Source organism: Paracoccus bogoriensis (assembly GCF_019431455.1).
Taxonomy (GTDB): Bacteria; Pseudomonadota; Alphaproteobacteria; order Rhodobacterales; family Rhodobacteraceae; genus Paracoccus; species Paracoccus bogoriensis.
Map to the genome: position 1 here is coordinate 1 of NZ_JAHYSR010000011.1, position 55,818 is coordinate 55,818.

Genomic DNA, 55,818 nt, shown 5'->3' on the forward strand with positions numbered 1-55,818 from the left:
TCGCAGCAGCGAGGCCCTTCGATAAAACGCAATGGGCGCAGCCGCTTGAGCTGATTGATGGCTCCGCGCCTGCGCCCATTGCTCACGCCGCCGAATAATGGCACACAAAAAGAGAACAAACTCGACTTACGAGTGGCCCTAAAACAGGGGCAGGTCAGTGTCGCTCGCGTATTAGGCGCGGTTCTCTCGAAAAAGCCGAACACCGCGTTCGCGAAGCTCGGCCGGATAGGCGGGGGGTGAATCTCTGCTTGCTCATAGGGCTCATCCCTTGAGTGTCTTACTCTCCGGTAAACCAGGGGCGGTTCAGCGTGGCAACGCGGTCTGGATGAAGTCGCCGTGCCTGATGTCGTCGCGGGGATAAAGAGCCGCTGCAATCTTTGCCGTGATGTGGGCCAGTTCGATGCCGTGATAAGGGGCATTGATACCCGCAGGCATCGTGCCCGCGAAGCCACCGACACCCATACCAGGCTCGAACACATGCCCATCCTTGAAACCAAGGCGCTGCGCCAGAGCCCACATATTCCGCAAGACGGTCTCGGCCGTATAGAACGCATATTGGCTGGTCTTTTCGACCGTCGTGCGTTCCCTGGGGCGTCAGCAGGCGGTCCAGGTCGGCCGCGATGTCCGGCATCCTGACACGACCGGTGCTATCGGGCAGGGCCGGGGCGAGAACGCCCGCGCCGCCGTATTTCGCCATCGCAGCCCGCTCGTCATCAGTGGCCGGGCGCCCTTCGCGCTCAGGGGTGCGAACAATCTCAATGGTCTTGATCGCGTTGCGGGCGCGGGTCTTGTCACCTCCGGGCAAATCAAGACCGCTCTCGGGGATGACATGGTTCCGAGGGGCCTCTAGTCGTCGCCCATCGTCAGTTCTGCCAAGGCTTCCGCCATCACCATCTCGCGCATCATCACGTCCCCGCACGGGTCGTTCTTGCGCGGGTTCGGGTCCAGATTCGCCCGCGTTCTTGCCACCACGTCCTCGACGTATTCCCTGAGTGCGTTCGGCCCCCGGTTCTGGATCGCGCGCGCCTTGGCTGGCGCCTGCTCGATCATCGCCTTCATCAATGCCGTTTCGATCATGGGATCGGCCCTCCTTCTGTGCATTTCGCCCGATATTATCACGATCCGCAGCATCCTGCGAGCCAGTCGATTGCTCAGGTGCAGCGTTTTCCTCGGCCAGCGCCTTGCGAACCTCGGCCATGACCTGATCGGCCGTGTCAAAGCCGCTCACGTCCTCGCCGTTCAGGTCCATGTTGTCGCGCACATCGGCATAGGCCGCGCGCATGTAGCGTTGGGACTCCGCGACGGTCAGGCCGGTATCGCCCATGAAGTCGCGCAGCATCGCGCCGAACTTGCGGGCGCCCGCCTTGATGTAGAGGCCGGTCAGTTCGACGGCCATGCCAAGGATCTCCGGGTCGAGGCCGCTATTGGCCTGATTCCGCAGCCTGGCCGCCAGCTTCTTCTTCAGTTCGGCCATGCGAGCCTGATCTTCCGGCGACAACGCGGCGGCGATGCCGGATGCGGCGGGGGCCGGACCTGGGGCATCAGGGGTCTGTCCAGAATTGGATATACCCTCTGTGGCGGTAGGGCGCGGGGCCGGTGCTCTCGGTGCCGTGCTGATCGGTCCAGAACTGGACGCATCCGGCGCGGTGGGGCGCGGGGCAGTCTTGCCCGACGCATCGTCAGCGCCCATATTAACAGCACCGCTCTGGCCCTTGGGATCAAGGGGGTTGGACAAGTCCGACGAGGTTCTGGGCCCGGTTTTCTCCCAGAGCGGTTCCTTCCGATCATACTGACCGCGCCGGATCGGCGTTGCGGTCCGCACGTCATGGAAGTCTCCGCTCGCGTCAGGTTCAAGTTGAACGACCAGCAAGCCGCGCTGATCGGCGTCGAGAACGAGATCAAGAGCCCGGTCGTCGCGCCGATAGATCGCCTCGAAATTGCGGGCGATACTCGCCACGAAGTCAGGAATGCTCTCATAACCCAAGTCACGAATCTGGTCGCCGTGTCGCGCCTCGATATGGCGCATTCCCGAGGCATTGTCGCCAATCCGCATCCGGATTGGGCCGCCCTGCCGTCCAATCGCTGCGGCGATATCGGTGCTGATCTGACCGAACGTGTCGGACCCATCCGGCGCGAGAACGAAAGCTGCGGGATCGGAGCTTAAACCAAGGTCATCAAGGCCCGTCTGACCGTCCACCCGCGCCGCAACCTCTCGCGGAGCGTTGTTGGCTTCAGGTCGACTTTGCGCGGCCACACTTTCAGCGGCAGCGACTCGCCGTTCTGGGTTAACATCCTCCGATACGATCCTGTCGGAAGGCGGTCGCTGGTCAGCGCCTTCTCCAAGGGCATCCTTCCCGCCGCCCATGCTGTCCGCGAGGCGCTTCTGCCACCCGATGCGATCCTCGAGCCGGGCATCTGTCACCATGCCCTGCGCATTGCGCTGTTCCTCCATAGCGTGCAGGTCCGCAATCGCGTCGTCGCGGGTGTCGTTCGCATCGCCTGGCTTCGGTCGGCGATTTGCGCGCAGTGTCGAACTGCTCTGGCGTCAGTTCGATTTCTCGGCCCTCAATCCGCACCAATGCGCCGGTCAGCGCCAGCAATGCGGGCGACGAATGACCGCCAAGGACATCGAGCGCATCCTGAACGAGGCCTTCGCGGCCCTCTGGCGCAAGTGGGGCGACAAGTGACTGCCCTACGCCATCTGGTGAACCCGTCCTCTGTCGCGCGCCTCGAACGCGCGCTCGATCACGACCCGGCCGCGCTGCCCATCTTCGAGCGGATCGAACGGGAGCTTGAAGCCGCGCGGGCGCTGATGATGGCCCGGAAAGCGCCAAGCCCGGTCGAGCGTGCCAGGGCGCTGCTGCGGGCGAACGCAGATACGCTTGCAGGCCGCGCCTAGATCGCAGCCTTCAAGACCTGATCGCGCAGGAACACCAGATCGCCGCCCGATCCGTAGCGTTCCCGGTTCAGCGCATGGCCAAGCAGATCGCGACGCACCCGTTCATCCACGCCCGCGACCAGTAGCCGGTCCTCGAAGCTGTGGCGCAGCGAGTAGAGCGAATGCCGGACGGTCTCGAGAAGCCCCTTTCCCCGAAGATACTCGTTCACCGTGGCTGATAGCGTCGCGCTGTTGCTGGCATAGCGGGCGAAGCCCCTGGGCGCGGCCCGGAACGCTTCGAGGCCGATACCGACCAGCGGCAGCACCCGCTTGCTATGCCCGGTCTTGAGCCCCCGGTTTCTGTTCTTCTGAATCACGATATGAGGCACATTGTCGGACAGCCGGATCTCGTCAGGCAGCAACCCGGCTCCCTCGGACGGCCTGTATCCCGTGTTGATCATGCCCAGCAGGATCAGCCGCGCATCCGTTGTTCAATCCATCAAGCGCGCCCGGCGCCAGCAGCTTGCCCTTGATCCAGTCGCGCGAGAAGGGCGGGCGCACATCGTCCTTGTCCTTGTCCTGCTTGAGCATCAGCCCTTCGGTCGAGAAGCCCAGGGCGATCCCGCGCGACCGGCAAACACGCTTCCACATTCCGACCAGGTGAACGAAATCCCTGTTGGCGGTATCGGCTCGCGCCTCACCGTCCAGAACGCGATCCACCCACCACTTGCGGAAGGCAAACATATCCTCGGTCGTGACCTCGGCCACGGGCTTGTTGCCGATCACGTCGATGACGTTCCTGGTGGCCTTGATCCGGGGGTTCTTCCAGCGCCGTATCTGATCCGCGCTCTTGCCGCGCAAATCCTCGGCCGCGACTTCATGGAAGCAGTCCAATGCCTGTGCGACCGTCAGAGCAGGGGGCGAGGCCAGCCCCAGCGCCGCGTCGGCTTCGCGCGGGTCGAACCGTCCAGCCCCGTCCACCGTGCTTTCGATCCGCGCCAGCAGGTCGTTGATCGGCAGTCTGGCGACCTCGGGCGCGGAGAATAGCGATAGCCTCGACGCTGGGCCAGGTTACGCGCCGCCGCCATGCGCGCCTCGGCCTCCTGTTCGGCACCGTCCGGCTTTGCCTCCCAGGCTTCGATCAGTTCCGACCAGACCTGCACCGCCTTTGCCTGCGCGATGGCGCGGCTATCGGTGTGCAGGCTGATGTGGATGATGGGTCGCGGCTCTATCGCGGCATAGCGGACCGGCACCCGCTTGCGGATATGCCAAGTGTTCTCGCGCAGGATGACGGTCGGGATTCTCATGCGCCGATATGGGCAGAATGCCCGGAACGGCGCAAGGGCCTTGCAGGCGGATTGTGAACCATCAAGTGAACCAATCCAGGCCCGTTTCCGAACGGCGCGCGGCCCAGAATGACGAAAGCACCAGCATTTTCTGGCGCTTTCGTCGTCCTGGCGGGGAAAATTCTGGCGGAGAGGGTGGGATTCGAACCCACGGAACCCGTGAAGGCTCAACGGTTTTCGAGACCGCCCCGTTCGACCACTCCGGCACCTCTCCGCGCTCTTGGGTGGTGGGCAGCCATCTAGAGGGCCGGGGGTTGAAGCGCAAGAGGATTTTTACGAAAAATGGCGGAAATATCCCTGACCACGAAAGGGGGTGCCGAATGTCCCCGGCTCTCTGTCTGATCGCGATGCTGACCCTCTTGCCGGCTGCGCCTCTGCCCCATCCCGCCCATGCGTCCGCGCCGCTCTGGCAGGTTGCCCAGGAACAGCACCAGGGACAGCGCATCTGGGACGCATTGCAGATGCAGGCGCTGGTCCCGACCTTGCAGCAAGAGGCCCGCAGCGGCGCCGCCCAGTTGGTCGAGGAGGGGCTGATGTCCGCCGGGTCGCCTGGCTGGCCCGAGATCGTGTCGCGCATTCACGACCCCGCGCGGCTTGGACCGATGCTCCGCCACGCGCTGGGGCGTGCGGCGGAGCAGGCCGATCCGGCGCTTCTGGATCGGGCGCTGGCCTTCTACGAAAGTGGTCCGGGCCTTCGCCTGGCCGCGCTGGAGCACAGTGCCCGCGCGGCGATGCTGGACCCCGAAATCGAAGAGGCCGCCCGGCTGGCTTTCCAGAGCGCCGACGCCGCGCAAGGGTCGCGCGCCCGCCTGATCCGGCGCCTGATCGACGAGGCCGATCTGATCTCGCCCAATGTGGCGACCGGGATGAACACCAGCATCGCCTTTTCGCAAGGCTACGCCGAGGCGGGTGGCTTCGACATGGTCCCCACGCCTGATGAATTGGTGGCCGATGCCTGGGCTCAGGAAGACGAGATCGCGATCGAGGCCGAGACCTGGATGCAGGCCTTCCTGATGCTGGCCTATTCGCCGCTGAGCGATGCCGAGATCGAGTCCTATATCGACTTTGCCACCGCACCCGAGGGGCTGCTTCTGGCAGACCTGCTGTTCAACGGCTTCGACGAGGTCTTTGTGCAGACCGCGCGCGAGATGGGGCGTGCCGCCGCGATGCGCGACGAAGGCCACGAATTGTGAGCGTCGTCCTGCTGGGGCCGCTGGCCCATCCATCCCTCGCGGCTGTGCTGCGGGTCGAGGGGCAGCCTGTCGCGCTTCCGGGATGCCTGACGGGTGGGGCCCGGGCCGGGATCGAGCGTGACGCATGGCCGGCGTTGATACCGGGCGCGGGCAGTGTGACGGGGCTGCGTGTCACGCCCGGTCCGGAGCTTGCGCGCTATGCGGCGGTGATGGGCCTGGGGCCACAGGAGATCGAGGGCGAGACCGTGCTGGGAATTGGCGGCCCGCCTGGCGCCCCCTGGGACGCGATGACCTGGGATGCCGGGCTGGCCTGCGAGATCGCGCGGCAGATCCTCGACGCTCCCGCCGACGCCGATGCGGCCCATCTGGCCTGGCGGCTGCCAATGACGGCGATCTGGGCCGCCAGCCGTCTGCGGGCAGGGGGCTCTGCCCGTTCGGGTGGGCGTGTGGTGGCGCCGCGCGACCCGGCTGACGTGCAGGTCCATGCCCGAAGGCGGCTCGCCTCGGGCTATTTCGCGATGGATGAGCTGGTGCTGAGCCATCGCCGCCACGATGGCGGGATGACCGAACCGATGACCCGCGAGGGATTCCTGATGGGCGATGCGGTCGTTCTGCTGCCGTGGGATCCGGTGCGCGATCGCGTGCTGGTGATCGAGCAGTTCCGCCCCGCCCCCTTTCTGCGCGGCGATCCTCAGCCCTGGCTTCTCGAACCGATCGCAGGCCGGGTCGATGCCGGCGAAAGCGTCGAGGACGCGGCCCGCCGCGAGGCGCGCGAAGAGGCCGACCTGGCGCTTGGTCGTCTCTTGCACGCCTTTGACGCCTATCCCAGCCCCGGCGCCGTCTGCGAATTCCTTTATCAATTCGTCGGTATCGCCGATCTGCCGGATGGGGTCGAAGGGATCCACGGCCTTGACGGAGAAGCCGAGGACATCCGCGGCCATCTGCTGCCGCGGGCCGATCTGACCGCGATGGTTCTGGCGGGGCAGATCACGAATGGTCCGCTGGCCTCGCTTGCCCTGTGGCTGGCGCTGCGGGCAGACGCAATGCGCGCGGAGCTTGGCCTGCCGGGTGCGGGTTCCAAGGCGTAGTGCGCGCGGAGGGCCTGTCCATGCGGGGGCAGGCTTGCCCCTCGGGCGGGGGCATGTGTAGGTAAAGCGCAATGTCACACCAACCGGAGAAAGGTCGATCGCCATGCGAACCTGTTCTGATCTGGCCGATGCGATCGGCAACACGCCCCTGATCCGTCTGAAGCGTGCCAGCGAGGAAACCGGCTGCGAGATCCTCGGCAAGGCCGAGTTCATGAACCCCGGACAGTCGGTCAAGGACCGCGCGGCGCTTTACATCATCAAGGACGCCGTGGCGCGCGGTGTCCTGCGCCCTGGCGGCACCATCGTCGAGGGCACGGCGGGCAATACCGGCATCGGTCTGGCGCTGGTCGGCGCCTCGATGGGCTTTCGCAGCGTCATCGTGATCCCCGAGACGCAGAGCCAGGAAAAGAAGGACATGCTGCGGCTGGCCGGCGCGACCCTGGTCGAGGTTCCGGCGGCGCCCTACAAGAACCCCAACAACTACGTCCGCTATTCGGGCCGCCTGGCCGAGGCGCTGGCCCGGACCGAACCCAACGGCGCGATCTGGGCCAATCAATTCGACAACGTCGCAAATCGTCAGGCCCATCTCGAAACGACCGGCCCCGAGATATGGAACCAGACGCAGGGCCGCGTCGATGGCTTCATCTGCGCGGTGGGATCGGGCGGCACGCTGGCCGGCGTGGCGGCGGCCCTGGCCCCGCGCGGGGTCAAGATCGGCTTGGCCGACCCCGAGGGCGCGGCGCTTCATTCCTTCTACACGACTGGCGTATTCGACAGTCCCGGCTCGTCGATCACCGAAGGCATCGGACAGGGGCGCATCACGGCGAACCTCGAGGGCTTTACCCCGGATTTCAGCTGGCGCATCCCCGACCAGGAGGCACTGCCTATCGTCTTTGATCTTCTGGAGCACGAGGGGTTGTGCCTTGGCGGCTCATCGGGGATCAACGTCGCCGGGGCGATCCGCATGGCGCGCGAGATGGGGCCGGGCCATACGATCGTCACGATCCTGTGCGATTACGGAACGCGCTACCAGACAAAGCTGTTCAATCCCGAATTCCTGCGGGCCAAGGGGCTGCCAGTGCCGGGATGGCTGACCCGCGATGCGCCTGTCCTGCCCGAAGTGTTTGAAGGATAACGATGCTACGATCCGTTCTTGCTGCGGCGCTGCTGGTCCTGACCATGGCGCTGGCCGCGCCTTTGTCCGCTCAGCAACGCCAACAGGTGATCAATTTCCAGACATGGGAACTGGTCGCAGAACGGGCCGAGGAACTGATCGTCAACCCCCAGGCGACCAACGCCCAGCTTGCCCAGACCCGCGCCCGCATCGTCGAGTGGCGTGACCGGCTGCGCGAAGGGCAGAACGTCAACGCCGAGCGGATCGCAACGCTTCGCAGCCAGATCGACGCGCTTGGTCCCCCTCCGGCCGAAGGTGAGGCCGAGGCCGAGGAAACCGCCGCGCGCCGCGCCGAACTGAATCAGCAGCTTGCCACCGCCCAGGCCCCTCGCGTGGCCGCCGCCGAGGCCGTCAGCCGGGCCAATTCCGTGATCGCCCAGATCGACGAGGTGATGCGCCAACGTCAGGCGCTGGAGCTGACCAAGCAGACGCCATCGCCGCTATTGCCAGGATCATGGGCACAGGCGATCTCGGCCAGCCTTTCCCTGGCCGAGGGCGTGGGCGCCGAGATCGCCTTGCGCGGGGCTGGGCCCGAGACGATGGCCGCCCTGCGCCCCAAGCTGCCCACGGTCATCGCCTATCTTCTGGCCGCACTGGCGCTGTTGACCTATGGCCGTGCCTGGGTTGATTCGCTGCCTTCGCGCCTGTCGGTCCGAGCCTCGGACCATTCGCGCGCGGTGCTGGCCTTCGTCACCTCGCTTGGCCAGATCGCGATTCCCATGATCGGGGTGGCGCTGCTGATCAGTGCGTTGCAGGCGACGGGCCTGCCCGGCCCCTGGACGACGCCCTTTCTGAACGCGCTGCCCATGTCGGCGGTGATCCTGTTCGGCGGCGTCTGGCTGGCGCGGTCGCTGTTTCCGCAAAAGGCGATAGCCTATACCTCGCTGCACATGACCGAGGAAGCCCGCGTTTCGGCCGGGCGGATGGTGCGGGCACTGGCGGTGCTTTTCGCGGTTCATCACCTGATGACGCGGGCGGCGCTGCCTCTGGCCGGGCTCTATGAACAGGGCGAGGCGCAGGTCAGCCGCGTGCCGCTGCTTTTCCCCGAGGCCGGGGCGGGGGTCTGGCATCTGGCGCTGATCACGCTGGCGGGGCTGGCGATGGTGCGGCTTGGCAATATCCTGCGCCGTCTGACGCGCGAGGCGGTGACGCAGGATCTGTCCTATCGCCACTGGGTCATGGCCTGGGCCGGACGGCTGACGCGGGTCGTCGGTCCGCTGGCCATCCTGGCCACGGCAGCGGGCTATGTGAACCTGGGCAACCTGCTGGTCTGGCCCTGGCTTTTGTCCCTGGCTGTGGTTGCGCTGCTGATCCTGTTGCAGGACTTCATTGCCGACCTCTTCCACCTGTTGCAGCGCGGGGCCGAAGGCGCGCGCGAGGGGCTGGCGCCTTTGCTGATCGGCTTTGCGCTGGTCGTGCTGTCGATCCCCCTTTTCCTGCTGATCTGGGGGGCCTCGACCAGCGAACTGGCAGAATACTGGCAGCGCTTCCTTGCGGGGTTCAGCCTTGGCGGCGTCACGCTGTCGCCGGGCGCGGTGCTGATGCTTTTGATCGTCTTTGCGTTGGGCTATGGCCTCACGCGCGTCGTGCAGGGTGTGTTCCGAAACTCGATCCTGCCCAAGACCAAGCTGGACGCGGGTGGCCAGAATGCGGTTGTGGTCGGCCTGGGCTATGTCGGGATCTTCCTTGCCGCACTGGTCGCCATCACCTCGGCGGGGATCGACCTGTCGGCCTTTGCCATCGTGGCGGGGGCCCTGTCGGTCGGCATCGGCTTTGGCTTGCAGAACATCGTGTCGAATTTTGTCAGCGGAATCATCCTGCTGATCGAACGCCCCGTCAGTGTGGGCGATTGGGTTAGCGCAGGCGGTCAGCAAGGTATCGTCAAGAACATCTCGATTCGTTCGACCCTGGTCGAGACCTTCGACCGGACCGAAGTCATCGTGCCCAACAGCGATTTCATCAGCCAGCCGGTCACGAACTGGACGCGGCACAACAAGATCGGGCGCATCATCATTCCCGTCGGCGTGGCCTATGGCAGCGATACCCGCAAAGTGGAACGCATCCTGCGCGAGATCACCGAAGACCATCCGCTGGTGGCCATCGACCCGCCGCCTTCGATCGTGTTCAGGGCGCTTGGTGCGGATTCGCTGGACTTCGAGATCCGGGCGATCCTGGCCGATGTCGGCACCGGGATCGGTGTCACCTCGGACCTTCTGCACGAGATCGTGCGCCGCTTCGCCGAGGAAGGAATCGAGATCCCCTTTGCGCAGCGCGATATCTGGCTGCGCAACCCTGAGGCCTTGCCGGGCCATACCGGCCCGCGCGAAGCCGCGCCGGCAGCCTTGCCCGGCCAGCCTGATCCGCGGATCGCCGCGGCGCGCCGGGAAACAGCCCGCGCCCTGCCTGACGAAGACGACGCCCCCGACCTCGATCTGGATGGCCGCTGACGGAAGGGGCGCTGACAGGGTAGGCGCCGAGTGTCAGGCGGCGCCGTTGCTGATCCGGTTCGGTTCGGTCTTGACGGGATCGCCGCTGCCGTCATCGGGCAGCCCCTCGCGCGACAGCATCACCGCCACGGGGCGCAGCCAGGGCACATGGGCGCAGACGATCATCAGCGCGACCATGATCGGCACGGCCAGGAACATGCCCGGTATTCCCCAGACCGCGCCCCAGAAGGCCAGCGACAGGATGATCCCGAAGCTGGACAGACGCAATGTCTGACCCAGAAGCATCGGGTCCAGGACATTGCCGATCACGAATTGAACCAATGTGATCGAGACACCGATGATCGCCGTCATTGTCATGTCTCCGGACAGCACAAAGACCAGGATCGTGGCGATCGCCGTCGCGATGATCGACCCGACCGAGGGGATGAAGTTCAGGATGAAGGTCAGGATCGCCACAGCCATGGCCAGTTCCAGCCCTGCCGCGCGGAAAATCGCATAGACCAGCACGGAGGTGACGGCGCTGACCCCGGTCTTGACGACCAGATAGCGGTTCACGCGATGCATGATCGACGAAATGATGCGCCGGATACGCAGGGCCTTGTCGGCGTCTTCGGTCAGGCGCTCGACCTTCAGCGGGAACCAGACGCGCTCGGCAAACATGAAGCCTACGAACAGGATCACCAGCACGCTGCCTTGCAGGATGCCGCCGGCCTGCCCGGCCAGGGACCGGATCCAGCCGGTGATGTTGAAGTTCGTGATCGTCAGCATGATCCGTTCCTGCGCCTCGGGGCCAAGACGTTCTGTCAGGGCGGGCAGGGCGACCAGCGCGCGTTCGGCATAGGTAATGGACAGGAACACGATCTCGTTGACCTGAGCCACAATCGTGGTCGAGACCCACAGGATGCCAAGCGCAATGGCGATCAGCGCCAGCGTCGTGGCCAGCCAGTTCGGCACCTTGAGCCGGGTCGAAATGGCATGAATCGCGTCCGATGTCAGCGAGAACAGGATGATTGCGATGGCCAGCGCGATCAGGATGAAGCGCGCCTGGACCAACATGAACAGCAAAAGCGAAAAGGCGATGATGCCCAGAAATCCGGTTTGCAGCCGTTCGCGCAAAACCGCTTCGTTCGATTGGTCCACGTCGCCCCTCGGGTGATGAAGAAATCCCGGCCCCTGATGGGCCGGGCCCATGGTGTCAGCCTTCCGACCCTTCGGTCAATGCCTCGCTGTCGCCCTGTTCGGCGATCCTGGCCACCGAAACGACGACCTCGCCATTGGTGGTGTTGAAGACCTTGACCCCGCCGGCCGTGCGCGAGCGGAAGCTGATCCCCTCTACCGGCACCCGGATCGACTGCCCGGTCGAGCTGGCCAGCATGATCTGGTCATCCATCTCGACCGGGAAGGCCGCGACCAGATCGCCGCCCCGCATCGCGCGGTCCATCGCCATGACGCCCTGACCGCCGCGGCCGCGCACCGGGTAATCATGGGATGAACTGATCTTGCCCGCCCCACGCGCGGTGACGGTCAGGATCAGCTCTTCGGCTGCCGACATCTCGGCATAGCGTTCCTGGGTGATACTGCCTTCGATCAAAGCCTCTGCGGCGTCCTCGTCCTCGTCGATCTCGGAGCCGTCATCCAGCGCGCCCGCCACGGCACGGCGCATCTTCAGATAGGCTGCGCGTTCGGCCGGGTCGGCCTCGAAATGGCGGATCACGGCCATGCTGACCACGCTATCGTCATCGGCCAGCCGGATGCCGCGCACGCCCGTCGAATCGCGGCCCTTGAACACCCGCACCGCCGTCGCAGGGAAGCGGATCGCGCGGCCCTTGGCGGTCAGCAGCATCACGTCGTCGTCGATGGTCGCCATGCGGGCGCCGATCAGGCTGACGCCTTCGGGCAGTTTCATGGCGATCTTGCCGTTCGATTTGACCGTAGTGAAGTCCGACAGCGCATTGCGCCGCACGTCGCCCGCTGAAGTTGCAAAGACGACCTGGTATTTCTCCCACTCGGTTTCGGGCGCATCGACCGGCATCAGCGCGGCGATCGAGACGCCGGGATTGATGGGCAGGATGTTGACGATGGCCTTGCCCTTGGCGGTCCGCCCCCCAAGCGGCAGCCGCCAGGTCTTGAGCCGATAGACCATTCCGTCAGTGGTAAAGAACAGAAGTTCGGTATGCGTGTTGGCGACGAACAGCGTGGTGACAACGTCGTCTTCCTTGGTTGCCATGCCGGACAGACCCTTGCCGCCACGCCGCTGGCTACGGAACTCGGCCAGTGCGGTGCGCTTGATGTAGCCGCCCGAAGTGATGGTGACGACCATGTCCTCGCGTTCGATCAGATCCTCGTCCAGCATGTCGCCGGACCAGTCCACGATCTCGGTGCGGCGCGGAACGGCAAAGAGGTCGCGCACCTCGCGCAGCTCGTCCGAGATGATGCCCATGATCCGATCGCGCGAGGCCAGGATCGCCAGATAATCGCGGATGGCATCGGCCAGCGATTGCAGCTCGTCCGTGACTTCCCTGACGCCGATCTGGGTCAGGCGTTGCAGGCGCAGGTCCAGGATGGCGCGAGCCTGGATCTCGGACAGGTTATAGGTGCCGTCCTCGTTCACCGGGTGCAGCGGGTCGTCGATCAGGCGCAGGTATTCCACGATCTCGTGCGCCGACCAGCGTCGCGCCATCAGCTTGTCGCGCGCTTCGGCCGCATCGGCCGAGCTGCGGATGGTCGCCACGACCTCATCGACATTGCTGACCGCGACAGCCAGGCCGCAGAGGACATGGCTGCGCTCGCGTGCCTTGCGCAACTCGAACGCGGTGCGACGGGCCACCACCTGCTCGCGGAATGTGATGAAGTGGCTCAGGAAATCCCGCAGCGTCAGTTGCTCGGGCCTGCCGCCGTTCAGCGCCAGCATGTTGCAGCCGAAGGTCGTCTGCAACTGGGTGAATCGGAACAGCTGATTCAGCACCACATCCGGCGTCGCGTCGCGCTTGAGTTCGATCACCACGCGCACGCCGTGGCGGTCGGATTCGTCCTGGACCGAGGAAATGCCCTCGATCTTCTTTTCCTTGGCCAGTTCCGCGATGCGTTCGATCAGGCTGGACTTGTTCACCTGATAGGGGATCTGGTCCACGACGATGGCGAAGCGGTCCTTCCTGGGTTCCTCGATATGCGTCTTGGCGCGGATCGTCACGCTGCCGCGTCCTTCGAGGTAAGCCTTGCGCGCGCCGGAACGGCCCAGGATGATCGCGCCGGTCGGGAAATCGGGCCCGGGGATGATCTCCAGCAGGCGTTCGGTGGGCAAATCGGGGTTTTCGATCAACGCCAGGGTGGCGTCGATCACCTCTCCCAGATTGTGGGGCGGGATGTTCGTGGCCATGCCGACCGCGATGCCGCCCGCGCCGTTGACCAGCATGTTCGGGAAGCGCGCGGGCAGGACGGTCGGCTCGCGGTCCTTGCCGTCATAATTGTCCTGGAAATCGACCGTGTCCTTGTCGATATCCATCAGCAGGTAATTCGCCACCTTGTCCATGCGGACCTCGGTGTAGCGCATGGCCGCCGCCGCATCGCCGTCCATCGAGCCGAAATTGCCCTGACCGTCCAAGAGCGGCAACGACATGGAAAAGTCCTGCGCCATCCGCACCAGGGCGTCATAGATCGCGCTGTCGCCGTGGGGGTGGTATTTCCCCATCACGTCGCCGACCGAGCGGGCGGATTTGCGATAGGGTTTGTCGGCGGTGTTGCCGCCCTCGTTCATCGCATAGAGGATGCGGCGGTGAACCGGCTTCAGCCCGTCGCGCAGATCGGGGATCGCGCGGCTGACGATGACCGACATCGCGTAATCCAGATACGAGGTCCGCATCTCGGAGGAAATGTCGATCACCGGCCCGTCGTGGTGCATCACCATGCGCGTTTCGGCGGTGGTTTCCTCGCCGCTCTCAGGGGTTTCGGGCAGATCGTCTTCTGGGGTGTCGGCCACGGGTCGTCCTCAACATCTTGTTGGTCCGAGGTATAGCCGACAGGGCGGCGCGGGGCAATCTTGCCCCCGGATTTTCAGCGCCTTGAATGGCGTTTCAGGCGGGTTTGTCGCCCCGGCGGGCCGCCAGCAGCCACAGCCCCGCCAGACCCGCCGACAGGATCGCGTTCCAACCCGCCATCGAAATGCCCATGAACCGCCACGCCACCTTGTCGCAGCGCACCACGGGCGCGGCTTGCAGGCGGTTCATCAGTTCGGCCGTGGACAGCCGCGCCAGATCGCCAACCCCGCCCGAGCAATGCGCCGGGCCCTGCCACCAGGCGATTTCGACCCCGACATGGTAAAGCGCCAGCCCCATCGCCGCGCCGGCCGCGATCATGCCCATAACCGCCAGCGCCCGCACTCGGCCCGTCAGCCAGACCAGCCCCGCCACAGCCAGGGCCGCCACATGCGGCCAGCGCTGCAGGATGCACAATTCGCAAGGCGCATAGCCCGCCGCCTGAAAGCCAAGCGCGGCGATCAGCAGGAAACCCGACCCGGCCCCTGCCACAAGCGAAATCTGCGTGCCGTTCATAGAACCCCCAGGACCAGAAAGCCGCCGATCAGGCAGGCCATGAAGATGGTGAACACCAGGCCAAGCCGCCGCTCGATGAAATCGCGGATCGGCTCGCCGAAGCGCCACAGAAGGCCCGCGACGATGAAGAAGCGCAGCGACCGGCCCAGGATCGAGGTGGCGATGAACAGCGGCAGCGAAAAGCCCACCGCCCCCGAAAAGATCGTGATCACCTTGAAGGGAAAGGGCGTCAACGCCGCGATCAGCACCGCCCAGCCACCATGCAGCGCGAATTGCGCGGCAAGGCTGGCATAGGCGTCCTGTTTGCCATAGGCGGTCAGCACCCATTGCCCCAGGCTGTCCATCAGCACCGCGCCGATCCAGTAGCCCAGCAGCGCCCCCAGAACCGACCCCGCCGTGCAGATCGTGGCAATGACCATCGCGCGGGCGCGCTGGGCCAGCACCATGGGGATCATCAGCACGTCGGGCGGGATCGGAAAGACCGAGCTTTCGACGAAACTGACCCCGAACAGGGCCGCATCGGCATTGCGGTGGCCCGCCAGGCCCATGGTCCAGTCGTAAAGCCTGCGCAGCATCATGCCCCTCGGATCATCGTTCCGGCGGTCATCCTGCCTGCCAGCCCCGAGGTCAAGTCCCTGCACCGCGCGGTCGCAAGGGCGTGATGCGGGAACGACCGGCCGGGCCTGGACGTTGGACGAGGTGCCGGGACCGTGTGGGGCGGGATGTCTTGCCTCTGACATGGCCCGAGGCAATATGACGCGTTCAACATCATTCGGTCCGTGCTGATCTTCGGGCCATGACGGAGGTTTCGATGACCCTGATTGCACTGACCCTGATCGGCGCGCTGAGCGCATTCGCCATCGCGCTGCGGCTGGCGGCGCCACGCCCGCGACCGGCTCCGATCCACGTCAGGCGCCGCAATCCACGCTGATCAGCGGGGCAGGCGGGGGGCGCGCCCCTGATCCATCGTGGCCCAGTCGGGCCACAGCTCAAGCCATTCGGCCAGCACGATCAGCAACGCCACGCCGATCACGGCAAGGACCAGCCGCACCATGCGCGCGCTTGGAGGTTTTCGTGCCCATTTCACGGCCCTGAGCAGCCACACCATGTTGTTCATGCCAGCCCCCCGCTGTAATCCCGGGTCGAAGTCGAACCGGACGCCGCCTCGAAATACAAGAGACCGCCTTGCCCCACCATCACGAAAGCCGCCACCTGCCCTATACGGCCCGACAGATGTATGATCTTGTTGCGGATATCGAAAGTTACCCGCAATTCCTGCCCTGGAACAGCGCCGCGCGCATCCGGTCGCGCCGCGAAACTGCCGAGGGCGCCGAGGAGATCGCGGCCGATCTGGTCATCAGCTTCAAGGTCTTTCGCGAACGGTTCGGCAGCCGCGTGCTGCTATGGCCCGCCGACAAGGATGGCCGCTTGCGGATCGACACCGAATATCTGGATGGTCCGTTCCGATACATGCGCAGCGGCTGGATCTTTGCCGATCGCCCCGAAGGAGGCTGTGACGTCGATTTCTTTGTGGATTTCGAGTTCCGCAACGCTATCCTGCAAAGGCTGATCGGCGTGGTCTTTCACGAGGCCATGTCGCGTATCGTGCGCGCCTTCGAGGATCGCGCAAGAAAGCTTTATGGAGGCGACGCATCCCGATGACCCATTCCCCCGTAACCCGCGAACCCGACCTGATGCCGGCCAAGATCATCTATGCGCTTTACGCGCTTGGCTATTTCTCGGCGATTCCTTCGCTGATCGGGGTGGTTTACGCCTATATTGCGCGCGGCCGCAGCGAGATCGCCGACAGCCACCTGAATTTCCAGATTCGCACCTTCTGGATCAGCCTTGCCATAGGCCTTCTGGCGATGATCACCATGATTGTGGGGATCGGCTTTCTGATCTGGATATTCCTGGCCGTCTGGGGCGTGGTTCGGGTGATTTCCGGGTTCCTGCTGGCCAATGAGGGCCGGCCCATCACCGGCACCCGCTATTGGGGGATCATGGCTTATTGATGGCCGGGCCGCATAAGACAGGGATCGAGGGCCGCCCGTTCGGGGCGGCCTTGCGTATCGTCAGCGCGCGGCGTCGCGCAGGGCCTCGGCCCGGTCGGTGCGCTCCCAGCTGAAGGCGGTGGCTCCGGCCAAGGCATAGGGTTCGCGCCCGAAATGGCCGTAGCTGGCCGTCGGGCGATAGATCGGGTGCAACAGGTCCAGTTCGCGGATGATGGCAAAGGGACGCAAGTCGAAAACGCGGCGCACAGCGGCCACGATCCGTTCGACCGGCACGGTCTCGGTCCCGAAGCAGTTCAGGCTGATCGAGGTCGGCTCGGCCACGCCGATCGCATAGCTCACCTGGATCTCGCAGCGGCTCGCCAGCCCGGCGGCGACGATGTTCTTGGCCACCCAACGTCCTGCATAGGCCGCCGAGCGGTCCACCTTGGACGGGTCCTTGCCCGAGAAGGCGCCGCCGCCATGGCGCGCCATGCCGCCATAGCTGTCCACGATGATCTTGCGTCCGGTCAGGCCGCAATCGCCGACCGGCCCGCCGATGACGAACTTGCCCGTGGGGTTGATGAAGAACTTGGTCTGGGCCGACAGCCATTCGGCCGGCAGAACCGGTTTGATGATCTCTTCGATCACGGCCTCGCGCAGGTCGGCCAGCGCGATGTCCGGGTTGTGCTGGGTGGACAGCACCACCGCGTCGATCGCCTCGGGCCGGCCGTCAGCACCGTAGCGCATCGTGATCTGCGACTTTGCGTCCGGGCGCAGCCAGGGCAGCGTGCCGTCGCGGCGCACCTTGGCCTGACGTTCGACCAGACGGTGGGCATAGGTGATCGGCGCGGGCATCAGCACGTCGGTTTCGTCCGAGGCGTAACCGAACATCAGGCCCTGATCCCCCGCGCCCTGATCTTCTAGGTTGTCGCGGTCAACCCCCTGATTGATCTCGGGCGATTGCTTGCCGATGATGTTGATGACCGAACAGGTCGCGCCATCGAAGCCGACATCGCTGCTGGTATAGCCGATATCGTTGATCACCCCGCGCACGATGGATTCCAGATCCACCCATGCGCTGGTCGTGATCTCGCCAGAGATGATCGCCACGCCGGTCTTGACCATGGTTTCGCAGGCAACACGGGCGCGCGGATCTTCGGCCAGGATAGCGTCAAGAATGGCGTCGCTGATCTGGTCGGCGATCTTGTCGGGATGGCCTTCGGACACGGATTCCGAGGTAAAGGTCGTGTATTCGGTCATGCAGTCAATACCGGTAATGATCGGATTTGAAGGGCCCTTCCGGCTTTACGCCGATATAGGCGGCCTGCTCGGGGGTCAGGGTGGTCAGTTTCGCGCCGATCTTGTCCAGATGCAGGCGGGCAACCTTTTCGTCCAGGTGCTTGGGCAGGATATAGACGCCGGGCTTGTAGTCGTCGCCCCTGGTCCACAGCTCGATCTGTGCCAGAACCTGGTTGGTGAAGCTGGCCGACATGACGAACGAGGGATGCCCCGTCGCGTTGCCCAGGTTCAACAGGCGGCCCTGGCTCAGCAGGATGATGCGATTGCCCGAGGGCATCTCGATCATGTCCACCTGGTCCTTGATGTTGGTCCATTTGTGATTGCGCAGCGCAGCGACCTGAATCTCGTTGTCGAAATGGCCGATATTGCCGACGATCGCCATGTCCTTCATCTCGCGCATATGCTCGATGCGGATCACGTCGCGGTTGCCGGTCGTGGTGATGAAGATGTCCGCGGTCGCGGCGACATCCTCCAGCGTCACGACCTCGAACCCGTCCATCGCGGCCTGCAGCGCGCAGATCGGATCGACCTCGGTCACCTTCACTCGCGCGCCCGCGCCTTGCAATGACGCGGCCGAGCCCTTGCCCACATCGCCATAGCCGCAGACAACCGCGACCTTGCCCGCCATCATCACGTCGGTCGCGCGGCGGATGCCGTCCACCAGCGACTCCTTGCAGCCATATTTGTTGTCGAATTTCGACTTGGTCACGCTGTCGTTCACATTGATCGCCGGGAAGGGAAGTTGCCCGTTCTTCATCAGGTCATAGAGCCGGTGCACGCCGGTCGTGGTCTCTTCTGAGACGCCGACGATCTGGCTGCGGATCTTCGTGAACCAGCCGGGCGATTGCGCCATGCGCCTGGCGATCTGGGCCTTGATCACGGCCTCTTCGTCCGATTGCGGGACGGGAATGATGTCTTCGCCAGCCTCGGCCCGCGCGCCCAGCAGGACGTAAAGCGTCGCGTCGCCGCCATCGTCCAGGATCAGGTTCGGGCCTTCCGGGAACTGGAACGAACGGTCAAGGTAGTCCCAGTGCTCTTCCAGCGACTGCCCCTTGACGGCAAAGACCGGGACACCGGATTTCGCAATGGCCGCCGCCGCGTGGTCCTGGGTCGAGAAGATGTTGCACGACGCCCAGCGCACATCGGCACCAAGCGCGGTCAGCGTCTCGATCAGGACGGCGGTCTGGATGGTCATGTGCAGGCTGCCCACGATCCGGGCGCCGGCCAGAGGCTTGCTGTCGCCATATTCGGCCCGCAGCGCCATAAGGCCCGGCATCTCGGTCTCGGCAATGTCCAGTTCCTTGCGGCCGTAATCGGCCAGCGCGATGTCCTTGATGATGTAATCGGTCACGGCTGCTGCTTTCCATCTTTCCCGGCGTGGGGACCGACATAACCCAAGGGTAACAGCGCCGAAAGGGGCAATTCCGTCGCGCATGGCCGCCCAGGGCTCGGGCGTCCTCTCAGGGCTTGCTGCTGCGGGCCATTCGCAGCACGAAGTCGCGCATCATCCGTTTCGCGGAGTCAAGTCCGCTCGCGCCGTCAAGCCGGCCATCAAGCCGCCCGTCCAGCAACAGGCTGGCCGCACCCACCGCGAAACTGCGCGCGGACAGAACCAGCATCTCGACATCCTCTCGGGGATGCAGACGGCCCTGTTCGCGCGCGCGCATCAGAAGCCGCGTCATCAGATCGCCCAAGCTGTCAACGTAGCGGCGCAGCCTGGGCACAGTGCGATAATCCAGACGCCGCGTATCCGCCAGCAGGCGGAACTGCGCGGGGTGGTGGCTTGCCCATTCCAGATAGGCTTCGCCGATGGCGGTGAACTGCGCGACCGGGTCGTCGGGATCCACCTTGACTACGGCGCGGGTGCAGGTGTCGATGAGGATGGTCAGCGATCGTTCAAGCGCGGCGACCAGCAGATCGCGCCCCTCGGAAAAGACCGGGTCGATGCTGGCTTTCGGCACGTCGATCACCTCGGCGATCTGCGCCAGCGACGGCACCCGACCCTGACTGTCCGTCAACTGCAACGAGGCTGCCATCGCGCGCTCGTGCAGATTCGGGGATTGGCGTGGATATGTGCTTGTCATCATGCCCATCATGCCCTCGACCATCGGATGACCCGGTTAACCAATGAACGCAGCGACACGAAAAAAGACCCAGAACCAACCGGTTTGAAAATGAGGCTTCGCATCGGGGTTGGCAAGGTCAAGCCGGTGGCTGAAGCGGACCGGACATCTCGAAGGCCGAAACCCCACATCTGGCGTATTCACCGAAACGGCTGGTCGATCAACGTCTTGCCTGAATGCGATCATCCCGACCCGCGGGGACGGGCCGGAAAACAGATCCAATTCTATGCAATCAGCCGTCCGCGCGCGCCTGGCGTTTGCGCTCATGCGGATCCAGATGGCGCTTGCGCAGGCGGATGTTGCGCGGCGTCACCTCGACCAGTTCGTCGTCGTTGATATAGGCGATGGCCTCTTCCAGCGACATGCGGACCGGGGGTGTCAGCCGCACGGCCTCGTCCGAGCCCGAAGCGCGCACGTTGGTCAGCTTCTTGCCCTTGAGCGGGTTCACCTCCAGGTCGTTGTCGCGCGAATGCTCGCCGATGATCATGCCCTGATAGACCTGCTCTTGTGCGCCGATGAACATCTTGCCGCGCTCTTCCAGGTTCCACAGCGCATAAGCGACCGAAACGCCGTTCTCCATGCTGACCAGCACGCCCTGGCGGCGCCCCTGGATCGCGCCCTTGTAGGGGGCCCAACCGTGAAAGATGCGGTTCAGCACCCCATTGCCGCGCGTATCGGTCATGAACTCGCCCTGATAGCCGATCAGGCCGCGGGCGGGGACATGGGCGATGATGCGGGTCTTGCCCACGCCGGCGGGGCGCATGTCCACCAGATCGCCCTTGCGCTCGCCGGTCAGCTTCTCGATCACCACGCCGGTATATTCGTCATCGACATCGATGATGACCTCTTCGATCGGCTCCAGACGCTGGCCGTTCTCCTCGCGGAAGATCACGCGCGGGCGCGAGATCGACAGTTCGAAGCCCTCGCGGCGCATGTTCTCGATCAGCACGCCCATCTGCAATTCGCCCCGGCCCGAGACGACGAAGGCCTCGCCGCCCGGCGTGTCCTCGACCTTGATGGCGACGTTGACCTCGGCCTCGCGCATCAGGCGTTCGCGGATGACGCGGGACTGCACCTTCTTGCCATCCTGACCGGCCAGCGGGCTGTCATTGATGCCGAAGGTGACGCTGATGGTCGGCGGGTCGATGGGCTGCGCGGGCAGGGCGGTGTCCACCTCGGGCGCGCAGAGCGTGTCGGCCACGGTGGCCTTGGACATGCCCGCGATGGTCACGATGTCGCCCGCCTCGGCCGCCTCGATCGGGGTCTGGGTCAGGCCGCGGAAGGCCAGGATCTTGCTGATGCGGAACTGCTCGATCCGCTCGCCGTCGCGCGACAGGGCCTTGAGCGTGTCGCCGGCGCGGGCCGTGCCGGCCTCGACCCGGCCGGTCAGCAGGCGGCCCAGGAACGGGTCGGCGCCAAGCGTGGTGGCCAGCATCTGAAAGGGTTCCTTGGCGCGGGCGGCCTGCCTGGGCGGCTCGACATGCTTCAGGATCAGGTCGAACAGCGCCGACATGTCCTTGCGCGGGCCGTCCAGCGTCATGTCGGCCCATCCCCCGATGCCCGAGGCATAGACATGCGGAAAATCCAGTTGTTCGTCATTGGCGCCCAGGTTGGCGAACAGGTCGAACACGTCGTCCAGCGCCTGATCGGGCTCGGCCGCGGGCTTGTCCACCTTGTTCAGCACCACGATGGGACGCAGGCCAAGCGCCAGAGCCTTGGAGGTCACGAATTTCGTCTGCGGCATCGGGCCTTCGGCCGCATCGACCAGAAGGCAGACGCCATCGACCATGGACAGGATGCGTTCGACCTCGCCGCCGAAATCAGCGTGGCCGGGCGTGTCCACGATGTTGATGCGCGTGCCCTTCCACTCGACCGATGTCGCCTTGGCCAGGATGGTGATGCCGCGTTCGCGTTCGATGTCGTTGTTGTCCATCGCGCGTTCCGCGACGGCCTGATTCTCGCGGAAGGCCCCCGACTGGCGCAGCAGCTGGTCCACAAGTGTGGTCTTGCCGTGGTCAACGTGGGCGATGATGGCGATGTTGCGGATATCCATGAGGGCCTTGATGCAGAGGTTTTGCCGGTCCCCTAGCGGATCGAGGCCCCGAAGGCCAGCCCGCAATCGTCGATCCGGCATGGCAAAGGCCCCCGACGCGGGGTCGGGGGCCTGTGTCTTGGCGTTCGGCTGCTGCCTCAGCGGCGGGTCCGGGTCAGACCGGTCCAGATGCGACCGGCATCGCGGTCCTGGCCACCCTTGATGGCGCCCAACCATGCCGCCAGAGCGGCGATCAGCGAGGATACCGCCAGGAACAGCGCCGACCAGACCGCACCGCGGCGCGCGGTTTCGGCGGCTTCGATGGCGGCCTCCTGCGCCTGCTGCAGGCGCAGCTCGGCTTCGGCGCGCAGCTCCTCGGCCTGGGCCTGAGCGGCGGCCAGCGCCTCGTCGGCCTGGGCCTGTGCCTCGGCCAGACGGGCCTCGGCCTCGGCCCGCAGCGCGGTGACCTGCTCAACGACCTGCTCGACGCGGGCGTCGATCTGGGCCGGGGTCAGCGTGGTCCGCGCGGCCAGCGCGTCACGCATGTAATCCAGGTCTTCGTCCGAGATCTCACCCGTGCGCAGCAACTGGCCGGCAATGGCGGTCAGTTCGCGGCGGATCGCCTCGTTCGAGAACTCATCGCCGGCCGCGGTCTGGCCGCGCAGGAAACGGTCGGTGATATAGTCCAGCGGGTTGCCGCCATCCGGGCCTTCGGCCTCGGACAGGCCGCTGGCCGCGCCGCCGACCAGTTGGCCCACGCCGCTGATCGCACCGCCAGCCACCTGGCCCACGCCGCCGATGACACCACCGGCCAGCTGGCCCGTGCCCTGCAAAGCACCGCCCACGGCAGCACCCGTCGCCTCGACAGCGGTCGAGGCCGCGTTGCCTGCGGCACGGATGCCGCCGCTGATGACGCTGCCTGCCAGCACCGCCGAAATCAGGATGCCGATGGCCCAGACTGTCAGGCCATGGATGCCGTCACGCGCCTCGATCTCGTCCTCCGAGGTCGAAGTGCGGCGGCGCATCCGGCCGGCCACGTAGCCGCCCAGGGCATAGACCGCCAGCATCGCCAGAAACGAGAACAGGCCGACCAGAACCAGCGCAAAGGTTCCAAGGCCTTGATCCGGATCGGCCGAGACCGATCCCAGGCCGATCGCTGTCGTGAAGCCGGTAAACACGACCGACGCACCTGCCGCGATGACCGCACCGGCCAGGATCGCCGGCCAATCGACATGGCTGTTGCGCGCACCCGTGACGGGTTCATGAAGTTCGTTCATTCTGTCCTCTCCCCTTACCGCAGGCCGAGAAACGACAGGATGAACAGGACCACGACCACCAGGCCGACAATATAGATTATGGAGTTCATGTGCTATCCCTTCTTGTCAGGGTCGCGTGTCGCTGCACGGGCGACATCGTGACGCATCGAGACTGCAACGGATCAGGCGGGAAGGGGTTCCGCGCTCAGACACGAATCCTGTGGTCGTTGCAGCCTTGCCGCAATGCGGTCAGGCGCCCAGGCCGCGCAGCCGGCCAAGCCAGTTCAGCCCCGCCTGGGTTGTGCGGGCGGGCTCGTATTCCGCCCCGATCCAGCCGCGATATTCCGAGGACCGCAGCGCCGCCATGAAACCCGCCAGGGGCTCGGTCTCCGGCTCGGGCTCGTTGCGGGCGGGCCATCCGCCGATCTGGACATGGCGGGTGAGGGCGGACACCTGCCTCCAGCAGGCGACCAGATCGCCGGTGATCGACAGCGCATGGTGCATGTCCAGTTGCAATCCCAGGTTCGGCGCACCGATCCGTCGGATCACGTCCAGCGCGGTGCCGTAATCGGTCAGGAAGACTCCCGGCATGGACTGGGGGCAGGCGGGTTCGATGGTCAGGCTGGCATGGGGCGCGCGCTCGGCGGCCCAGGCAAGGTTGCGGGTCAGCGTATCCAGCGCCTGCGGACCTGCGGCGCGGCCGGCCATGATGTTGATGTGTCGCACGCGCAGCGCCTCGGCCACGCGAAGGCTGCGCTCGAAATCGCGCCGGAACCGTTCTTCCAGGCCCGGCACAGCGGCGAAGCCGCGCGGTCCGCCCGTCCAGTTCGGTGGCGGGGCATTGATCAGCACGATCTCGGTGCCGGCGGCGATGGCGGCACGCGACAATTCGCGCGCGGTAAGATCATAGGGGAACAGGATCTCGACCCCCTCGAACCCGGCCTCGGCAGCGGCAGCAAAGCGTTCCGGCATCGGCAACTCGGTGAACAGCACCGACAGGTTGGCTGCGAAACGCGGCATGATCACGGCTCCAGCGCGAAGAACCGGCCCTGCGACGTGACACCCAAGCGGCCATCTTCACCCTCGGTCGCGGCAGCGGCCAGCCGGTAGAAGGTCTTGCGGTCGATCAGCGCCTCGAGGCCCGCGCGCACATGCACATAAGGACGAGGCCGTTCGGCCGACCCGCGCAGGATGATCGCGTGATCCGGCCCTGCGACCACGCTGTCGCCGACATTGGTAACGAAGGTGATGCGGTCGGGCGCGATGGTCGCATCCACCGCGACGAAGGGCGCGTCCTCGACCCGGATGCCGACCTTCTCGACCGGGGTGACAAGAAAATAGCGGTCGCCCTCGCGCCTGAGGATGGTCGAGAACAGGCGCACCATGGCCGGGCGTCCGATCGGCGTGCCGTTGTAGAACCAGGTGCCGTCGGCGCGGATCTCCATGTCCAGATCGCCGCAGAAGGGCGGGTTCCACAAATGGACCGGCGGCAAACCGGCCGCCTTGCCGGCCAGACGCGCAGCTTCGGCCAGGGACTCGGCCGATGGTGGCGCGCTCACCTTTTTGTCACCCTCTTGCGCCATTCGTCTGGTTGTCTCCCGTCATCCTGTTATGTTGACATAAGGCAGCGAAAGGACATTGTCATGTCGTCGGACGAAAATCTCGTGGTCGAGGTAAACGCGCTGGCCGCCTTGCTGGCCGAAGCGCGCAAGGCGACCGAGCGGCGCTTTGTCGGCCAGCATGACGTGGTCGAACAGGTTCTGGCCGCAATCCTTGCGGGCGGTCACGCGCTTCTGGTGGGCCAGCCCGGCCTGGGCAAGACGATGCTGGTCGATACGCTGGCCACGGTGCTGGGGCTGCACAGCCAACGCATCCAGTTCACGCCCGACCTGATGCCAGCCGACATCCTGGGCTCCGAGGTGCTGGATGCCCGCCCCGATGGCAGCCGTGCCTTCCGCTTCATCGAGGGGCCGGTCTTTACCCAGCTTCTGATGGCTGACGAGATCAACCGCGCCAGCCCCCGCACGCAATCCGCGCTGTTGCAGGCGATGCAGGAGCGCGAGGTCACGATCAGTGGCCAGCACCGTCCGCTGGGCCGCCCCTTTCACGTGCTTGCCACCCAGAACCCGATCGAGCAGGAGGGCACCTATCCCCTGCCCGAGGCGCAGCTGGACCGGTTCCTGTTGCAGATCGACGTGGGCTATCCCGACCGCGCGACCGAGCGCGAGATCCTGCTGACCACGACCGGGCTGGAAGAGGGCGAGCCCCACGCCGTCTTCGCCCCCGAGACGCTGCTGGCCGCGCAGCGCCTGATCCGCCAGATGCCCGTGGGCGAGGCCGTGGTCGAGGCGATCCTGGATCTTGTCCGCGCCGCCCGGCCCGGTGCGACGGAAACGGCGGCCTTCGTGAACGATGCCTTGGTCTGGGGGCCGGGGCCGCGCGCGGCGCAGGCGCTGATGCTGGTGACGCGGGCGCGGGCCGTTCTGCATGGCCGTTTCGCGCCCACGCTGGACGATGTCGTCGCCATGGCGCCCCCGGTCCTGCGGCATCGCATGGCGCTGTCCTTCGCCGCCCGCGCACGTGGCGAGACGCTGGACGCCGTGATCGCCCGCCTTCTGGCCGAGCGCGTGGGCCATTTGCGCGCCGCATGAGCCCCCAACCGCCCGCCAGCGCCGCCGCGCTTCGCGCCCGCGCCGAGACGGCGGGCCTGCATCTGCCGGGCTTGATCCTGGCCGCCGAGCAGCTTGCCGCGCAGGTCTCACCCGGCGCGCATGGTCTGCGCCGCGCCGGCCCGGGCGAGGATTTCTGGCAATACCGCCCGGCCTCGGCCGGCGACGGCATGCGCGCCATCGACTGGCGCCGCTCGGCCCGGTCGGATCAGGATTTCGTTCGCGACCGCGAGGCGCAGACAGCCCAGACCGCCGCGATCTGGGTTTCGGGCGGGCAGGGGATGGCCTTTTCCGGCGCCTCCGACCGCGAGACCAAGGCCGAACGCGCACGCCTGCTGGCGCTGGCTCTGGCCATGCTGATGCTGCGCGGGGGCGAGCGGGTGGGCTTGCTGGGTCAGCGCGCCCGCAGCGGCAGGCTTCAGGCTGAACGCCTGGCCGAGGCGCTGGTCGCCGCGCCCGCCGCCCAGGCAGATTTCGACGCGCCCGATGCCGGAGCGCTGCGACCCCGTCAGCGCGTTGTGCTGATCGCGGATTTCCTGGCCCGTCCCGACTGGCTGCCGGGCTTTCTGGCGCAGGCGGCCGGTCTGGGCACGACCGGCGTGATCCTGCAATTGCTGGACCCCGACGAGGAAAGCTTTCCCTATCACGGCGCGGTCCTGTTTCGGTCCCAATCAGGCGCTTTGCGTCACGAAAGCCGCGATGCAGGCGCGCTTCGGGGCGCCTATCTGGCGCGGCTGGCGGAGCGCCGCGACTGGCTGGCGGCGCAGGCCGGGGCTGCGGGCTGGCGCTATGTCCACGCCTCGACGGGGGATTTGCCTGCGGACAGCCTGACCGAACTCTGGCAGATGATGGGGCGCTGATGCTGCTTCTGGGTCCGATAGGTTTTGCCGCGCCCTGGGTTCTGGCGGCGCTGGTCGCACTGCCGGTGCTGTGGGTCATCCTGCGCGCGATCCCGCCCGCGCCGCAGCGCATTACCTTTCCGGGCGTCGCGCTGCTGGCCGGTCTGGCCGATCGCAGCACGACCGCGCGGCGCACGCCCTGGTGGCTGCTGCTGATCCGGCTTCTGGCGGTGGCGGCGCTGATCCTGGCCTTTGCCGGTCCGGTCTGGCGGCCCGTGCCGCTTCTGCCGGCGTCGGGGCCCCTTCTGGTGGTCATGGATGCGGGCTGGGGCGCCGCGCCCGACTGGCCCGCGCGCCAGGCCCGCGCCGAACGCGCCCTGACCGAGGCCGCGGGCGCGGGCCGACGCGCCGCGCTGCTGATGGCCGACGGGCGTGACGGGGCGCAGCCGCTGCGCTTTCAGCCCGCCGACAGCCTGATGGCGCGGCTGCGCGGGGCGGGGCCCGGCGGCTTCCCCTCGGCCCTGCCCGACGATCCCGGCCCCGCATTGTCGGACCTGCCGCCGGGGCGGCTGTCGGTCCTGTGGCTGTCCGACGGCCAGGATCACCCGAACCGCGCGCGCTGGTTTCAGGCGCTGGCCGAGCGGGGCGACGTGACCGTGGTGCCGCCCGCCCGGCCGCTGAATGCCCTGACGCTGGAACCGGGCCCCGACGCGCCGGTCCTGCGCCTTCACGGCGAGGGCGCGGCGGTGCTGGCCATCGGCCCCGATCCGCAGGGGATCGAACGCGAACTGGCCCGCCTGATCCCGGGCGAGGCCGAGGCGGGCAGCCGCCTTGTGGCGCTGGACCTGCCGCCCGAACAGCGCAACCGCGTCACCCGTTTCCAGATCGAGGGCGCAAGTCATGCCGGGGCGGTGGTTCTGGCCGATGACAGCGTGCGCCGCCGCAAGGTCGCGCTGGTCGGCGACCTGGCCGGGCAGGCCGAGGGCCAGCAGCTTCTGTCGCCCGCCCATTACGTCCGGCAGGCGCTGGCCCCCTCGGCCGATCTGATCGAGGGCGGTCTGGGCGACGTGCTGGACGCCGCGCCCGATGTGGTCATCCTGATCGATCAGGTGCAGCTGGCCGAGATCGGCGAACTGGCCGAATGGGTGGATCGCGGCGGGCTGCTGATCCGCTTTGCCGGGCCGCGCATGGCCGGCTCCGACCGCCTGACCGAGGAATTGCTGCTGCCCGTGCCGCTGCGTCAGGGCGGGCGCGATATCGGCGGCGCGCTCAGCTGGGGCGATCCGCGAGGGCTGGCGCCCTTTGCGCGCGACGGGGTCTTCGGCGGCCTGACCCCGCCCGATGACGTGACGGTGCGCGCGCAGCTGATGGCGCAGCCCGGCCCCGATCTGGCCTCCCGCACGATTGCCACCCTGTCGGACATGACGCCCCTGGTCACGCGCGACCGGTTCGGGCAGGGGCAGGTCGTGCTGTTCCATGTCTCGGCCAATCCCGAATGGTCGAACCTGCCGCTGTCGGGCCTGTTCGTCGAGATGCTGACCCGCCTTGTCGCCACCGCTCGCAGCGCCCCCGCGACCGAAAGCGATCCGCGCGAGGCCCCTTTCTGGACGCCGCAATCCGTGCTGGACGGCTTTGGCCGCGCCCTGCCGCCCGAGGGCCTGTCACCTGTCGCCGCCGAGGATCTGGCGCGCGGTCCCGCCCATGATCGCCCCGCCGGCATTTATGCGGCGGGCGAGCGTGTTCAGGCCCTGAACGCGGGCGCGCCGCTTGCCCCTGCCGAATGGCCGGGCGCCCGGATCGAGGATGCAGGCGCGGGGCAGGGGCTTGGCCTGCGCGGGCCGCTGCTGGCGCTGGCGGCGCTGCTGATGGTGCTGGATGCGCTGGCCTCGGCCTTTGCGGCGCGAGGCGGGCGGGTCGCCGCCGCTCTGCTGGCCGGGCTGATCCTGACCGCACCGCCCCCCGCCCAGGCCCAGGATCTGGACCCCGACCTGATGCGCGCGGCCGCCGAGGTCGCGCTGGCCTATGTCGTGACCGGCGATCCCGAGGTGGACCGTGCTTCCGAACGCGGGCTCTGGGGGCTGTCGCTGGCCCTGCGCCAGCGCAGTTCGGTCGAGCCGGGCCGGCCCATCGGCGTCGATCTGGAAAGCGATGACCTGTCTCTGCTGACGTTTCTCTATTGGCCGGTGACAGACAGCCAGCCCGCGCCGGGGCCGCGCGCCTATCTGCGGTTGAACGCCTTCCTGCGGTCGGGGGGGATGATCCTCTTCGACACGCGCGACGGCGATCTGGCGGGGGTGGGCGGGCCGGACATGTCCGGCGCCCTGCGCCGCCTGGCCGCGCCGCTGGACATCCCGCCCCTGGCGCCTGTCCCCGAGGATCATGTCCTGACGCGGACCTTCTACCTGCTGGCCGATTTTCCGGGCCGCTGGCAAGGCAATCCCGTCTGGGTCGAGGCCCCGCCCGTCGGCGCCGAAATCCAGGCCGGGATGCCCTTTCGCCAATTGAATGACGGCGTGAGCCCGGTCGTGATCGGCGGCAATTCCTGGGCCGAGGCCTGGGCCATCGACGATAACGGCGCGCCGCTCTACCCGATCGGTCGGGGATGGGAGGGCGAGCGCCAGCGCGAGATGGCCTATCGCTTCGGGATCAACCTGATCATGTATGTGCTGACCGGGAACTACAAATCCGACCAGGTCCATGTCCCCGAGCTTCTGGAACGCCTGCGGACCGAGGAGATCCCGTCGCGATGACTGCGCTGCGTTTCGATCCCGCCCTGCCCTGGTGGGCAATCGCCACGCTGGCGGTGCTGGCGTTGCTGGTGGCAGGCTTCGCGCTGTGGCGGGGTCTGCGCGGTTGGGCGTGGCGGGGCCTTGCCGGTCTGGCCGCGGCGCTGGCGCTGGCCGGTCCTGCTCTGGAAACCGCCACGCGCAACGCGCTGTCCGACATCGTGATCCTGATCGAGGACCGCTCGGCCAGTCAGGATCTGCCGGGCCGCGCCGCGCAGATGGACGAGGCCGCCGAAAGGCTGGCCCAAGCCGCGCTGGCGCTGCCGGGCACCGAATTGCGCCGCGTGACGCTGGGCGACGATCCCGACGGCACGCTTCTGGGCGCCGAACTGGCCCGCGCCGTCGCGGCCGAGCCCGCCGAAAGACTGGCCGGGGTGATCGCCCTGACCGACGGGCGCCTGCATGACGCGCCGATGCTGCCCGAGACCCTGCCTGCGCCGCTGCATGTCCTGCTGACCGGCCAGCCCGAGGATTGGGACCGCCGTCTGGTCATCGAGGAAGCCCCCGCCTTCGGCCTGATCGGGCAAGAGATCCAGATCCGCCTGCGGATCGAGGATCAGGGCCGCGTCCCGCCCGGCCTGGCCGCCACCGCGACCTTGCGCATCTCGGTCGATGGAGAAGAGCCTCTGGTCGTCTCGGTCCCGGTCGGCGTGTCGATGACGCTGCCGGTCACGCTGGGCCATGCCGGCCAGAACGTGGTGCAGATCGTCATGGAGGCGCCCCAGGCCAGCCCCGCCGAACTGACCGACCGCAACAATGCCGCTGCCATCAGCATCAACGGCGTGCGGGACCGGTTGCGCGTGCTGCTGGTCTCGGGCGAGCCTCATGCGGGCGAACGCACCTGGCGCAACCTGCTGAAATCGGATGCGGCGGTGGACCTGATCCACTTCACCATCCTGCGCCCGCCCGACAAGTTCGACGGCGTGCCGGTCAGCGAATTGTCGCTGATCGCCTTTCCCACGCGCGAACTGTTTCTGGAGCGGATCGAGGATTTCGACCTGATCATCTTCGACCGCTACCGCGTCCGGGGCATCCTGCCGCCCGAATACTACCGCAACATCGCCCGCTATGTCGAAAACGGTGGCGCGCTGCTGGTGGCGGCCGGCCCCGAGATGGCGGGGGTCGAAAGCCTCAACCGCTCGCCTCTGGGGCCGATCCTGCCCGCGCGCCCCACGGGGCGGGTGATCGACGCGCCCTATCGACCGACGCTGACCGAAGAAGGGCGGCGCCATCCCGTCACGGCGGGCCTGAGCGATTCCGAAACCCCCGAATGGGGTCGCTGGCTGCGCTTGTCCGAGGCCGTTCCCGAACCCGGCGCGCAGGTCGTGATGACCGGGGCCGAGGACTCGCCGCTGCTGATCTTGAACCGTGTGGGCGAGGGGCGGGTGGCGCTGCTGACATCCGATCAGGTCTGGCTCTGGGGGCGCGGCTTCGAGGGGGGCGGACCGCAACTGGAATTGCTGCGCCGCATCGCGCATTGGTCGATGAAGGAACCCGAACTGGAGGAAGAGACCCTGCTGGCCGACGTTTCGGGCAGCGATCTGGTCCTGACCCGGCGTTCCATGGCCGAGACCACGCCCCCCCTGACCGTGACCCGCCCCGATGGCGGCACCGAGGAGATCGCGCTGTCCCCCGACGGGCCGGGCCGCTTCAGCGCGCGCTGGAGCGCGCCCGAGCCGGGGCTCTACCGGCTGGATGACGGGCAGGTGCGCCGCGTCGTGGCCATCGGCCCGCGCGCGCCCCGCGAATTCGAGGAAACCGTCGCCGCCGCGCCGCTGCTGGAACCGCTGGTCGCGGCCTCGGGCGGATCGGTGCAGCGCCTTTCGGACGGCGTGCCGGATCTGCGCCAGATCCGCCAGGGCCGCCGCGCCGAGGGCCGCGCCATCAGCGGACCCTGGATCGGCGTCACGCCCCGCGACGCGGCCAGCGTGACCGGGCTTGAACGCCGGCCGCTTCTGCCGGGCTGGGGCTGGCTGGCTCTGATCGCCGGGTTGATCCTGGCAGGCTGGCTGCGCGAGGGCGGGCGGTTCGGGCGGGGGCTACCGCATGAGGGGGCGCGCTTGCCAAGCCCTGGTGCGGTTGGTAACCCCTTGATCGAGGCCCCGTCCGGGGCAGAAGAGCCCCGAAGGAATGCTTATGGCTGACGCAACGCGCAACCCCGCCCCCTATACCGAGGCCGATCTTTCGCTGATCAAGCGGATCATCCCCCATCGCTATCCCTTCCTGTTCATCGACAAGGTGCGCGACATCGTGCCTTTTGAAAGCGCGGTCGGGATCAAGATGGTGACCTGTAACGAGCCGCATTTCCAGGGCCACTTCCCCGCGAAGCCGATCATGCCCGGCGTTACCATCGTCGAGGCGATGGCTCAGACCTCGGCCGTGGTCGTCGGCATCAGTCTTGATCTGGTGGACAAGCCGCTGCTGACCTATTTCATGGGGATCGACGCCTGCAAGTTCCGCCGCATGGTGGTGCCGGGCGACGTGCTGGAACTGCATGTCTCGGCCAAGCGCGCAGGCGGCAAGATCTGGAAGTTCCGCGGCGAGGCCAAGGTGGACGGCCAGATGGCCGCCGAGGCCGAATTCACCGCGATGATGGACCTCAAGACCGATGGCTGAGACCCGCATCCACCCCATGGCCGTGGTCGAACCCGGGGCCCAGATCGGCGAAGGTGTCCAGATCGGCCCCTTCTGCGTGGTCGGTCCAAAGGTGCGGCTGGCCGACGGGGTGGTGCTGAAATCCCATGTCGTTGTGGCCGGGGACACCTCGATCGGGCCCGAGACGGTGATCTTTCCCTTTGCCTCGATCGGTGAGGCGCCGCAGGATCTGAAGTTCCAGGGCGAAAGCACGCGCCTGGTGATCGGCGCTCGCAACCGCATCCGCGAACACGTGACGATGAACCCGGGCACCAGGGGCGGCGGCGGGCTGACGCAGATCGGCGATGATGGGCTGTTCATGGCAGGCAGCCATGTCGCACATGATTGCCGGATCGGGGATCGGGTGATCCTGGTAAACCATGCCTCGGTCGCGGGGCATTGCGTGCTGGGCGATGATGTGATCGTCGGGGGGTTGTCGGGCGTGCATCAATGGGTGCGGATCGGGCAGGGCGCGATGATCGGCGCGGTAACGATGGTGACGGCGGACGTGATCCCGCATGGCCTGGTCCAGGGCCCGCGCGGGCATCTGGACGGGCTGAACCTGGTGGGCCTCAAGCGCCGGGGCGCCTCGCGCGCCGAGATCGCGGAACTGCGCGCGCTTCTGGGCGATCTGGCGCAGGGCTCGTTCCGCGACACGGCGCGGGCGCGGCACGACACCAGCACCGGTCGCGCGCGCGAGGTGCTGGACTTCATCCTCGGCCCCTCGGATCGCAGCTTCCTGACGCCTCGTCCCACAGGCGGCGAGGCACGATGACCCGCACCGCCATCATCGCCGGAGAGGGGCGGCTGGCCCCTCTGGTCGCCGCTGCGCTGGACGCGCCCCTGATCCACGCGCTGGAAGGTTTTGCGCCGCCGATCCCCGCCACCCCCTTCCGGCTGGAACGGCTGGTGCCGTTTCTGGATCACCTGCTGGATCAGGGCGTCAGCCGCGTGGTCTTTGCAGGTGCCGTCCGGCGACCGCGCCTGGACCCCGAAGCCTTCGATCCCCGCACCGCGCAACTTGTGCCGCGCATCCTGCGGGCGATGCAGTCGGGCGATGACGCGGCGCTGCGCACCCTGCTCGACATTTTTGAAGAACACGGACTAAGCATCGCTTCTGTCGCCGAAATCTGCCCCGATCTGGTTCCGGGTCCGGGCATCCTGACCGGCGAGCCCTCGGCCCATGACCAGCGCGACGTTACGCGGGCGGCGCAGATCCTGGCCGCCACGGGCGCGCTGGATCTGGGGCAGGGCGTCGTTGTGGCGCAGGGGCTGTGCCTTGCGCTGGAGACGCTGCCCGGCACGGCGGCGATGCTGGATTTTGCGTCCCGTCATGCGGGTCTGCGGCCCGATCCGAACGGCGCGAGGGGCGTCTTTTACAAGGCGCCCAAGCCCGGACAGGATCGCCGGATCGACCTGCCGACACTTGGCCCCGACAGCGTGATCCAGGCCGCGCGCGCCGGTCTGGCGGGTATCGCATGGGAGGCGGGGGGCGTCATCCTGCTTGACCGTGACGAGGCCGTGCACCGCGCCCAGGCAGAGGGGCTTTTTCTCTGGTCCTGCCCGCCTCTGGCAGGCTGAAAGACTGGTCTGCACCGTGCTGTTCGGCTAGGCCTTAAGCAGGACAATGACAGGCGGGCGGGCATGAAGTTTTTCCTGATCGCGGGCGAGGCCTCGGGCGACCAGCTTGGCGCAGCCCTGATGGCCGGGCTGAAGACCCTTGATCCCCAGGCGGAATTCGTCGGCGTGGGCGGCCCGGCCATGCAGGCGCAAGGGTTGGAGAGCCTGTTCCCGATGGACGAGCTCAGCGTCATGGGGCTGATGGAGGTTCTGCCGAAATACCGGGCTCTGAAGCGGCGCATTGCCCAGACCGCCGCCGCGGTGACAAAGACCGCGCCCGATGCGCTGATCGGCATCGACAGCCCCGATTTCTGCCTGCGCGTGGCCCGCGCGGCGCGGCCTGACAATCCCGACCTGCCGATGATCCATTACGTCGCGCCCTCGGTCTGGGCCTGGCGGCCCGGCCGGGCGCAGAAGATGGCGCGCGTCATCGACCACGTGCTGGCCATCCTGCCCTTCGAGCCGCCCTACATGCAGGCGGCCGGCATGAGCTGCGATTTCGTGGGCCATCCCGTTGCCACCGAGCAGGTGGCTGGTTCCGACCAGGCCGCGCTGTTCCGCAACGTCCATGGCATCGCGCCAGACGCGCCGCTGGTCCTGTGCTTGCCCGGATCGCGTCGAAGCGAGGTTGCGCGCCTCGGTGCCCGTTTCGATGAGGCCTTGATCCGCCTGCGCGACCGCGTGCCCGAAATCCGCGTGGCGCTGCCCACCGTGCCGGGCGTGGCGGGCATGGTGCGCGAGATGACGCGCCGCTGGCCCACCGCGCCCATCGTCATCGAGGATGCCGACGAAAAGCGCGCGGCCTTTGCTGCCGCCGATCTCGCGCTGGCGGCCTCGGGGACGGTCAGTCTGGAACTGGCGGCGAACCGGGTGCCGATGGTGATCGGCTACGACATGGCGCCGTTGAGCCGCCTGATCATCGGCTTCCTGCTGCGCACCGATACGGTCACGCTGGTCAATCTGGTCAGCGAGACGCGCAGCGTGCCGGAATTCCTGGGCCGCGCCTGTCAGCCCGACCCGCTGGCGCGGGCGCTGCAGCAGGTGCTGGAAGACCCCGCCACCCGCATGGCGCAGCTTGACGCGATGGATCTGACCATGGAGCGGCTGGGTCGCGGGGGCGAGGCGCCGGGCCTTCGCGCGGCGCGCTCGGTCCTGACCGCGATCAGAGAACGGCGGTCACGATGATTTCGACCTTGTAATCCGGCGTGGCCAGGGCCGATTCGCCGGTCGCGCGGGCAGGAGTATGACCCTGCGGCACCCAGGCATCCCAGACGGCGTTCATTTCCGCGAAATCGGCCATGTCGGCCAGCCAGATCTGGGCCGAAACGATGCGTGTCTTGTCGGTCCCGGCTTCGGCCAGCAGCGCGTCGATCTGGGCCAGCACCGCGCGGGTCTGTTCCGTCACCGAGGTGCCCGGCTCGCCGACCTGACCGGCCAGAAAGACGAAGCCATTGGCGATGACCGCCTGGCTCATGCGGGGGCCGGTCTGGATGCGTTTGATGTCGCTCATGTTCATGCTCCTTGAATGAGACGCCAGAAGAAGATCGCGGTCATGCCGAAGCCCACAAGGGCGATCAGCAGCCGCAGGACAGGTCGCGGGATGCGGCGTGCGACGGGGGCGCCCGAATAGCCGCCGATGATCGTGCCAAGCGCCATGATCGCGGCCGGTCCCCAGACGATGCTGCCTCCGGCGGCAAAGACGGCAAGGGCGATCAGCGACAGCGCGAAGCTGAGCCAGCTTTTCAGCCCGTTCATCTGGTGCAGGTCGGTCATGCCCCACATGGCAAAGACCGCCAGCATGATGATTCCGAGCCCGCCGTTGAAATAGCCGCCATAAACCGCCATCGGCAGCAATGTGCCCAGACCGAAGGGCGTCACCGCGCGGCGCCAGCGCGAGGCCGCGCGGCGGACCTGATCCGACCAGGTAAAGACCACCGTGGCCAGCAGCAGCAGGAAGGGGACCAGCATGGCAAAGCCCTCGTTCGAGCTGACCATCAGCAGGCCCGCGCCGACCGCGCCCCCGGCCATGGTCCAGATCGTGACGCGCAGCAGCGGCGCGCCCTCCATCACGCGGATGTCCCGGCGAAAGCCCCAGGCGGCGGCCAGATAGCCGGGCAGGGCGGCCACCGTCGTCGTAGCATTGGCCGCGACGGGCGGCACGCCGGTAAAGACCAGCGCCGGAAAGGTGATGAAGGTGCCGCCGCCCGCCACTGCGTTCAGCATACCCCCCAGAACGCCCGCAACGAACAGCAGCACGATATCGAACATGGATGCCTTTCGCTGGGCAGATTCGCGGACCTGCAGACGCTATCCCCCGGTCAGGACAGGAGCAAGCGGCCGCGACATTGGTCAGGCGCATGGGGCGCTTGCCGATGTTCCGTTCCTGTTCTATCTTGAGAAAATGAACGTTCTTTCGGACAATATCTCGCCTCTGCCCGCCATGCCCGGCCAGCGCCTTGCGCGTGGGGTGGGGCGGCTTCTGCGAAGCCTCGATCATGCGGTGCTGACAGAATTCGTGCCCGTGCGCGGTCTGCGGGTTGATCTGATGAGCCTGGGCCCCCGGTCCGAAATCTGGGTCGTCGAATGCAAGAGCGGCCGCGCCGATTTCATCTCGGACCGGAAATGGCAGGGCTATCTTGACTGGTGCGACCGCTTTTTCTGGGCGGTGGACGCGGAATTCCCTGCCGATCTGCTGCCCGAGGGGACCGGCCTTATCCGGGCCGATCCCTTCGGCGCCGAAATCACGCGCATGGCCCCCGAGACACGGCTGCCGGGCGCCAGGCGCACCAGACTGATGCGCGATTTCGCCCGGGCTGCGGCCTTGCGCTTGCAGGGGGCCGCCGATCCGGGCGCCTTCAGCGACGCCTAGGCTTGGTGCCGCTGCGGGCGACTTCGGCGGCGGCGATCAGTTCCTCGGCGATCTCCATCGCCTCGTCAGGGTCGAAATCCATCGGCAGATCCACGCCCTCGCCCTGGACATAGATACGGACCATGCCCTGATCCGTCGGGCCGATCTGCAGATTTGCGGCAATGTCGCTTTCGCTGTTGATGCCCACGGCTGTTTCCTTTCTGCAATTGGCACTTTCTGTAGCGCGGACGCATTTTCGCGGCAAGCAGGGCTTGCAACGCGGCGCGACGGGGGCTAAAGAACCGCCCTGTGCCGCCTTAGCTCAGTTGGTTAGAGCGCTAGATTGTGGATCTAGAGGTCCCCCGTTCGAGCCGGGGAGGCGGTACCATCCCCTCTTTGACCCCAAGACATCTTGACCGCAAGACATCGCTGCCACATCGCCCGGCTGCGCGAGGGTCTTTTTCTGCGCCCGCATCGGAACATTTTGTCGCGGCCGAATGTTGATGCCCCGAAGGTGACAAGACAGCCTGAAAGGAAGAACATCATGGCACAGAACATTTCGGCCGAAGAAGCCAAGCGCGACGCCAAGGACGCGGTTCGCGAGGCGCGCGACGATCTGGAGCGGGGCGCCCGCAAGGTCGGCGAGCAGGTCCGCGAGACCGCCCGCGACCTGGCCGACAACTCGGGCGCCGAGCGCCTGATGGAGCGCGGCTCCGAACTGGCTGAAGAGGTCGTGCAGGTCGGCCGTGAATATGCCGACAAGGCGCGGCATGAGGCCGAGCGTCTCTACGAGGCCGGTCAGCGCCACGCCCATGACGCCGCCGCCTATGCCGAAGAGCGCTATGACGAAGTGGCCGAGATGGTCCGCCGCAACCCCGCGCAGGCCTTGGGCATTGCGGCCGGGATCGGCTTTCTGGTCGGTCTGCTCATCTCGCGTCGCTGAGGCGCGCGATGTTCGACTTCGCGCAAAGGTTGCAGCTTGCGGTCAGGGACCGGCTGCGCGGGACCGGATTGAAGGCCGGGGCGGGTCTGCTGGGCGCGGCTGCGTCGGGCTTTCTTCTGGCCGCGCTGTGGTCGTTTCTGGCCCGTGAATTGGGCTGGGGCTCGGCGCTTGCGTCTCTGGCGGTTGCCGTGCTGCTGCTGGCTGCGGCAGGCGTGTTGATCGCGCTGTCCAAGCCGCGCCAGCCCATGCCGACCGGCGAGGATTTCAAGCGCGAGGTCGAAGCCCGCCTTTCACTGGCTGCCGATCTTGCAACAAGCCGCGCCAAGGCCGAGGCTGCCCGCGTCATGGACATGGCCGGTCAAAAGGCCCATGCGGTCATGGACCAGGCCAGTTATCGCGCCTTGAAATTGGCCGATGACGCCGAGCGGCGCGTTTTCGGGACGGTGCGTGACACGATGCAGGCCGTTGGCCTGACGCCCGAGCGCCGCCGTGACGCAAAGCGCACGGTCCGCAACGCATCGGCCCGCGTCAGGCGCGCCGCCCATTCCGACGCGGGCAGCATGGCCAAGTTGATCGGAGCCTTTGCCATCGGCGTGGCGATCGCCTCGAACCTGGCAGAGCGGCGCAAGTCGCGCGACATCGACCCCGAAGATCTGCTGTGAGATATCGGACGGTTCCGCAACTCCGCAACGACAACGAAACGACAAGGGGCGGCGCAGACGCGCTGCCCCTTTCCCGTTCAGGCGCGGCGCATCAGGGGTGGCCTTGCATGGGCTTGCAATGCTTGCACGAGCACAGCCACATCATCCGAGGAAAAGGGAGCTGGCAGGCTGAACCAGCCGCGTTCCCGCACGGCCTCTATCGTGTCACCGCCAAGGCGCAGCACCAGCCGCCAGCCGCGGGCCGCAGCCATCGCGCCCAGGCCGCAAGCCTCGATTTCGGCGATGGACAGTTTGGTGATGATGACGGGGCGGGTCGCCCGGTCGTCCAGGTGCCGCAGGATCATCATGCAGCCGTCCAGGTCGGGCGTTCTCAGGCACAGGCATCCGGGGCAGGCATCATGAAGCCCGCAGCGCAGATCGCTGGCGATGAAGCTGTCCCGTTCGATGATGATGAAGCAGGGGACGAGTTCTTGCATGATGCCCCATACTTCCACCGCAAGGCGAGTGGGGCAACATGATCTTTGTCAGTCGCCGCGCCAGAGGGGGCGATGCCGGGGACAGACCCTGCCGCTGGTCGGCGCGAGGACGGGTTCCGCCCCGGATATCAGGCATTCGCCTCGCGGATCTTGTCGGCGGCGGCCTTGTCATAGGCCACGGCCTTCTGGTCGAACATCTGGTCCAGCTCACCCGAAAGGGTCATCTCGGTGACGATGTCGCAGCCGCCGACGAACTCTCCCTTGACGTAGAGCTGCGGGATGGTCGGCCAGTCCGAGAAATCCTTGATCCCCTGGCGAATATCGGGGTCGGTCAGCACGTTCACGTCCTTGTAGCTGACACCCATGTAGTTCAGCACGCCTGCCACGCGGCTGGAGAAGCCGCATTGGGGCATCTCCTTGGTGCCCTTCATGAACAACACCACGTCATGGCTGTCGATCAGGTCACGGATACGGGTCGTCACATCGCTCATGGCGGCAGTCCTTGTCTGGGGCCGCGACTGGTGCGGGCCGGTCATCTGAATGGGCAACGCCTCTAGTCGGGGGCCTTGGTCGTCAGCGCAAGGGCATGCAGATCGCCCGCCGGGCCGTCCATCTTGCCCCGAAGGGCGGCATAGACTGCGCGTTGTTGCTGCACCCGGTTCAGGCCGCGGAAGCTTTCGTCAATCACCTCGGCCGCGTAGTGGTTGCCATCGCCCGCAAGGTCCGTGATCGTGATCCGGGCCTTCGGAAACGATGCGCGGATCAAGGCCTCGATCTCGTGCGCTTCCATCGCCATGTTGCTGTCCTCGCTGTCCTTGCCTTCCAGATTTAGGCCAAGCGCGTGGCCCCCGCAAGGGCGGGGACCAGATGGCAGGACGGGTTCGAGTCAGTTCGCGCTGGCCGCGCCAAGAGTTCCGCCAACGATAGCACCCGCAGGGCCTGCCAGAACCGCGCCCCCCAGGCCGCCGGTCGCCGCCCGTTCGGTCGGCTTGTTGCCGCAGGCGGCAAGCGTCAACAGCGCGGCGCAAAGGCCCGCCACAAGGCACGGAGTGCGGTTGGTCATGTCAAGGCTCCTTTTCCCTGGGGCGCCTGTCGGCGCGGCCGCATGAGACAGACGTTTCGGCCGGGGCGGGGGTTCCGACTGGATTGGCACGAACCGCCATCTCGGTCACGTCGTCCTGATCGGCTTGCACATGTCCGACCAGTTTCCGGCAGTTCCGCGGCAGTTGATGTCCAGCCGGGCGCCTGATCCAGTCATTGCGCGTGCAGCAGATCGGCCAGAAACGGATTGCCGAAGCGCCTGCGCCGAGTCACGGCAAGGAAACTCTCGCTGATGCCATCAAGCTGCGCGGCCTCGCGCAGAAGGCCCGCGCCGATCTCGTCGCGCACGACGATGGGCGGCAGGACAGCCAGCCCCGCATCCTCGCGCACCAGAAGGCGCAGCATCGCCATGTCGTCGGCTTCGGCCGCAATGGCGGGCATGATGGATAGCCGCGCCAGCATCGCGTCGATCGCCACGCGCAGCGCCGTGTCGCCCGTGGGCAGGATCAGCGGCTCGTCGGTCAGAAGCCGCGCCAAGGGCCGCGGCTCGTCGCCGATCCGGGCGGGAGTGCCGATCAGGCTGACGGGCTGTTCGGCCAGATGGTGGATCAGCCAGGGGCTGGTCGCATCGCATGGCGGCGCCAGATTGGTCAGCACCACATCCAGCGACAGCGCATCCAGTCCCCGTAACAGTTCCGCCAGCGAACCCGATCGCAGCACCACCTCGACATCCGCCCGCCCGATCACGGGCGCCAGGAACTGAAGCTGGAAGTTCCGCGACAGCGTGGCCAGCGCGCCAACCCGCAGGATGTGCCGCCCTTGGCCGGTCTGGCGCAGGGTCGCGGTCAGTTCGTCGGCGGTGCGAAAGATCGCCTCGGCATGGTCCAGCGCGATATGGCCCGCCTCGGTCAGCACCAGCCTCCGGCCGCGCCGCTCGAACAGGTCATGGCCAAGCGAGGCCTCGAGCGCGCGCAACTGGGTGGACAGGGCCGATTGCGACAGGTTCAGCCGCCGCGCGGCGCCGGTCAGCGTGCCGTCCAGTGCGACGGCACGGAACAGGCGCAGATGGTGCAGGTTCAGCATGAACCATCCATATAATAGAACAATAAAGCCAAAAATATGTAATTTTCTTGAAGGTATGCAAGCCCTAAATCTGCGGTATCAGCAATCGGAGTGTTCCCGGATGTCTCTGTTCCCCTTTCTGGCGGCCCTGGCGCCGCTGATCCTGCTGGCGGTCGCGGCTTCGGCGCTGGCGCGCCCCGGGCCGCGACCGGGCGCCCTGCCGCGTCAGGCCGAGCTGGCGGCGCTGGCCGCGCTTGCGCTGATCGGTATCGCGGCAATTCATGCCGCGTTGACCGGCCCGCAGGCCCTGTCGATCGGGCAGGGCGTGGCGCTGGTCTCGCTACGGCTTGACGCAGTCAGCTTCACGATGGCGCTGCTGGTCGGCTTCGTCGGCTGGGTCGTGATCCGCTATTCCCGCCGCTACATGGACGGAGAGCCGCGCGAAGGCGCCTTTCACGGTCTGACGCTGGCCGTGCTGGCGCTGGTCCTGGTTCTGGTGCAGGCGGGAAGCCTGCCCGTGCTGCTGGCGGCCTTCATCGGGGTGGGGATCGGGCTGCGGCAGCTTTTGCTGTTCTACAGGAACCGCCCCGAGGCGCGGCGTGCGGCGGCAAAGTTCTCGCTGGTCTGGGGCGTGGGCGATCTGGCGCTGTTCGGGGCGGCGATGCTGCTGTGGATCTCGTTCGAGACCGCGGATCTGGCACAGATCTCGGCTCTGGCGGCGACGGGTCTGGACCTGTCTGCGCGGATCGCGGTCGGGCTGTTGGTGCTGGCCGCGCTGCTGAAGACGGCGGCCTTCCCGCTCCATGGCTGGCTGACCGAGGTGATGGAGGCGCCGACCCCCGTTTCGGCACTGCTTCACGCAGGCATCATCAATGCTGGCGGCGTGCTGCTGATCCGGCTGGCCGATCTGGTCCAGGCCAGCCCCGGTGCGATGGCCGCGCTGGTCATGGCGGGCGGGATCACCGCGCTTTTCGGTGCGGTGGTGATGCTGACGCAAAGCGCGGTCAAGACGGCGCTGGCCTGGTCCACCGTCGCGCAGATGGGCTTCATGCTGCTGCAATGCGGGCTGGGTCTCTGGCCGCTGGCGCTGCTGCATATCGTGGCGCATTCGCTTTACAAGGCACATGCCTTCCTGTCCTCGGGCGGGGCGGTCCGGGCGGTCGCGGCGGCGCGAAAGCCGGGGCCGGTCGCTGTGCCGGGCCTGCGCGCGGTCGGCCGTTCCTTCATGGCGGCGCTGGTCCTTTACGCGGCGATGGCCTGGGTCTTTGCGGCGCTCGGCGCGCCCAAGAACCCGCAGGCGTTGGCTCTGGGTGCGATGCTGATCTTCGGTGTGGCCTATCTGGTCGCCCAGGGTCTGGCCGACAGCGCGCCCGCAGCGCTGACCCGGCGCATGGTGACGGCCTCGGGCGCGGCGGCGCTGGCCTATTTCGGCTTTCACGCGTTGGCCTCGCTGGCCTGGGGCGCACATCTGCCTGCGACCCCGCAGGCCGGCGCGCTGGAATGGGCGCTGATCGTGCTGGCGGTCCTGTCCTTCGGCCTGGTGGCCTTTGCGCAGGCGCTGTTCCCGCTCTGGGCGCATCATCCGGCGGCGGCGGGCCTGCGCGTCCACCTGGCCAACGGGCTTTATCTGAACGCGATCCTTGACCGGCTGATCGGCGGCTTCCGCCGGTCCGACGCCACCCAAGCCACAGGAGAGGCATGATGTTCCTCAAACCCATCGAGATCGCGCCCCGGCGCAGCATCGAGCTTCTGGCCGCTGCCGAGGCCGCAGCCCGCGCCATCCCCCCGGCCTTTCCGCTGGATGCCACCGTCGCCGTGAACCCGATGCTGGGCCAGACCGGCGAGGATCTGGCCACCGCCGCCGCCAGGCTGGCGCGAGTCTCGGGCGCGCGGATCATCCCGGATCGGGCAGGCCATGCGGCTGCCATTGCCGCAGGCGCGATTACCGACACCGATCTGGAACAGGCGCTTGAGGCATCCGGCTCGCCGCTGAAACCGCCCAGCCTTCAGGCGCTGAAGGTGGCGATGTCGCGCCCCGTGCGGCCCGTCCGCGCATTGCCCAGCCTGGCGGAACTGGCGGCTGAGGCGGACGGCACCGACTGGCCCATGGTGATCGCGCGCAGCATCGGTCTGTGGGCTGCGGGGCATTTCGACCGGGGGCAGGCGCTCTGGACGCCCGCTCCGGGGCGGGGGGTGCTGGCGGGCTGGCGGGAATGGGCCAGCCATGACCTGACTCCGGAAATTGCGGGCCTTTCCGGGTTCTGTGCACATGTCGCGGCCAGCCCCGACACGGCAGAACGCGCCATCCTGCGGGCCTGCGATGCGCTTGGCCTGACCGAGGCCGCCGCGCCGACCTGCTTTCATTCGCTGCTGATCCAACTTGGCGGTTGGTCGCAGCACGCGCGCTGGCTGCTTTGGCAGGCCGAGATGCAGGGCGGCACCGATGCGGCGCTGACCGACCTGCTGGCGATCCGCCTGATCTGGGACGAGGCGCTTCTGGCCCGCGACCCGGCCTTGGCCGCGTCCTGGGCCGAGGTGGTCGCCGCGCATGAGGCGCCCGTCGCCCCTGATGCCGACACCGTGCTGGATGCGATCCTGCAGGAGGCCGCCGAACGCGCCCATCAGCGCAGGCTGGCCGCATTGCTCAGCGGCCCGCGCCCCGCGCCTGCCCGGCCAGCCATGCAGGCGGCGTTCTGTATCGACGTGCGGTCCGAGGTGTTCCGCCGCGCGCTCGAGGCACAGGATCCCGGAATCCAGACCCTTGGCTTTGCGGGCTTCTTTGGCCTGCCTGTGGCGCACCTGCCGCATGGCAGCGACTGCGCCGAACCCCATCTGCCGGTGCTGCTGAACCCGACGATGACCGCGACCAGTCACGCTGCCCCGTTGACGGAACAGCGCATCAGGATCAGAGCGCGGGCAGAGCGGGCCTGGGGGCGGTTCCGCCAGGCGGCCGTATCGTCCTTTGCCTTTGTCGAGGCGGCAGGCCCGGCTTATGGGCTGAAATTGCTGAACGCGGCGCTTGGCCGGGCTGGTGCACATCCGGAGCACGGTCCCGCGCCGCGTCTGGACCCCGGCCTTGATCCTGCCACCAAAGCCGATACCGCCGCGGCCGTTCTGCGCGCCATGAGCCTGACGCGCGGTCATGCGCGGTTGATCCTGCTGCTGGGTCACGGCGCTCATGTGACGAACAATCCGCATGAAAGCGGGTATCACTGCGGCGCGTGCGGGGGACAGACCGGCGCGGTCTCGGCTCGGCTTCTGGCGGGGCTGTTGAACGATCCCGAAACGCGGGCGGGCCTGTCTGCGCAGGGGATCGAGCTGCCCTCGGACACGCTGTTCGTGGCGGGATTGCATGACACGACCACCGATCGGATCATGCTGTTCGACGAGTCTCTGCCGCTGTCCCATCGCGCCGAACTGATGCAGGCGCGCGCCTGGCTTGACCGCGCGACGGGTCTGGCTCGGGCCGAGCGCGCCGCGCGGCTGCCCGGCGCCAGCGTAGATACCATCGCCGACCGCGCCCATGACTGGGCCGAGATCCGGCCGGAATGGGGCCTTGCAGGCTGCGCCGCCTTCATTGCTGCGCCGCGCGAGGCGACAGCGGGCCGCGACCTTTCGGGCCGGGCTTTCCTGCACTCCTATGACTGGCGGCAGGACGAAGGCTTCCGGACACTGGAACTGATCCTGACCGCGCCTGTCATCGTGGCCAGTTGGATCAGCCTGCAATATTACGGATCGGCGGTCGCGCCCGAAATCTTTGGCGGTGGCAACAAGCTGATCCACAACGTCGTGGGCGGTATCGGCGTGGTGCAGGGCAATGGCGGGATATTGCGTCCGGGGCTGCCCTGGCAGGCGATCCATGACGGCGAGACGCTGGCGCATGAACCTCTACGGCTCAGCGTGCTGATCGAGGCCCCGCAGGATGCCATTTCGCAAATCGTGGCCCGCCATGAGGGGTTGCGCGCCCTGTTCGACAATGGCTGGCTGCATCTGCTCTCGCTCAAGGATGGGCGTGTGACCGGTCATTACGCGCCCGGTGGGCACTGGATCGCCCATCCCTGAACGGGATTCAGCGGGACTGGGGCGATTGATCTCCGGCCCCGCAGGCTTGCCTGCAGCGGGTCAGAGCGCCTGTCCCATTCTGTGCTCCGCGTGCTGCAACATGCAGCCGGACATTCCGGAACAGAGCCCACCACGCTTTGTTCAGACAGGCTGTGCCGCCTGGCCCGAGCCGTTGCCGCGACAGAAGCGGCCGCCCGGACCAGAGCATGGTCATCCGGGCGGCCCGTCCTGCCCCGAACTTACTCGGCGGTCAGAAGCGGCGTCCTGGTCTTGCCGAGGCGTGGCGTCTCGGGGCCGGTGATGTCAAAGGCCGGCTTGTCGTCTTCGATCTTGACGCGCACCATGCCGCCCTTGGTCAGACGGCCGAACAGCAGTTCTTCCGCCAGAGGCTTCTTGATGTGCTCCTGGATGACGCGGCCAAGCGGGCGGGCGCCCATCCGGTCGTCGTAACCCTTTTCGGCCAGCCAGTCGGCGGCTTCGGGGGTCAGCTCGATATGGACGTTGCGGTCCATCAGCTGGGCTTCCAGTTGCAGCACGAACTTCTCGACAACGTGGACAACCACCTCGCGCGACAGAGGCGCGAAGCTGATGATCGCGTCCAGACGGTTGCGGAACTCGGGCGTGAAGGTGCGTTCGATCGCGGCCGTATCCTCGCCTTCGCGCCGGTCGCGGCCAAAGCCGATGGCGGCCTTGGCGGCATCCGCAGCGCCCGCATTCGAGGTCATGATCAGGATGACATTACGGAAATCGACCTGCCGCCCGTTATGGTCGGTCAGACGGCCCGCATCCATGATCTGCAGCAGGATGTTGTAAACATCCGGGTGTGCCTTTTCGATCTCGTCCAGCAACAGCACGCAATGGGGGTGCTGGTCCACACCGTCGGTCAAGAGCCCGCCCTGGTCGAAGCCCACATAGCCCGGAGGCGCGCCGATCAGCCGGCTGACGGCGTGCTTTTCCATGTATTCCGACATGTCGAAACGCAGCAATTCCACCCCCAGGGTCGAGGCAAGCTGCTTGGCCACCTCGGTCTTGCCCACGCCGGTCGGCCCGGCAAAGAGGTAGTTGCCGATGGGCTTTTCCGGCTCGCGCAGGCCGGCGCGCGCCAGCTTGATCGCCGAGGACAAAGCCTCGATCGCCTTGTCCTGCCCGAAGACCACACGTTTCAGCGTGCCCTCCAGATCGCGCAGGACTTCAGCGTCGTTCTTGCTGACATTCTTGGGCGGGATGCGGGCGATCTTGGCCACGACGGCCTCGATCTCCTTGGGGCTGATCGTCTTGCGCCGCTTGCTTTCCGCGACCAGATGCTGCGCGGCCCCCGCCTCGTCGATCACGTCGATGGCGCTGTCGGGCAGCTTGCGGTCGTTGATGTAGCGCGAGGCCAGTTCCACCGCCGACTTGATCGCCTCGTTGGTGTAGCGCAGGTCGTGGTGCTTCTCGAAATGCGGCTTGAGGCCCATCAGGATCTTGATCGTGTCCGGGACCGAGGGCTCGTTCACGTCGATCTTCTGGAACCGGCGGCTCAGCGCGCGGTCCTTCTCGAAATGCTGGCGGTATTCCTTGTAGGTGGTCGAGCCCATGCAGCGCAGCTTGCCGCCGGCCAGCGCGGGCTTGAGCAGGTTCGAGGCGTCCATCGCCCCGCCCGAGGTCGCCCCCGCACCGATGACGGTGTGGATCTCGTCGATGAAGAGGATCGCGTCGGGATGGGCCTCAAGCTCCTTGACGACGGCCTTCAGCCGCTCTTCGAAATCGCCGCGATAGCGCGTGCCGGCCAGCAGCGCGCCCATGTCGAGCGAGAAGATGGTGGCGCCCGCCAGCACGTCCGGCGTCTCGCCGCGCGTGATCTTCAGCGCCAGCCCCTCGGCGATGGCCGTCTTGCCCACGCCTGGATCGCCGACCAGCAGCGGGTTGTTCTTGCGGCGGCGGCACAGCACCTGGATGGCGCGCTCGATCTCGGCTTCGCGTCCGATCAGCGGATCCACGTCCCCCTTGCGCGACTTGGCGTTCAGATCGACGCAATACTTGCCAAGCGCGGTCTCGTCCTTGGTTTCGGGCGCGGCTTCGGCCTTCTGCTCGGGCTCTTCGGCGCCGATGACCTTGCGCGGTTCGTTGAAGGACGGGTTCTTGGCCACGCCATGCGCGATGAAGTTCACCGCGTCGTAGCGCGTCATGTCCATTTCCTGCAGGAAATAGGCCGCGTTCGATTCACGTTCCGCAAAGATCGCGACCAGAACGTTGGCACCCGTGACCTCTTGCCGTCCCGAACTTTGAACATGGATCGCGGCGCGCTGGATCACCCGCTGGAAGGCCGCAGTCGGCACCGCCTCGGAACCCTCGACATCGGTGATCAGCGTGGACAGATCCTCTTCGATGAAATCGACCAGCGTGCTTCGCAGCTCGTCCAGATCGACATTGCAGGCCCGCATCACCTTGACGGCGTCCGGTTCCTCTGTCAGCGCCAGCAGCAGGTGTTCCAGCGTCGCCAGTTCGTGGCGATGCTCGTTTGCCAGTGCAAGAGCCTGGTGAATGGCCTGTTCCAGGGTGGTCGAGAAACTTGGCACGGGTCGTCTCCTGTCAGTCGGCTGGCGGTATGGGCCGCGTCTTGCCCACCTGCCCAGACTGTCACGATGTCATTAAGATTTGGTGGATTTCGACCGGCATCAAGAGGCAATTCGTCCCATGCCGCCGTTTTTCCCAGCGATGAGGCAGATGTGATGCGGCAGGCATCGTTTCAAGGGCAGGGCCCGCATCGTGATGGTCAGAACGCATCCTTCATGCGCCTCAGCCGGGCGAAGACCGCCGCGTCATCCGCGCCCTCCATCCCCAGCCCCTCGCGCAGCGCAGCGACGCGCAGGAAGGGGTTCGTCGCCCGCTCCAGAGCCAGCGTCGCCGGCGCGCAGGGGCTTGCCGCCTCGGCGATGGCCCGCATCCGCTCGCGCAGCGCCGCATTGTCGGGATCGACCGTCAGCGCGAAGGCAGCATTGCCGCTGCAATAATCGTGCCCGGAACAGATCAGCGTCTCGCCTGGCAGGGCGTTCAGCCGCGACAGGCTGGCCCACATCATTGCCGCATCCCCCTCGAACAGGCGCCCGCAGCCCATCGCCATCAGGCTGTCGGCGGTGAAAGCCAGCGCGCTTTGCGGGAAGTGAAAGGCCAGATGGCCGATCGTGTGGCCCGACACGTCCAGGATCTCGACCGGGTCGCCCAGAATCTCCAGCGGCTCGCCGGGCACGACGCTCACATCCAGCGGCGGCAGGCGATGGGCGTCCGCCGCCGCCCCGATCACCCGCGCCCCGGTGGCCGCGACCAGTTCGGGCACCGCCTGGATGTGGTCGTCGTGGTGATGGGTCAGAAGGATCGCGTCCAGCCCCCAGCCGCGCACCGACAATTCGGTCAGGACCGGCTGCGCCTCGGGGGCGTCGATCAGCACGGTCCCGGCCTCGGAATGCAGCAGATAGGCGTAATTGTCGCGCAGGCAGCGCAGCGTGACCAGCTCCAGCGGCATTGGCAAAGCCCTCTCCTTGTGATCCTTTAGCGTGACAAATGCCGGGCCGGGGCGCAATGCATCACGACATCGACCAGTTGAGACGCTTTTATTACCAGCGCGCCCTGGGCCGGGTGGTGCAGCGCATCCTGCGCGACCGGCTGACCGAGCGTTGGCCCCCCGCCACAACGACCGGCATGAATGTCGCGGGCTACGGGTTTGCCGCGCCGCTTCTGCGGCCTTATCTGGCCCATGCGCGGCGCGTCATGGCGCTGATGCCCGGTCAGCAGGGGGTCATGGCCTGGCCCGCCGGCCTGCCCAACCACTCCGTCCTTTGCGACGAGACCGCCTGGCCGGTGGAGACGGGCAGCATCGACCGCCTCATGATGCTGCACGGGATCGAGGGCAGCGAACATCCCCGCCAGCTTCTGGCCGAGGCCTGGCGCTGCCTGGGGCCGGGGGGGCGCGTGATGGTGATGGTGCCGAACCGGGCAGGGCTGTGGGCCGCGTCCGAACGCACGCCCTTCGGGTCGGGGCGGTCCTACACGGCCGGCCAGATCGAGACCCAGATGCGCCATGCAGGCTTTCAGCCGGAATGGCACGGCTCGGCGGTCTATATACCGCCCTCGGACCGGCGCTTCTGGCTGCGCAGCGCGCAGTTCTGGGAACGCACCGGCCTGCGCATCAGTCGCGTGCTGATCGCCGGAGTGGTGTTGGTGGAGCTGGCCAAGCACAGCCGTGCGCCGGTCGGGCCGGGCCTGAAGATCCGGGTGCCGAGCCCGCTTGAGATCCTCGATGGTGTCGCGCGCCCCCAGCCGGGTCGCGCGGCCCCGGCATCGCGCGGCTCCGCTCTGCGGCGCAGGGCGGTCAGCCCGCCCGAATCCCCGCCAGACGCGGCGGGCTGAGTCGCCGCCGATCCCCGATCGAAGATGGCAGGTTTCAAGTGGGTGCGACATCCTGCCCCAGGGCGGAACAGGCTTCAAGAGTGGGGTGTTGGCGCTATCATCAATGTCAACGGCGGTCAGCCGCGACCTTTGTCGCACAGGCTCGCATCTGCGTGTGCATGACGGTTGCCGGGCGGTCAAACTGCTGCTAGAGACGCCGCAGAATTCCGGGCGGCCCTCCAAAAGCCGCGCGACCGCGACCCGCGCCCCGTGACAGACCGGATTTCGCGTCCGGCCCGCCAGTGGGGTTTGCGCAAACCGTAAAGGATGACCGTGGCCAACTCTGTTTCCATGTCCCACAGCATCGCCGGGCGTTACGCGCAGGCCGTTTTCGACATCGCGATGGCCGAGGGGCAGATCGACAGCCTCGCCCGCGAAACCGAGAGCCTGGCCGCGGCCCTGGCCGAAAGTGACGATCTTCGGGCGCTGATTTCCAGTCCGAAATATTCCCGCGCCGAACAGGCGGCCGCCATCGGCGCCATTGCCTCGAAGATGGGCCTGTCGCCGGTGATGGCGAACACGCTTCAGCTGATGGCGAAGAACCGCCGCCTGTTCGTGCTGCCGCAACTGACCGAGCGTCTGGCTGCGCTGATCGCGGATGCGCGCGGCGAAGTCACGGCCGAGGTAACCAGCGCCGTCGCGCTGAGCGACGAGCAGATGGACCGCCTGAAACAGACCCTGGCCGAGAAATCCGGCAAGACGGTCAAGCTGAACACGCGCGTCGATGACAGCCTCATCGGCGGCATGATTGTCAGGTTGGGCTCGCAGATGATCGACACCTCGGTCCGCTCGAAGCTCGCTTCCCTTCAGAATGTCATGAAAGAGGTCGGATAATGGGAATCCAGGCTGCCGAGATTTCGGCGATCCTCAAGGAGCAGATCAAGAATTTCGGTCAGGACGCCGAAGTCGCCGAAGTCGGCCAGGTGCTGTCGGTTGGTGACGGGATTGCCCGCGTCTATGGCCTCGACAAGGTGCAGGCCGGCGAAATGGTGGAATTCCCCGGCGGCGTCCGCGGCATGGCCTTGAACCTCGAAACCGACAATGTCGGTATCGTGATTTTCGGTGACGACCGCCAGATCAAGGAAGGCGACACCGTCAAGCGCACGCGCTCGATCGTGGACGTTCCGGTCGGCAAGGGCCTCCTGGGCCGCGTCGTGGATGCCCTTGGCAATCCGATCGACGGCAAGGGCCCCATCGAGGCGACCGAGCGCCGCATCGCGGATGTGAAGGCCCCCGGCATCATGCCGCGCAAATCCGTGCACGAGCCGATGGCGACCGGCCTGAAATCGGTGGACGCGATGATTCCCGTCGGCCGCGGCCAGCGCGAACTGATCATCGGCGACCGCCAGACCGGCAAGACTGCCATCGCCCTGGACACGATCCTGAACCAGGCGAACTACAACGGCCGCGAGGCCGAGGGCATGAAGACGCTGCACTGCATCTATGTCGCGGTGGGTCAGAAGCGTTCGACCGTGGCCCAGTTGGTCAAGAAGCTGGAAGAGACCGGCGCCATGGCCTATACCACCGTCGTGGCCGCGACCGCCTCGGACCCCGCGCCGATGCAGTTCCTGGCGCCCTATTCGGGCACCGCGATCGGCGAATATTTCCGCGACAACGGCATGGACGCGCTGATCATCTATGACGATCTGTCCAAGCAGGCCGTGGCCTATCGCCAGATGTCGCTGCTGCTGCGCCGTCCCCCCGGGCGCGAAGCCTATCCGGGCGACGTGTTCTACCTGCACTCGCGCCTGCTGGAGCGTTCGGCCAAGCTGAACGAAGCCAATGGCGCCGGCTCGCTGACCGCCCTGCCGATCATCGAGACGCAGGCGGGCGACGTGTCGGCCTATATTCCGACCAACGTGATCTCGATCACCGACGGCCAGATCTTCCTGGAAACCGAACTGTTCTTCCAGGGCATCCGCCCGGCCGTGAACACCGGTCTGTCGGTCAGCCGCGTGGGTTCTGCCGCCCAGACCAAGGCGATGAAATCGGTCGCCGGTCCGGTCAAGCTGGAACTGGCCCAGTATCGCGAGATGGCGGCCTTCGCGCAGTTCGGCTCGGACCTCGATGCCGCGACGCAGCGCCTGCTGAACCGCGGTGCGCGCCTGACCGAGCTGATGAAGCAGCCCCAGTATCGCCCCCTGACCAATGCCGAGATCGTCATCGTGATCTATGCCGGCACCAAGGGCTATATCGACAACGTCCCCGTCAAGGAGGTTGTCGCCTGGGAAGAGGGCCTGATCCAGTTCCTGCGCAGCCAGAAGTCCGAATTGCTGGACGACATGACCCGCAATGACCGCAAGGTCAGCGGCGATCTGGAAGATGCGATCAAGGCGGCGCTGGACGAATACAACCGCACCCGCGCCTGAGAGGGGGAATAGATGCCCAGTCTCAAGGATCTCAAGAACCGGATCGGCAGCGTCAAGAACACGCGCAAGATCACAAAGGCGATGCAGATGGTCGCCGCCGCCAAATTGCGCCGCGCGCAAGAGGCGGCGGAAGCCGCGCGGCCCTATGCCGACCGCATGGCGACTGTCATGGCAGGCCTGACCGCGAATGCGGCAGGCCAGGCAGGCGCGCCGCGCCTGCTGGCCGGGACGGGCAGCGATCAGCGGCACCTTCTGGTGGTCATGACTGCTGAACGCGGCCTTGCCGGCGCCTTCAACAGTTCGATTGTAAAGCTGGCCCGACAACATGCCGACCGCCTGAGGGCCGAAGGCAAGCAGGTTGCGATCCTGACCGTCGGCAAGAAGGGTCGCGAGCAGCTGAAACGCGACTATGGCGATCTCTTCGTGCATCACGTGGACCTGTCCGAGGTCAAGCGCGTGGGCTATGATACGGCACGCAAGATCGCCGACGAGCTGCTTCAGCGTTTCGAGGCGGGCAGCTTCGACGTGGCGACGATCTTCTACAACCGTTTCGAGACGGTGATCAGCCAGATTCCGACCGCGAAGCAGGTGATCCCCGCCGAGGTGCCCGCCGATGCGGCGCCCGCCAATGCGCTCTATGAATACGAGCCGGGCGAAGAGGAATTGCTGGCCGAATTGCTGCCGCGCTCGGTCGCGACGCAGATCTTCGCCGCGCTTCTGGAAAATGCGGCGTCCGAACAGGGCGCGCGGATGAGTGCCATGGACAACGCCACGCGCAATGCGGGCGACATGATCGACAGGCTGACGACGCAATACAACCGCTCGCGTCAGGCCGCGATCACCACGGAACTTATCGAAATCATTGCGGGCGCCGAGGCGCTCTGACCGTAAAGCAGAGGTGAAACATGGCAGAGGCCACTGGTAAAATCACGCAGGTGATCGGCGCCGTCGTTGACGTGCAGTTCGACAATCACCTGCCCGCGATCCTGAACGCGCTTGAGACCGAGAACAACGGCAAGAAGCTGGTGCTGGAAGTCGCCCAGCATCTGGGTGAAAACACCGTCCGCACCATTGCCATGGACGCGACCGAAGGTCTGGTCCGCGGCGAGACCGTGCGCGACACGGGCGGTCCGATCACGGTGCCGGTCGGGGATGCGACGCTTGGCCGGATCCTGAATGTCGTGGGTGAGCCCGTGGACGAGGGGGGGGCGATCAGCGCCTCCGAGACCCGCGCCATCCATCAGCCCGCGCCCGATTTCGCGGCGCAGGCGACCAGTTCGGAAATCCTGGTCACTGGCATCAAGGTCATCGACCTGCTGGCGCCTTATTCCAAAGGCGGCAAGATCGGCCTGTTCGGCGGCGCCGGCGTGGGCAAGACCGTTCTGATCATGGAACTGATCAACAACATCGCCAAGGTGCACTCGGGCTATTCCGTGTTCGCGGGCGTGGGTGAACGCACCCGCGAGGGCAACGACCTCTACCACGAGATGGTGGAATCGGGCGTCATCGTTCCCGACAACCTGACCGAATCGAAGGTGGCGCTGGTCTATGGTCAGATGAACGAGCCGCCGGGGGCGCGGATGCGCGTCGCCCTGACCGGCCTGACGCTGGCCGAGCAGTTCCGCGACGCCTCGGGCACGGACGTGCTGTTCTTCGTGGACAACATCTTCCGCTTCACGCAGGCAGGCTCCGAGGTGTCGGCGCTTCTGGGCCGCATCCCGTCCGCCGTGGGTTATCAGCCGACGCTGGCCACCGACATGGGCGCGATGCAGGAACGCATCACCTCGACCAAGAACGGCTCGATCACCTCGATCCAGGCCGTCTATGTTCCGGCCGACGACCTCACCGACCCGGCGCCCGCCACGACCTTTGCCCACCTCGACGCCACGACCGTTCTGTCGCGCGCGATCTCGGAACTGGGCATCTATCCGGCCGTGGACCCGCTGGATTCGAACAGCCGCATCCTCGACCCCGCCATCGTCGGGGAAGAACATTACCAGGTCGCGCGTGACGTGCAGGGGATCCTTCAGCGCTACAAGTCGCTGCAGGACATCATCGCGATCCTCGGCATGGACGAGCTGTCCGAAGAGGACAAACTGACCGTGGCCCGTGCGCGCAAGATCCAGCGCTTCCTGTCGCAGCCCTTCGACGTGGCCAAGGTGTTCACCGGCTCGGACGGGGTTCAGGTGCCGCTGGAAAAGACCATCGCCTCGTTCAAGGCGGTGGTTGCTGGCGAATACGACCACCTGCCCGAGGCCGCCTTCTACATGGTCGGCGACATCGAGGACGTGAAAGCCAAGGCGCAGCGTCTGGCCGCCGAAGCGGCGTAAGGGGGCATCATGGCCGATACCATGCAGTTCGACCTTGTGTCGCCGGAACGGAGGCTTGCCTCGGTTCCCGTGCGCGAGGTGCGCCTGCCGGGCAGCAATGGCGATCTGACCGCCATGCCCGGCCATGCGCCTGCGATCGTGACTCTGCGCCCGGGCATGGTCGCGCTGGTCGGCGCTGACGGTGCCATCAGCGAATTCGCCGTGACCGGCGGCTTTGCCGAGATCAACGCCGACTCGGTCAGTGTGCTGGCCGAACGCGGTCATCCGCGCGCGGAACTGACGCAGGCTGTCTTCAACGACATGCTGGCCGAGGCCCGACGCGCGCAGCAAAGCGCCGAATCGCGCCGCGAGCAAGTGGGCGAAGAGGTCGTGACCGCCGCCGTCAAGCTGGTGGGCGACATGGTCGCCATGGGAACGCATATCGGGCTGGACCCCAATCAGTCCACCGTGCCCGACTGATCGCCAAGCCGCCTTTCGCGCGCCTTTGGGCGTTGCGGCATCGGCCCCGGTCCTGCACCGGGGCCTTTTGCTTTCCCGCCCCCGGTGGTTATCCTGACCCCGTATCCATTCCGGAGTTGCCATGGTGCGTTTCCACTCGTCCGAGATCGGCGTCAGCCAGGGCTCGGTCATGCTTGTCACCGATTACGACACCGGCGGCCCGCTCTGGACCGGCAGCGGCGAGCGTGTCACCCGCCAGAGCGTCGTCTTCCCCGAACGCTTCCTGGCCCCGCCCGCCGTGCAGGTCGCGCCGTCCATGTGGGACATCGACGGCAGCACGAACCAGCGCGGCGATCTGGGGGTCGAGAACGTGACCTCGGCCGGGTTCGATCTGGTCTTCAAGACCTGGGGCGACAGCCGGGTGGCGCGGATGCGCGTCCAGTGGACCGCGATCGGCGCCTTGCCCGACGATCAGGATTTCCTGCTCTAGCCGCGTTCCAGATTGGCGCCGATCAGGCCCGCCACCTGCGCGGCATGGGTCATGGGCGCCATATGGCCCGCACCGGGGATCAGCGCGCGGCCCACATCGGGCAGCCGCGCCGCCAGCGCATCGGCGATGGCATGGATCACCGGCGGGCTGTCGCCACCCGCCACGATCAGCACCGGCGCATCCACCGTTTCCAGCCCGCCCTTTCGCAGGATGCGGGCGCTGTCGGTCCGCAGGGCGGGGCCGGTCTCGGCCACCAGCCGGATCTGGCGCACCATCTGCGCGCGGATCGGAGGGGGCAGGGCGTCCAGTTCCTGCCCGTTCCAGGCCGACAGGAAGGTCGCTGCGGCTTCGCCGTCACGCCCCTCGTCCAGCAGCGCGGCCAGACGCGCATCCAGCGCATCCTGTTCGGCCGAGGGTGCTGCGGCGAACAGGACCGGCTCGATCAGGGTCAGCGTCCGGATGGCCTCGGGGGCGGCGACCGCGATGCGCAGCGCCACGGTCGCGCCGAAACTGTGGCCGATCAGGTCCAGCGGACGCTCGATCATCGCCGCGGCCAGCCGTGTGACGGCGGTGTGGTAATCCGGCCTGTCAGGCCCAGGCTGCCAGGGATCGCTGCGGCCATGGCCCGGCATGTCGAAGGCGCGCAGATCGACCGCCCCCGCCAGCGCCGCCGCGACCGGCGCCCAGCCCCCCGCGCTGCCCATCATGCAATGCAGCGCCAGAGCCGGGCGGTCGGGATCGCCCGGC

54 protein-coding genes, 2 tRNA genes and 2 pseudogenes (1 of these 58 only partly in view) are annotated in these 55,818 nt (G+C 66.8%); 30 read left to right on the forward strand and 28 right to left on the reverse strand.

From position 1 onward, the window contains the following. Positions 1–277 precede the first annotated feature (277 nt). Positions 278–2,452 (reverse strand): hypothetical protein, encoded by a 2,175-nt coding sequence (locus KY389_RS07015; RefSeq protein ID WP_219830182.1) that lies wholly within the window; start codon positions 2,450–2,452, stop codon positions 278–280. 31 nt (positions 2,453–2,483) lie between these two features. On the opposite strand from KY389_RS07015, the gene KY389_RS07020 reads away from it, so the two are divergent. Together KY389_RS07020 and KY389_RS07025 are read left to right on the forward strand one after the other, a co-directional pair. Then, a complete protein-coding gene (locus KY389_RS07020) occupies positions 2,484–2,687 on the forward strand; it encodes a hypothetical protein (protein ID WP_219830183.1) in 204 nt (67 codons plus the stop codon). Then, entirely contained in the window at positions 2,684–2,899 is a 216-nt protein-coding gene (locus KY389_RS07025) for a hypothetical protein (protein ID WP_219830184.1), read from the forward strand. The genes KY389_RS07020 and KY389_RS07025 overlap by 4 nt, the downstream gene beginning before the upstream one ends. Here KY389_RS07025 and KY389_RS15330 read toward each other — a convergent pair. From KY389_RS15330 to KY389_RS07035, 4 genes are all read right to left on the reverse strand, one after another. After that, a complete protein-coding gene (locus KY389_RS15330) occupies positions 2,896–3,300 on the reverse strand; it encodes a site-specific integrase (protein ID WP_246588003.1) in 405 nt (134 codons plus the stop codon). The two genes, KY389_RS07025 and KY389_RS15330, sit on opposite strands and share 4 nt — an antisense overlap. Then, a complete protein-coding gene (locus tag KY389_RS15335; RefSeq protein ID WP_246588004.1) occupies positions 3,290–3,859 on the reverse strand; it encodes a hypothetical protein in 570 nt (189 codons plus the stop codon). Before KY389_RS15335 ends, KY389_RS15330 begins: the two co-directional genes overlap by 11 nt. After that, positions 3,787–4,185 carry a DUF6538 domain-containing protein gene (locus KY389_RS15340; RefSeq protein ID WP_246588005.1) on the reverse strand — a complete coding sequence of 133 codons (399 nt, stop codon included), beginning with the start codon at positions 4,183–4,185 and terminating at the stop codon, positions 3,787–3,789. Before KY389_RS15340 ends, KY389_RS15335 begins: the two co-directional genes overlap by 73 nt. 163 nt (positions 4,186–4,348) lie before the next feature. Beyond that, positions 4,349–4,438: transfer RNA gene (locus KY389_RS07035), tRNA-Ser, on the reverse strand. Positions 4,439–4,544: 106 nt separating this feature from the next. On the opposite strand from KY389_RS07035, the gene KY389_RS07040 reads away from it, so the two are divergent. From KY389_RS07040 to KY389_RS07055, 4 genes are all read left to right on the forward strand, one after another. After that, entirely contained in the window at positions 4,545–5,417 is an 873-nt protein-coding gene (locus KY389_RS07040) for a DUF2059 domain-containing protein (protein WP_219830185.1), read from the forward strand. Next, positions 5,414–6,505, forward strand: a complete 1,092-nt coding sequence (locus KY389_RS07045; RefSeq protein WP_219830186.1) for an NUDIX domain-containing protein — start codon at positions 5,414–5,416, stop codon at positions 6,503–6,505. The genes KY389_RS07040 and KY389_RS07045 overlap by 4 nt, the downstream gene beginning before the upstream one ends. A gap of 103 nt (positions 6,506–6,608) precedes the next feature. Further along, positions 6,609–7,640: a cysteine synthase A gene (locus tag KY389_RS07050; protein WP_219830187.1), complete on the forward strand. Its 1,032-nt coding sequence runs from the start codon at positions 6,609–6,611 to the stop codon at positions 7,638–7,640. A gap of 2 nt (positions 7,641–7,642) precedes the next feature. Continuing rightward, positions 7,643–10,126 carry a DUF3772 domain-containing protein gene (locus KY389_RS07055; protein ID WP_219830188.1) on the forward strand — a complete coding sequence of 828 codons (2,484 nt, stop codon included), beginning with the start codon at positions 7,643–7,645 and terminating at the stop codon, positions 10,124–10,126. A gap of 33 nt (positions 10,127–10,159) precedes the next feature. Here KY389_RS07055 and KY389_RS07060 read toward each other — a convergent pair whose 3' ends face one another. From KY389_RS07060 to KY389_RS07080, 5 genes are all read right to left on the reverse strand, one after another. Then, positions 10,160–11,317, reverse strand: a complete 1,158-nt coding sequence (locus KY389_RS07060; protein WP_219830189.1) for an AI-2E family transporter — start codon at positions 11,315–11,317, stop codon at positions 10,160–10,162. A gap of 4 nt (positions 11,318–11,321) precedes the next feature. Then, positions 11,322–14,030 carry a DNA gyrase subunit A gene (gyrA, locus tag KY389_RS07065; protein WP_219830277.1) on the reverse strand — a complete coding sequence of 903 codons (2,709 nt, stop codon included), beginning with the start codon at positions 14,028–14,030 and terminating at the stop codon, positions 11,322–11,324. A gap of 166 nt (positions 14,031–14,196) precedes the next feature. After that, complete coding sequence (locus KY389_RS07070) at positions 14,197–14,673, reverse strand: disulfide bond formation protein B (RefSeq protein WP_219830190.1); 477 nt, start codon at positions 14,671–14,673, stop codon at positions 14,197–14,199. Next, positions 14,670–15,248: a YqaA family protein gene (locus KY389_RS07075; protein ID WP_219830278.1), complete on the reverse strand. Its 579-nt coding sequence runs from the start codon at positions 15,246–15,248 to the stop codon at positions 14,670–14,672. Before KY389_RS07075 ends, KY389_RS07070 begins: the two co-directional genes overlap by 4 nt. Positions 15,249–15,604: 356 nt before the next feature. After that, positions 15,605–15,790, reverse strand: a complete 186-nt coding sequence (locus KY389_RS07080; RefSeq protein ID WP_219830191.1) for a hypothetical protein — start codon at positions 15,788–15,790, stop codon at positions 15,605–15,607. 68 nt (positions 15,791–15,858) lie between these two features. Here KY389_RS07080 and KY389_RS07085 point away from each other — a divergent pair, with 68 nt between their 5' ends. Further along, a complete protein-coding gene (locus KY389_RS07085; protein ID WP_219830192.1) occupies positions 15,859–16,335 on the forward strand; it encodes a type II toxin-antitoxin system RatA family toxin in 477 nt (158 codons plus the stop codon). Further along, positions 16,332–16,688: a DUF4870 family protein gene (locus KY389_RS07090; protein ID WP_219830193.1), complete on the forward strand. Its 357-nt coding sequence runs from the start codon at positions 16,332–16,334 to the stop codon at positions 16,686–16,688. Before KY389_RS07085 ends, KY389_RS07090 begins: the two co-directional genes overlap by 4 nt. Before the next feature lie 60 nt (positions 16,689–16,748). On the opposite strand, the gene metK is transcribed toward KY389_RS07090, so the two are convergent. The 7 genes from metK to KY389_RS07125 form a co-directional block, all read right to left on the reverse strand. Beyond that, positions 16,749–17,927 carry a methionine adenosyltransferase gene (metK, locus tag KY389_RS07095; RefSeq protein ID WP_219830194.1) on the reverse strand — a complete coding sequence of 393 codons (1,179 nt, stop codon included), beginning with the start codon at positions 17,925–17,927 and terminating at the stop codon, positions 16,749–16,751. A 4-nt stretch (positions 17,928–17,931) separates the two neighbouring features. After that, the gene (ahcY, locus tag KY389_RS07100) at positions 17,932–19,317 is read right to left on the reverse strand and encodes an adenosylhomocysteinase (RefSeq protein WP_343222920.1); all 1,386 of its coding nucleotides are present in this window, start codon (positions 19,315–19,317) and stop codon (positions 17,932–17,934) included. A 109-nt stretch (positions 19,318–19,426) separates the two neighbouring features. Beyond that, positions 19,427–20,050: a TetR-like C-terminal domain-containing protein gene (locus KY389_RS07105; RefSeq protein ID WP_219830196.1), complete on the reverse strand. Its 624-nt coding sequence runs from the start codon at positions 20,048–20,050 to the stop codon at positions 19,427–19,429. Between the two features lie 271 nt (positions 20,051–20,321). Further along, complete coding sequence (gene typA, locus KY389_RS07110) at positions 20,322–22,142, reverse strand: translational GTPase TypA (protein ID WP_219830197.1); 1,821 nt, start codon at positions 22,140–22,142, stop codon at positions 20,322–20,324. 137 nt (positions 22,143–22,279) lie between these two features. Next, a complete protein-coding gene (locus tag KY389_RS07115; RefSeq protein WP_246588006.1) occupies positions 22,280–23,398 on the reverse strand; it encodes a hypothetical protein in 1,119 nt (372 codons plus the stop codon). A gap of 228 nt (positions 23,399–23,626) precedes the next feature. Continuing rightward, on the reverse strand, positions 23,627–24,397 hold the full coding sequence (locus KY389_RS07120) for a hydroxypyruvate isomerase family protein (protein WP_219830198.1): 771 nt from the start codon (positions 24,395–24,397) through the stop codon (positions 23,627–23,629). 2 nt (positions 24,398–24,399) lie between these two features. Continuing rightward, positions 24,400–24,960 carry a DUF1285 domain-containing protein gene (locus KY389_RS07125; RefSeq protein ID WP_219830199.1) on the reverse strand — a complete coding sequence of 187 codons (561 nt, stop codon included), beginning with the start codon at positions 24,958–24,960 and terminating at the stop codon, positions 24,400–24,402. A 60-nt stretch (positions 24,961–25,020) separates the two neighbouring features. Here KY389_RS07125 and KY389_RS07130 point away from each other — a divergent pair, with 60 nt between their 5' ends. From KY389_RS07130 to lpxB, 9 genes and pseudogenes are all read left to right on the forward strand, one after another. Beyond that, positions 25,021–26,028, forward strand: coding sequence for an AAA family ATPase (locus KY389_RS07130; protein ID WP_219830200.1), 1,008 nt, complete (start codon positions 25,021–25,023; stop codon positions 26,026–26,028). Continuing rightward, complete coding sequence (locus KY389_RS07135; protein WP_219830201.1) at positions 26,025–26,906, forward strand: DUF58 domain-containing protein; 882 nt, start codon at positions 26,025–26,027, stop codon at positions 26,904–26,906. The genes KY389_RS07130 and KY389_RS07135 overlap by 4 nt, the downstream gene beginning before the upstream one ends. Beyond that, positions 26,906–27,148: pseudogene (locus tag KY389_RS15825) on the forward strand (BatA domain-containing protein); the annotation flags it as partial. The gene KY389_RS07135 and the pseudogene KY389_RS15825, both read left to right, overlap by 1 nt. 1,764 nt (positions 27,149–28,912) lie before the next feature. Next, positions 28,913–29,635: pseudogene (locus KY389_RS15830) on the forward strand (DUF4159 domain-containing protein); the annotation flags it as partial. Next, the gene (locus KY389_RS07145) at positions 29,632–31,815 is read left to right on the forward strand and encodes a glutamine amidotransferase (protein WP_219830203.1); all 2,184 of its coding nucleotides are present in this window, start codon (positions 29,632–29,634) and stop codon (positions 31,813–31,815) included. The pseudogene KY389_RS15830 and the gene KY389_RS07145, both read left to right, overlap by 4 nt. After that, positions 31,808–32,287 (forward strand): 3-hydroxyacyl-ACP dehydratase FabZ, encoded by a 480-nt coding sequence (fabZ, locus tag KY389_RS07150; protein ID WP_219830204.1) that lies wholly within the window; start codon positions 31,808–31,810, stop codon positions 32,285–32,287. The genes KY389_RS07145 and fabZ overlap by 8 nt, the downstream gene beginning before the upstream one ends. Beyond that, positions 32,280–33,080, forward strand: a complete 801-nt coding sequence (gene lpxA / locus KY389_RS07155) for an acyl-ACP--UDP-N-acetylglucosamine O-acyltransferase (RefSeq protein WP_219830205.1) — start codon at positions 32,280–32,282, stop codon at positions 33,078–33,080. The genes fabZ and lpxA overlap by 8 nt, the downstream gene beginning before the upstream one ends. After that, positions 33,077–33,886 carry an LpxI family protein gene (locus KY389_RS07160; RefSeq protein ID WP_219830206.1) on the forward strand — a complete coding sequence of 270 codons (810 nt, stop codon included), beginning with the start codon at positions 33,077–33,079 and terminating at the stop codon, positions 33,884–33,886. The genes lpxA and KY389_RS07160 overlap by 4 nt, the downstream gene beginning before the upstream one ends. A 63-nt stretch (positions 33,887–33,949) precedes the next feature. Further along, positions 33,950–35,110, forward strand: coding sequence for a lipid-A-disaccharide synthase (gene lpxB / locus KY389_RS07165; protein ID WP_219830207.1), 1,161 nt, complete (start codon positions 33,950–33,952; stop codon positions 35,108–35,110). Here lpxB and KY389_RS07170 read toward each other — a convergent pair. Together KY389_RS07170 and KY389_RS07175 are read right to left on the reverse strand one after the other, a co-directional pair. Continuing rightward, positions 35,088–35,435 carry a RidA family protein gene (locus KY389_RS07170; protein WP_219830208.1) on the reverse strand — a complete coding sequence of 116 codons (348 nt, stop codon included), beginning with the start codon at positions 35,433–35,435 and terminating at the stop codon, positions 35,088–35,090. The two genes, lpxB and KY389_RS07170, sit on opposite strands and share 23 nt — an antisense overlap. 2 nt (positions 35,436–35,437) lie before the next feature. Further along, on the reverse strand, positions 35,438–36,193 hold the full coding sequence (locus KY389_RS07175; RefSeq protein WP_219830209.1) for a sulfite exporter TauE/SafE family protein: 756 nt from the start codon (positions 36,191–36,193) through the stop codon (positions 35,438–35,440). A 133-nt stretch (positions 36,194–36,326) separates the two neighbouring features. Here KY389_RS07175 and KY389_RS07180 point away from each other — a divergent pair, with 133 nt between their 5' ends. Next, positions 36,327–36,794 carry an MmcB family DNA repair protein gene (locus tag KY389_RS07180; RefSeq protein WP_219830210.1) on the forward strand — a complete coding sequence of 156 codons (468 nt, stop codon included), beginning with the start codon at positions 36,327–36,329 and terminating at the stop codon, positions 36,792–36,794. Here KY389_RS07180 and KY389_RS15640 read toward each other — a convergent pair. Further along, positions 36,781–36,981, reverse strand: coding sequence for a DUF6324 family protein (locus tag KY389_RS15640; RefSeq protein ID WP_219830211.1), 201 nt, complete (start codon positions 36,979–36,981; stop codon positions 36,781–36,783). The genes KY389_RS07180 and KY389_RS15640 overlap by 14 nt on opposite strands. A 103-nt stretch (positions 36,982–37,084) precedes the next feature. Between KY389_RS15640 and KY389_RS07190 the strand changes: the two genes are divergently transcribed. From KY389_RS07190 to KY389_RS07200, 3 genes are all read left to right on the forward strand, one after another. After that, a tRNA-His gene (locus KY389_RS07190) sits at positions 37,085–37,161 on the forward strand. 156 nt (positions 37,162–37,317) lie between these two features. Next, the gene (locus tag KY389_RS07195; RefSeq protein WP_219830212.1) at positions 37,318–37,716 is read left to right on the forward strand and encodes an ElaB/YgaM/YqjD family protein; all 399 of its coding nucleotides are present in this window, start codon (positions 37,318–37,320) and stop codon (positions 37,714–37,716) included. A gap of 8 nt (positions 37,717–37,724) precedes the next feature. Further along, positions 37,725–38,378, forward strand: a complete 654-nt coding sequence (locus KY389_RS07200) for a phage holin family protein (protein ID WP_219830213.1) — start codon at positions 37,725–37,727, stop codon at positions 38,376–38,378. A 77-nt stretch (positions 38,379–38,455) separates the two neighbouring features. Here the strand turns inward: KY389_RS07200 and KY389_RS07205 are convergent, their stop codons facing one another. From KY389_RS07205 to KY389_RS07225, 5 genes are all read right to left on the reverse strand, one after another. Further along, positions 38,456–38,854: a hypothetical protein gene (locus tag KY389_RS07205; RefSeq protein WP_219830214.1), complete on the reverse strand. Its 399-nt coding sequence runs from the start codon at positions 38,852–38,854 to the stop codon at positions 38,456–38,458. Between the two features lie 128 nt (positions 38,855–38,982). Next, positions 38,983–39,345, reverse strand: a complete 363-nt coding sequence (gene grxD / locus KY389_RS07210; RefSeq protein WP_219830215.1) for a Grx4 family monothiol glutaredoxin — start codon at positions 39,343–39,345, stop codon at positions 38,983–38,985. Positions 39,346–39,407: 62 nt separating this feature from the next. Next, positions 39,408–39,650: a BolA/IbaG family iron-sulfur metabolism protein gene (locus KY389_RS07215; RefSeq protein ID WP_219830216.1), complete on the reverse strand. Its 243-nt coding sequence runs from the start codon at positions 39,648–39,650 to the stop codon at positions 39,408–39,410. 90 nt (positions 39,651–39,740) lie between these two features. Beyond that, positions 39,741–39,917, reverse strand: a complete 177-nt coding sequence (locus KY389_RS07220; RefSeq protein ID WP_219830217.1) for a hypothetical protein — start codon at positions 39,915–39,917, stop codon at positions 39,741–39,743. Positions 39,918–40,108: 191 nt separating this feature from the next. After that, positions 40,109–40,978, reverse strand: coding sequence for a LysR family transcriptional regulator (locus KY389_RS07225; protein ID WP_219830218.1), 870 nt, complete (start codon positions 40,976–40,978; stop codon positions 40,109–40,111). Between the two features lie 100 nt (positions 40,979–41,078). Between KY389_RS07225 and KY389_RS07230 the strand changes: the two genes are divergently transcribed. Together KY389_RS07230 and KY389_RS07235 are read left to right on the forward strand one after the other, a co-directional pair. Next, positions 41,079–42,659 carry a proton-conducting transporter transmembrane domain-containing protein gene (locus KY389_RS07230; protein WP_219830219.1) on the forward strand — a complete coding sequence of 527 codons (1,581 nt, stop codon included), beginning with the start codon at positions 41,079–41,081 and terminating at the stop codon, positions 42,657–42,659. Further along, on the forward strand, positions 42,659–45,019 hold the full coding sequence (locus KY389_RS07235) for a YbcC family protein (RefSeq protein ID WP_219830220.1): 2,361 nt from the start codon (positions 42,659–42,661) through the stop codon (positions 45,017–45,019). Before KY389_RS07230 ends, KY389_RS07235 begins: the two co-directional genes overlap by 1 nt. A 239-nt stretch (positions 45,020–45,258) precedes the next feature. Here KY389_RS07235 and clpA read toward each other — a convergent pair whose 3' ends face one another. Continuing rightward, a complete protein-coding gene (gene clpA, locus KY389_RS07240; protein ID WP_219830221.1) occupies positions 45,259–47,577 on the reverse strand; it encodes an ATP-dependent Clp protease ATP-binding subunit ClpA in 2,319 nt (772 codons plus the stop codon). Positions 47,578–47,774: 197 nt separating this feature from the next. Then, positions 47,775–48,521: a hydroxyacylglutathione hydrolase gene (gloB, locus tag KY389_RS07245; protein WP_219830280.1), complete on the reverse strand. Its 747-nt coding sequence runs from the start codon at positions 48,519–48,521 to the stop codon at positions 47,775–47,777. 56 nt (positions 48,522–48,577) lie between these two features. Here gloB and KY389_RS07250 point away from each other — a divergent pair, with 56 nt between their 5' ends. The 7 genes from KY389_RS07250 to KY389_RS07280 all read left to right on the forward strand — a co-directional run bounded on the left by KY389_RS07250 (position 48,578) and on the right by KY389_RS07280 (position 55,071). Then, the gene (locus tag KY389_RS07250; RefSeq protein ID WP_219830222.1) at positions 48,578–49,405 is read left to right on the forward strand and encodes a class I SAM-dependent methyltransferase; all 828 of its coding nucleotides are present in this window, start codon (positions 48,578–48,580) and stop codon (positions 49,403–49,405) included. 306 nt (positions 49,406–49,711) lie between these two features. Further along, positions 49,712–50,278 carry a F0F1 ATP synthase subunit delta gene (locus tag KY389_RS07255; RefSeq protein WP_219830223.1) on the forward strand — a complete coding sequence of 189 codons (567 nt, stop codon included), beginning with the start codon at positions 49,712–49,714 and terminating at the stop codon, positions 50,276–50,278. Then, complete coding sequence (gene atpA, locus KY389_RS07260; RefSeq protein WP_219830224.1) at positions 50,278–51,813, forward strand: F0F1 ATP synthase subunit alpha; 1,536 nt, start codon at positions 50,278–50,280, stop codon at positions 51,811–51,813. Before KY389_RS07255 ends, atpA begins: the two co-directional genes overlap by 1 nt. A gap of 12 nt (positions 51,814–51,825) precedes the next feature. Further along, positions 51,826–52,698: a F0F1 ATP synthase subunit gamma gene (locus KY389_RS07265; RefSeq protein WP_219830225.1), complete on the forward strand. Its 873-nt coding sequence runs from the start codon at positions 51,826–51,828 to the stop codon at positions 52,696–52,698. Positions 52,699–52,718: 20 nt separating this feature from the next. After that, entirely contained in the window at positions 52,719–54,143 is a 1,425-nt protein-coding gene (atpD, locus tag KY389_RS07270) for a F0F1 ATP synthase subunit beta (RefSeq protein WP_219830226.1), read from the forward strand. Between the two features lie 9 nt (positions 54,144–54,152). After that, positions 54,153–54,602 carry a F0F1 ATP synthase subunit epsilon gene (locus KY389_RS07275; RefSeq protein WP_219830227.1) on the forward strand — a complete coding sequence of 150 codons (450 nt, stop codon included), beginning with the start codon at positions 54,153–54,155 and terminating at the stop codon, positions 54,600–54,602. A 121-nt stretch (positions 54,603–54,723) separates the two neighbouring features. Further along, on the forward strand, positions 54,724–55,071 hold the full coding sequence (locus KY389_RS07280) for an H-type lectin domain-containing protein (protein ID WP_219830228.1): 348 nt from the start codon (positions 54,724–54,726) through the stop codon (positions 55,069–55,071). Here KY389_RS07280 and KY389_RS07285 read toward each other — a convergent pair. After that, positions 55,068–55,818: the 3' portion of an alpha/beta fold hydrolase gene (locus KY389_RS07285; protein WP_219830229.1), read on the reverse strand. Its footprint extends 26 nt past the window's final position; only the last 751 of its 777 coding nucleotides appear in the window; its start codon lies beyond the right edge, outside the window; it ends in the stop codon at positions 55,068–55,070. The two genes, KY389_RS07280 and KY389_RS07285, sit on opposite strands and share 4 nt — an antisense overlap.

Bases quoted from the DNA above. Each gene is read 5' to 3' on its own strand.
- KY389_RS07015 (WP_219830182.1), bottom strand. From the start codon at position 2,452: ATGGAGGAACAGCGCAATGCGCAGGGCATGGTGACAGATGCCCGGCTC.
- KY389_RS15340 (WP_246588005.1), bottom strand. From the start codon at position 4,185: ATGAGAATCCCGACCGTCATCCTGCGCGAGAACACTTGGCATATCCGC.
- KY389_RS07040 (WP_219830185.1), top strand. From the start codon at position 4,545: ATGTCCCCGGCTCTCTGTCTGATCGCGATGCTGACCCTCTTGCCGGCT.
- KY389_RS07050 (WP_219830187.1), top strand. From the start codon at position 6,609: ATGCGAACCTGTTCTGATCTGGCCGATGCGATCGGCAACACGCCCCTG.
- KY389_RS07055 (WP_219830188.1), top strand. From the start codon at position 7,643: ATGCTACGATCCGTTCTTGCTGCGGCGCTGCTGGTCCTGACCATGGCG.
- KY389_RS07060 (WP_219830189.1), bottom strand. From the start codon at position 11,317: ATGGGCCCGGCCCATCAGGGGCCGGGATTTCTTCATCACCCGAGGGGC.
- gyrA (WP_219830277.1), bottom strand. From the start codon at position 14,030: ATGGTGATGCACCACGACGGGCCGGTGATCGACATTTCCTCCGAGATG.
- KY389_RS07070 (WP_219830190.1), bottom strand. From the start codon at position 14,673: ATGAACGGCACGCAGATTTCGCTTGTGGCAGGGGCCGGGTCGGGTTTC.
- KY389_RS07075 (WP_219830278.1), bottom strand. From the start codon at position 15,248: ATGCTGCGCAGGCTTTACGACTGGACCATGGGCCTGGCGGGCCACCGC.
- KY389_RS07080 (WP_219830191.1), bottom strand. From the start codon at position 15,790: ATGAACAACATGGTGTGGCTGCTCAGGGCCGTGAAATGGGCACGAAAA.
- KY389_RS07090 (WP_219830193.1), top strand. From the start codon at position 16,332: ATGACCCATTCCCCCGTAACCCGCGAACCCGACCTGATGCCGGCCAAG.
- metK (WP_219830194.1), bottom strand. From the start codon at position 17,927: ATGACCGAATACACGACCTTTACCTCGGAATCCGTGTCCGAAGGCCAT.
- KY389_RS07105 (WP_219830196.1), bottom strand. From the start codon at position 20,050: ATGACAAGCACATATCCACGCCAATCCCCGAATCTGCACGAGCGCGCG.
- typA (WP_219830197.1), bottom strand. From the start codon at position 22,142: ATGGATATCCGCAACATCGCCATCATCGCCCACGTTGACCACGGCAAG.
- KY389_RS07115 (WP_246588006.1), bottom strand. From the start codon at position 23,398: ATGAACGAACTTCATGAACCCGTCACGGGTGCGCGCAACAGCCATGTC.
- KY389_RS07120 (WP_219830198.1), bottom strand. From the start codon at position 24,397: ATGCCGCGTTTCGCAGCCAACCTGTCGGTGCTGTTCACCGAGTTGCCG.
- KY389_RS07125 (WP_219830199.1), bottom strand. From the start codon at position 24,960: ATGGCGCAAGAGGGTGACAAAAAGGTGAGCGCGCCACCATCGGCCGAG.
- KY389_RS07130 (WP_219830200.1), top strand. From the start codon at position 25,021: ATGTCGTCGGACGAAAATCTCGTGGTCGAGGTAAACGCGCTGGCCGCC.
- KY389_RS07135 (WP_219830201.1), top strand. From the start codon at position 26,025: ATGAGCCCCCAACCGCCCGCCAGCGCCGCCGCGCTTCGCGCCCGCGCC.
- KY389_RS07145 (WP_219830203.1), top strand. From the start codon at position 29,632: ATGACTGCGCTGCGTTTCGATCCCGCCCTGCCCTGGTGGGCAATCGCC.
- fabZ (WP_219830204.1), top strand. From the start codon at position 31,808: ATGGCTGACGCAACGCGCAACCCCGCCCCCTATACCGAGGCCGATCTT.
- lpxA (WP_219830205.1), top strand. From the start codon at position 32,280: ATGGCTGAGACCCGCATCCACCCCATGGCCGTGGTCGAACCCGGGGCC.
- KY389_RS07160 (WP_219830206.1), top strand. From the start codon at position 33,077: ATGACCCGCACCGCCATCATCGCCGGAGAGGGGCGGCTGGCCCCTCTG.
- lpxB (WP_219830207.1), top strand. From the start codon at position 33,950: ATGAAGTTTTTCCTGATCGCGGGCGAGGCCTCGGGCGACCAGCTTGGC.
- KY389_RS07170 (WP_219830208.1), bottom strand. From the start codon at position 35,435: ATGAGCGACATCAAACGCATCCAGACCGGCCCCCGCATGAGCCAGGCG.
- KY389_RS07175 (WP_219830209.1), bottom strand. From the start codon at position 36,193: ATGTTCGATATCGTGCTGCTGTTCGTTGCGGGCGTTCTGGGGGGTATG.
- KY389_RS07180 (WP_219830210.1), top strand. From the start codon at position 36,327: ATGAACGTTCTTTCGGACAATATCTCGCCTCTGCCCGCCATGCCCGGC.
- KY389_RS07195 (WP_219830212.1), top strand. From the start codon at position 37,318: ATGGCACAGAACATTTCGGCCGAAGAAGCCAAGCGCGACGCCAAGGAC.
- KY389_RS07200 (WP_219830213.1), top strand. From the start codon at position 37,725: ATGTTCGACTTCGCGCAAAGGTTGCAGCTTGCGGTCAGGGACCGGCTG.
- KY389_RS07205 (WP_219830214.1), bottom strand. From the start codon at position 38,854: ATGCAAGAACTCGTCCCCTGCTTCATCATCATCGAACGGGACAGCTTC.
- grxD (WP_219830215.1), bottom strand. From the start codon at position 39,345: ATGAGCGATGTGACGACCCGTATCCGTGACCTGATCGACAGCCATGAC.
- KY389_RS07215 (WP_219830216.1), bottom strand. From the start codon at position 39,650: ATGGCGATGGAAGCGCACGAGATCGAGGCCTTGATCCGCGCATCGTTT.
- KY389_RS07220 (WP_219830217.1), bottom strand. From the start codon at position 39,917: ATGACCAACCGCACTCCGTGCCTTGTGGCGGGCCTTTGCGCCGCGCTG.
- KY389_RS07225 (WP_219830218.1), bottom strand. From the start codon at position 40,978: ATGCTGAACCTGCACCATCTGCGCCTGTTCCGTGCCGTCGCACTGGAC.
- KY389_RS07230 (WP_219830219.1), top strand. From the start codon at position 41,079: ATGTCTCTGTTCCCCTTTCTGGCGGCCCTGGCGCCGCTGATCCTGCTG.
- KY389_RS07235 (WP_219830220.1), top strand. From the start codon at position 42,659: ATGTTCCTCAAACCCATCGAGATCGCGCCCCGGCGCAGCATCGAGCTT.
- gloB (WP_219830280.1), bottom strand. From the start codon at position 48,521: ATGCCGCTGGAGCTGGTCACGCTGCGCTGCCTGCGCGACAATTACGCC.
- KY389_RS07250 (WP_219830222.1), top strand. From the start codon at position 48,578: ATGCATCACGACATCGACCAGTTGAGACGCTTTTATTACCAGCGCGCC.
- KY389_RS07255 (WP_219830223.1), top strand. From the start codon at position 49,712: ATGACCGTGGCCAACTCTGTTTCCATGTCCCACAGCATCGCCGGGCGT.
- atpA (WP_219830224.1), top strand. From the start codon at position 50,278: ATGGGAATCCAGGCTGCCGAGATTTCGGCGATCCTCAAGGAGCAGATC.
- KY389_RS07265 (WP_219830225.1), top strand. From the start codon at position 51,826: ATGCCCAGTCTCAAGGATCTCAAGAACCGGATCGGCAGCGTCAAGAAC.
- atpD (WP_219830226.1), top strand. From the start codon at position 52,719: ATGGCAGAGGCCACTGGTAAAATCACGCAGGTGATCGGCGCCGTCGTT.
- KY389_RS07275 (WP_219830227.1), top strand. From the start codon at position 54,153: ATGGCCGATACCATGCAGTTCGACCTTGTGTCGCCGGAACGGAGGCTT.
- KY389_RS07280 (WP_219830228.1), top strand. From the start codon at position 54,724: ATGGTGCGTTTCCACTCGTCCGAGATCGGCGTCAGCCAGGGCTCGGTC.